Annotated in this window: 73 protein-coding genes (1 of these 73 cut by a window edge); 14 read left to right on the top strand and 59 right to left on the bottom strand. The window is 48.1% G+C overall.

Features of this window, described 5'->3' with window-relative positions; translation table 11 throughout:
* On the top strand, positions 1-47 hold the 3' end of the coding sequence (locus tag IX91_RS24555) for a hypothetical protein (RefSeq protein ID WP_004748869.1). It extends 511 nt beyond the left edge of the window; only the last 47 of its 558 coding nucleotides appear in the window; its start codon lies beyond the left edge, outside the window; the stop codon is at positions 45-47.
* Positions 48-86: 39 nt separating this feature from the next.
* Here the strand turns inward: IX91_RS24555 and IX91_RS26530 are convergent, their stop codons facing one another.
* From IX91_RS26530 to IX91_RS24495, 14 genes are all read right to left on the bottom strand, one after another.
* Positions 87-245 (bottom strand): hypothetical protein, encoded by a 159-nt coding sequence (locus IX91_RS26530; protein WP_004748868.1) that lies wholly within the window; start codon positions 243-245, stop codon positions 87-89.
* A 43-nt stretch (positions 246-288) separates the two neighbouring features.
* Positions 289-621, bottom strand: a complete 333-nt coding sequence (locus tag IX91_RS24550) for a hypothetical protein (RefSeq protein ID WP_004748867.1) — start codon at positions 619-621, stop codon at positions 289-291.
* Positions 622-735: 114 nt separating this feature from the next.
* Entirely contained in the window at positions 736-1,128 is a 393-nt protein-coding gene (locus tag IX91_RS24545; protein WP_004748866.1) for a hypothetical protein, read from the bottom strand.
* 85 nt (positions 1,129-1,213) lie between these two features.
* A complete protein-coding gene (locus IX91_RS24540) occupies positions 1,214-2,290 on the bottom strand; it encodes a DUF7146 domain-containing protein (protein WP_004748865.1) in 1,077 nt (358 codons plus the stop codon).
* Positions 2,291-2,369: 79 nt separating this feature from the next.
* A complete protein-coding gene (locus IX91_RS26525; RefSeq protein ID WP_004748864.1) occupies positions 2,370-2,537 on the bottom strand; it encodes a hypothetical protein in 168 nt (55 codons plus the stop codon).
* 77 nt (positions 2,538-2,614) lie between these two features.
* Positions 2,615-2,932 carry a hypothetical protein gene (locus IX91_RS24535; RefSeq protein WP_004748863.1) on the bottom strand — a complete coding sequence of 106 codons (318 nt, stop codon included), beginning with the start codon at positions 2,930-2,932 and terminating at the stop codon, positions 2,615-2,617.
* A gap of 81 nt (positions 2,933-3,013) precedes the next feature.
* A complete protein-coding gene (locus IX91_RS24530; protein ID WP_004748862.1) occupies positions 3,014-4,816 on the bottom strand; it encodes a cobaltochelatase CobT-related protein in 1,803 nt (600 codons plus the stop codon).
* A 10-nt stretch (positions 4,817-4,826) separates the two neighbouring features.
* Positions 4,827-5,771 carry a DUF3150 domain-containing protein gene (locus IX91_RS24525; protein WP_004748861.1) on the bottom strand — a complete coding sequence of 315 codons (945 nt, stop codon included), beginning with the start codon at positions 5,769-5,771 and terminating at the stop codon, positions 4,827-4,829.
* Between the two features lie 119 nt (positions 5,772-5,890).
* Positions 5,891-6,715, bottom strand: a complete 825-nt coding sequence (locus tag IX91_RS24520) for a hypothetical protein (protein ID WP_004748860.1) — start codon at positions 6,713-6,715, stop codon at positions 5,891-5,893.
* Positions 6,712-7,677, bottom strand: coding sequence for an AAA family ATPase (locus IX91_RS24515; protein ID WP_004748859.1), 966 nt, complete (start codon positions 7,675-7,677; stop codon positions 6,712-6,714). Before IX91_RS24515 ends, IX91_RS24520 begins: the two co-directional genes overlap by 4 nt.
* 375 nt (positions 7,678-8,052) lie before the next feature.
* Positions 8,053-8,307, bottom strand: a complete 255-nt coding sequence (locus tag IX91_RS24510; RefSeq protein ID WP_004748858.1) for a hypothetical protein — start codon at positions 8,305-8,307, stop codon at positions 8,053-8,055.
* 239 nt (positions 8,308-8,546) lie between these two features.
* Positions 8,547-9,551 (bottom strand): YqaJ viral recombinase family nuclease, encoded by a 1,005-nt coding sequence (locus tag IX91_RS24505; RefSeq protein WP_004748857.1) that lies wholly within the window; start codon positions 9,549-9,551, stop codon positions 8,547-8,549.
* Positions 9,552-9,634: 83 nt separating this feature from the next.
* A complete protein-coding gene (locus tag IX91_RS24500) occupies positions 9,635-9,976 on the bottom strand; it encodes a hypothetical protein (RefSeq protein WP_004748856.1) in 342 nt (113 codons plus the stop codon).
* A gap of 80 nt (positions 9,977-10,056) precedes the next feature.
* Positions 10,057-11,028: a recombinase RecT gene (locus tag IX91_RS24495; protein WP_004748855.1), complete on the bottom strand. Its 972-nt coding sequence runs from the start codon at positions 11,026-11,028 to the stop codon at positions 10,057-10,059.
* A 62-nt stretch (positions 11,029-11,090) separates the two neighbouring features.
* Here IX91_RS24495 and IX91_RS24490 point away from each other — a divergent pair, with 62 nt between their 5' ends.
* Positions 11,091-11,411, top strand: coding sequence for a hypothetical protein (locus tag IX91_RS24490; protein WP_004748854.1), 321 nt, complete (start codon positions 11,091-11,093; stop codon positions 11,409-11,411).
* On the opposite strand, the gene IX91_RS24485 is transcribed toward IX91_RS24490, so the two are convergent.
* The 4 genes from IX91_RS24485 to IX91_RS24470 all read right to left on the bottom strand — a co-directional run bounded on the left by IX91_RS24485 (position 11,398) and on the right by IX91_RS24470 (position 12,843).
* Positions 11,398-11,589: a hypothetical protein gene (locus tag IX91_RS24485; RefSeq protein WP_004748853.1), complete on the bottom strand. Its 192-nt coding sequence runs from the start codon at positions 11,587-11,589 to the stop codon at positions 11,398-11,400. The two genes, IX91_RS24490 and IX91_RS24485, sit on opposite strands and share 14 nt — an antisense overlap.
* 87 nt (positions 11,590-11,676) lie before the next feature.
* A complete protein-coding gene (gene ssb / locus IX91_RS24480) occupies positions 11,677-12,150 on the bottom strand; it encodes a single-stranded DNA-binding protein (protein ID WP_004748852.1) in 474 nt (157 codons plus the stop codon).
* A gap of 10 nt (positions 12,151-12,160) precedes the next feature.
* Positions 12,161-12,499, bottom strand: a complete 339-nt coding sequence (locus tag IX91_RS24475) for a hypothetical protein (protein WP_004748851.1) — start codon at positions 12,497-12,499, stop codon at positions 12,161-12,163.
* An 11-nt stretch (positions 12,500-12,510) separates the two neighbouring features.
* Complete coding sequence (locus tag IX91_RS24470; RefSeq protein WP_138922219.1) at positions 12,511-12,843, bottom strand: hypothetical protein; 333 nt, start codon at positions 12,841-12,843, stop codon at positions 12,511-12,513.
* A gap of 443 nt (positions 12,844-13,286) precedes the next feature.
* Between IX91_RS24470 and IX91_RS24465 the strand changes: the two genes are divergently transcribed.
* From IX91_RS24465 to IX91_RS24455, 3 genes are read left to right on the top strand one after another with little or no spacing between them, the layout of a single operon-like run.
* Positions 13,287-14,726: a fused MFS/spermidine synthase gene (locus IX91_RS24465; RefSeq protein ID WP_004748848.1), complete on the top strand. Its 1,440-nt coding sequence runs from the start codon at positions 13,287-13,289 to the stop codon at positions 14,724-14,726.
* Positions 14,716-15,132: a CFI-box-CTERM domain-containing protein gene (locus tag IX91_RS27050; RefSeq protein WP_004748847.1), complete on the top strand. Its 417-nt coding sequence runs from the start codon at positions 14,716-14,718 to the stop codon at positions 15,130-15,132. Before IX91_RS24465 ends, IX91_RS27050 begins: the two co-directional genes overlap by 11 nt.
* On the top strand, positions 15,125-15,643 hold the full coding sequence (locus IX91_RS24455) for a PD-(D/E)XK nuclease family protein (protein WP_004748846.1): 519 nt from the start codon (positions 15,125-15,127) through the stop codon (positions 15,641-15,643). The genes IX91_RS27050 and IX91_RS24455 overlap by 8 nt, the downstream gene beginning before the upstream one ends.
* 266 nt (positions 15,644-15,909) lie before the next feature.
* On the opposite strand, the gene IX91_RS24445 is transcribed toward IX91_RS24455, so the two are convergent.
* The 12 genes from IX91_RS24445 to IX91_RS24390 all read right to left on the bottom strand — a co-directional run bounded on the left by IX91_RS24445 (position 15,910) and on the right by IX91_RS24390 (position 21,672).
* A complete protein-coding gene (locus IX91_RS24445; protein ID WP_004748844.1) occupies positions 15,910-16,251 on the bottom strand; it encodes a response regulator in 342 nt (113 codons plus the stop codon).
* A gap of 11 nt (positions 16,252-16,262) precedes the next feature.
* The gene (locus IX91_RS24440) at positions 16,263-16,532 is read right to left on the bottom strand and encodes a hypothetical protein (RefSeq protein WP_004748843.1); all 270 of its coding nucleotides are present in this window, start codon (positions 16,530-16,532) and stop codon (positions 16,263-16,265) included.
* Between the two features lie 44 nt (positions 16,533-16,576).
* A complete protein-coding gene (locus tag IX91_RS24435) occupies positions 16,577-17,209 on the bottom strand; it encodes a hypothetical protein (protein WP_004748842.1) in 633 nt (210 codons plus the stop codon).
* A 136-nt stretch (positions 17,210-17,345) separates the two neighbouring features.
* Positions 17,346-17,597 (bottom strand): hypothetical protein, encoded by a 252-nt coding sequence (locus tag IX91_RS24430; RefSeq protein WP_004748841.1) that lies wholly within the window; start codon positions 17,595-17,597, stop codon positions 17,346-17,348.
* Positions 17,590-17,976, bottom strand: coding sequence for a hypothetical protein (locus IX91_RS24425; protein WP_004748840.1), 387 nt, complete (start codon positions 17,974-17,976; stop codon positions 17,590-17,592). Before IX91_RS24425 ends, IX91_RS24430 begins: the two co-directional genes overlap by 8 nt.
* On the bottom strand, positions 17,973-18,161 hold the full coding sequence (locus tag IX91_RS24420; protein WP_138922218.1) for a hypothetical protein: 189 nt from the start codon (positions 18,159-18,161) through the stop codon (positions 17,973-17,975). The genes IX91_RS24425 and IX91_RS24420 overlap by 4 nt, the downstream gene beginning before the upstream one ends.
* 66 nt (positions 18,162-18,227) lie before the next feature.
* Positions 18,228-18,413: a hypothetical protein gene (locus IX91_RS24415; protein WP_004748838.1), complete on the bottom strand. Its 186-nt coding sequence runs from the start codon at positions 18,411-18,413 to the stop codon at positions 18,228-18,230.
* 152 nt (positions 18,414-18,565) lie between these two features.
* Complete coding sequence (locus tag IX91_RS24410) at positions 18,566-20,266, bottom strand: DUF4942 domain-containing protein (RefSeq protein WP_004748837.1); 1,701 nt, start codon at positions 20,264-20,266, stop codon at positions 18,566-18,568.
* A gap of 11 nt (positions 20,267-20,277) precedes the next feature.
* On the bottom strand, positions 20,278-20,484 hold the full coding sequence (locus IX91_RS24405; RefSeq protein ID WP_004748836.1) for a hypothetical protein: 207 nt from the start codon (positions 20,482-20,484) through the stop codon (positions 20,278-20,280).
* Between the two features lie 88 nt (positions 20,485-20,572).
* Positions 20,573-20,953, bottom strand: coding sequence for a hypothetical protein (locus IX91_RS24400; protein ID WP_004748835.1), 381 nt, complete (start codon positions 20,951-20,953; stop codon positions 20,573-20,575).
* The gene (locus tag IX91_RS24395) at positions 20,937-21,206 is read right to left on the bottom strand and encodes a hypothetical protein (RefSeq protein WP_004748834.1); all 270 of its coding nucleotides are present in this window, start codon (positions 21,204-21,206) and stop codon (positions 20,937-20,939) included. The genes IX91_RS24400 and IX91_RS24395 overlap by 17 nt, the downstream gene beginning before the upstream one ends.
* A 70-nt stretch (positions 21,207-21,276) precedes the next feature.
* On the bottom strand, positions 21,277-21,672 hold the full coding sequence (locus IX91_RS24390; RefSeq protein ID WP_004748833.1) for a hypothetical protein: 396 nt from the start codon (positions 21,670-21,672) through the stop codon (positions 21,277-21,279).
* Between the two features lie 111 nt (positions 21,673-21,783).
* Between IX91_RS24390 and IX91_RS24385 the strand changes: the two genes are divergently transcribed.
* The 8 genes from IX91_RS24385 to IX91_RS24350 all read left to right on the top strand — a co-directional run bounded on the left by IX91_RS24385 (position 21,784) and on the right by IX91_RS24350 (position 25,325).
* Complete coding sequence (locus tag IX91_RS24385) at positions 21,784-22,047, top strand: hypothetical protein (protein WP_004748832.1); 264 nt, start codon at positions 21,784-21,786, stop codon at positions 22,045-22,047.
* A 33-nt stretch (positions 22,048-22,080) separates the two neighbouring features.
* Entirely contained in the window at positions 22,081-22,326 is a 246-nt protein-coding gene (locus IX91_RS24380) for a hypothetical protein (RefSeq protein WP_004748831.1), read from the top strand.
* A gap of 10 nt (positions 22,327-22,336) precedes the next feature.
* Positions 22,337-22,834 carry a hypothetical protein gene (locus IX91_RS24375; protein WP_004748830.1) on the top strand — a complete coding sequence of 166 codons (498 nt, stop codon included), beginning with the start codon at positions 22,337-22,339 and terminating at the stop codon, positions 22,832-22,834.
* Between the two features lie 9 nt (positions 22,835-22,843).
* Complete coding sequence (locus IX91_RS24370) at positions 22,844-23,290, top strand: zinc-finger-containing protein (RefSeq protein ID WP_039953700.1); 447 nt, start codon at positions 22,844-22,846, stop codon at positions 23,288-23,290.
* 80 nt (positions 23,291-23,370) lie between these two features.
* Positions 23,371-23,757, top strand: coding sequence for a hypothetical protein (locus tag IX91_RS24365; protein ID WP_004748827.1), 387 nt, complete (start codon positions 23,371-23,373; stop codon positions 23,755-23,757).
* Entirely contained in the window at positions 23,754-24,302 is a 549-nt protein-coding gene (locus tag IX91_RS24360; protein ID WP_004748826.1) for a hypothetical protein, read from the top strand. Before IX91_RS24365 ends, IX91_RS24360 begins: the two co-directional genes overlap by 4 nt.
* Before the next feature lie 17 nt (positions 24,303-24,319).
* On the top strand, positions 24,320-24,751 hold the full coding sequence (locus tag IX91_RS24355; protein WP_004748825.1) for a hypothetical protein: 432 nt from the start codon (positions 24,320-24,322) through the stop codon (positions 24,749-24,751).
* 94 nt (positions 24,752-24,845) lie between these two features.
* Positions 24,846-25,325: a hypothetical protein gene (locus IX91_RS24350; protein ID WP_039953699.1), complete on the top strand. Its 480-nt coding sequence runs from the start codon at positions 24,846-24,848 to the stop codon at positions 25,323-25,325.
* 6 nt (positions 25,326-25,331) lie between these two features.
* Here the strand turns inward: IX91_RS24350 and IX91_RS24345 are convergent, their stop codons facing one another.
* From IX91_RS24345 to IX91_RS24205, 28 genes are all read right to left on the bottom strand, one after another.
* Entirely contained in the window at positions 25,332-25,820 is a 489-nt protein-coding gene (locus IX91_RS24345) for a hypothetical protein (RefSeq protein WP_004748823.1), read from the bottom strand.
* Positions 25,821-25,883: 63 nt separating this feature from the next.
* Entirely contained in the window at positions 25,884-26,849 is a 966-nt protein-coding gene (locus IX91_RS24340; RefSeq protein ID WP_004748822.1) for a hypothetical protein, read from the bottom strand.
* A gap of 388 nt (positions 26,850-27,237) precedes the next feature.
* Positions 27,238-28,785, bottom strand: coding sequence for a conjugal transfer protein TraG N-terminal domain-containing protein (locus IX91_RS24330; protein ID WP_004748820.1), 1,548 nt, complete (start codon positions 28,783-28,785; stop codon positions 27,238-27,240).
* A gap of 56 nt (positions 28,786-28,841) precedes the next feature.
* Entirely contained in the window at positions 28,842-29,204 is a 363-nt protein-coding gene (locus tag IX91_RS24325; RefSeq protein ID WP_004748819.1) for a hypothetical protein, read from the bottom strand.
* Positions 29,204-30,565, bottom strand: a complete 1,362-nt coding sequence (locus IX91_RS24320) for an integrating conjugative element protein (RefSeq protein ID WP_004748818.1) — start codon at positions 30,563-30,565, stop codon at positions 29,204-29,206. The genes IX91_RS24325 and IX91_RS24320 overlap by 1 nt, the downstream gene beginning before the upstream one ends.
* An 18-nt stretch (positions 30,566-30,583) precedes the next feature.
* Complete coding sequence (locus IX91_RS24315; protein ID WP_004748817.1) at positions 30,584-31,744, bottom strand: TIGR03756 family integrating conjugative element protein; 1,161 nt, start codon at positions 31,742-31,744, stop codon at positions 30,584-30,586.
* Positions 31,741-32,202 (bottom strand): DUF1525 domain-containing protein, encoded by a 462-nt coding sequence (locus IX91_RS24310; RefSeq protein ID WP_004748816.1) that lies wholly within the window; start codon positions 32,200-32,202, stop codon positions 31,741-31,743. Before IX91_RS24310 ends, IX91_RS24315 begins: the two co-directional genes overlap by 4 nt.
* Positions 32,199-35,351: a conjugative transfer ATPase gene (locus IX91_RS24305; RefSeq protein ID WP_004748815.1), complete on the bottom strand. Its 3,153-nt coding sequence runs from the start codon at positions 35,349-35,351 to the stop codon at positions 32,199-32,201. Before IX91_RS24305 ends, IX91_RS24310 begins: the two co-directional genes overlap by 4 nt.
* A 2-nt stretch (positions 35,352-35,353) precedes the next feature.
* Positions 35,354-35,767 carry a TIGR03751 family conjugal transfer lipoprotein gene (locus IX91_RS24300; protein ID WP_138922217.1) on the bottom strand — a complete coding sequence of 138 codons (414 nt, stop codon included), beginning with the start codon at positions 35,765-35,767 and terminating at the stop codon, positions 35,354-35,356.
* Positions 35,727-37,217 (bottom strand): TIGR03752 family integrating conjugative element protein, encoded by a 1,491-nt coding sequence (locus IX91_RS24295; protein WP_004748813.1) that lies wholly within the window; start codon positions 37,215-37,217, stop codon positions 35,727-35,729. The genes IX91_RS24300 and IX91_RS24295 overlap by 41 nt, the downstream gene beginning before the upstream one ends.
* A gap of 11 nt (positions 37,218-37,228) precedes the next feature.
* Positions 37,229-38,137, bottom strand: coding sequence for a TIGR03749 family integrating conjugative element protein (locus IX91_RS24290; protein WP_004748812.1), 909 nt, complete (start codon positions 38,135-38,137; stop codon positions 37,229-37,231).
* A gap of 2 nt (positions 38,138-38,139) precedes the next feature.
* On the bottom strand, positions 38,140-38,808 hold the full coding sequence (locus tag IX91_RS24285; protein WP_004748811.1) for a PFL_4703 family integrating conjugative element protein: 669 nt from the start codon (positions 38,806-38,808) through the stop codon (positions 38,140-38,142).
* 5 nt (positions 38,809-38,813) lie between these two features.
* Positions 38,814-39,206, bottom strand: a complete 393-nt coding sequence (locus IX91_RS24280) for a TIGR03750 family conjugal transfer protein (RefSeq protein ID WP_236643033.1) — start codon at positions 39,204-39,206, stop codon at positions 38,814-38,816.
* A gap of 14 nt (positions 39,207-39,220) precedes the next feature.
* A complete protein-coding gene (locus IX91_RS24275; protein WP_004748809.1) occupies positions 39,221-39,592 on the bottom strand; it encodes a TIGR03745 family integrating conjugative element membrane protein in 372 nt (123 codons plus the stop codon).
* 33 nt (positions 39,593-39,625) lie between these two features.
* A complete protein-coding gene (locus IX91_RS24270) occupies positions 39,626-39,865 on the bottom strand; it encodes a DUF3262 family protein (RefSeq protein WP_004748808.1) in 240 nt (79 codons plus the stop codon).
* Positions 39,862-40,176, bottom strand: a complete 315-nt coding sequence (locus IX91_RS24265) for an integrative conjugative element protein, RAQPRD family (protein ID WP_206536189.1) — start codon at positions 40,174-40,176, stop codon at positions 39,862-39,864. The genes IX91_RS24270 and IX91_RS24265 overlap by 4 nt, the downstream gene beginning before the upstream one ends.
* Positions 40,177-40,337: 161 nt before the next feature.
* Entirely contained in the window at positions 40,338-41,081 is a 744-nt protein-coding gene (locus IX91_RS24260; RefSeq protein ID WP_004748806.1) for a TIGR03747 family integrating conjugative element membrane protein, read from the bottom strand.
* A 3-nt stretch (positions 41,082-41,084) separates the two neighbouring features.
* Positions 41,085-43,133, bottom strand: a complete 2,049-nt coding sequence (gene traD / locus IX91_RS24255) for a type IV conjugative transfer system coupling protein TraD (RefSeq protein WP_004748805.1) — start codon at positions 43,131-43,133, stop codon at positions 41,085-41,087.
* Positions 43,133-43,705, bottom strand: a complete 573-nt coding sequence (locus IX91_RS24250) for an integrating conjugative element protein (RefSeq protein ID WP_004748804.1) — start codon at positions 43,703-43,705, stop codon at positions 43,133-43,135. Before IX91_RS24250 ends, traD begins: the two co-directional genes overlap by 1 nt.
* Positions 43,690-44,232 (bottom strand): transglycosylase SLT domain-containing protein, encoded by a 543-nt coding sequence (locus tag IX91_RS24245; RefSeq protein WP_004748803.1) that lies wholly within the window; start codon positions 44,230-44,232, stop codon positions 43,690-43,692. Before IX91_RS24245 ends, IX91_RS24250 begins: the two co-directional genes overlap by 16 nt.
* A 9-nt stretch (positions 44,233-44,241) precedes the next feature.
* Positions 44,242-45,015: a TIGR03759 family integrating conjugative element protein gene (locus IX91_RS24240; protein WP_004748802.1), complete on the bottom strand. Its 774-nt coding sequence runs from the start codon at positions 45,013-45,015 to the stop codon at positions 44,242-44,244.
* On the bottom strand, positions 45,016-45,327 hold the full coding sequence (locus tag IX91_RS24235) for a hypothetical protein (protein ID WP_004748801.1): 312 nt from the start codon (positions 45,325-45,327) through the stop codon (positions 45,016-45,018).
* Between the two features lie 4 nt (positions 45,328-45,331).
* On the bottom strand, positions 45,332-46,228 hold the full coding sequence (locus tag IX91_RS24230; RefSeq protein WP_158217701.1) for a uroporphyrinogen-III C-methyltransferase: 897 nt from the start codon (positions 46,226-46,228) through the stop codon (positions 45,332-45,334).
* 29 nt (positions 46,229-46,257) lie between these two features.
* The gene (pilL2, locus tag IX91_RS24225) at positions 46,258-46,710 is read right to left on the bottom strand and encodes a PFGI-1 class ICE element type IV pilus protein PilL2 (protein WP_004748799.1); all 453 of its coding nucleotides are present in this window, start codon (positions 46,708-46,710) and stop codon (positions 46,258-46,260) included.
* A gap of 595 nt (positions 46,711-47,305) precedes the next feature.
* Positions 47,306-47,740 (bottom strand): hypothetical protein, encoded by a 435-nt coding sequence (locus tag IX91_RS24220; RefSeq protein WP_004748798.1) that lies wholly within the window; start codon positions 47,738-47,740, stop codon positions 47,306-47,308.
* Positions 47,741-47,917: 177 nt separating this feature from the next.
* Complete coding sequence (locus IX91_RS24215) at positions 47,918-48,772, bottom strand: PFL_4669 family integrating conjugative element protein (RefSeq protein WP_004748797.1); 855 nt, start codon at positions 48,770-48,772, stop codon at positions 47,918-47,920.
* Between the two features lie 10 nt (positions 48,773-48,782).
* Positions 48,783-49,391 (bottom strand): STY4526/YPO1902 family pathogenicity island replication protein, encoded by a 609-nt coding sequence (locus tag IX91_RS24210; RefSeq protein WP_004748796.1) that lies wholly within the window; start codon positions 49,389-49,391, stop codon positions 48,783-48,785.
* A complete protein-coding gene (locus IX91_RS24205; protein WP_004748795.1) occupies positions 49,391-50,686 on the bottom strand; it encodes a hypothetical protein in 1,296 nt (431 codons plus the stop codon). Before IX91_RS24205 ends, IX91_RS24210 begins: the two co-directional genes overlap by 1 nt.
* Positions 50,687-50,849: 163 nt before the next feature.
* Between IX91_RS24205 and IX91_RS24200 the strand changes: the two genes are divergently transcribed.
* Positions 50,850-51,401: a hypothetical protein gene (locus IX91_RS24200; protein WP_004748794.1), complete on the top strand. Its 552-nt coding sequence runs from the start codon at positions 50,850-50,852 to the stop codon at positions 51,399-51,401.
* A gap of 191 nt (positions 51,402-51,592) precedes the next feature.
* Here IX91_RS24200 and IX91_RS24195 read toward each other — a convergent pair whose 3' ends face one another.
* Positions 51,593-52,726: a ParB/RepB/Spo0J family partition protein gene (locus tag IX91_RS24195; RefSeq protein ID WP_004748793.1), complete on the bottom strand. Its 1,134-nt coding sequence runs from the start codon at positions 52,724-52,726 to the stop codon at positions 51,593-51,595.

The following is a 52,726-nucleotide window of genomic DNA, read 5'->3' as shown; positions in this document are numbered from 1 at the left end:
TTAACGCGGCATACTTGGAAGTATCGCCCTTCTGCCCATCAAAATAATACGGATAAGAAAAAGGCCTCCGAAGAGGCCCTTAACTGTTATTCATCAAATCCCTTTATGCCAGACTGGCTCGCTTTTACTTCAATGTCTTTCCAGGAGTGACGCTCTTGCACATAGGCGCGAACGGCTATCCCAGTAAACAGTAGTAATAACGTAACAGCTAACAGCATTAAAAGATTCATGACTGTGATCCACATAACTTGTACCCTCTTAGTTAAATAATCCCAGAGAAGCCTTTTGTCAAGACTTCTTCCCGGTCCTACTCAGCCGGAGGGCAAGTAGGTCGCAGATCAGCTCTTTTAGAGCGGTTGAACTTGCTTCAAGAGCATCGAGGACCAAATAGCCAATCACACAGTACATAGCCAGAGAGACAGACAGGTAGTCTATCCAAGACATAGCTTGTGCCGCTAACAGTGATTTGGCGACATGGCCAACGAAGATACCCAGCAAACCGAGAAGACCAAGCTTCAACGATTTAAACAGGGCAATTCTCCTGGTGCAGTCCATCTTGGCAATCAACAGGTCCGTTGTGCGGAGCCTGCTGATTTCCCTGAACATTCTACGATTATCCATACTACACCTTCCTTTCGTTTAATGACCTCAACGTCCGGACGGATGTAGCCCCTGAAGGGCAACACCCTCCAGGGTCGAATTCATCGTATGTTGGTGAATTACTTCACCAGTGGTTTACTGCTCTTTGGAACCCAGCTCGATCAAATGAATCATATCCAACTGATTCATATCGCTATCGAGTGAGCAATCAATTGCTGAAGCAACAATGCCATTTTTGGCATACTCCAGCGCTTGCTTGATTGTGGAAAGAAATGAGTCAGCTTCACTGTCGATCTGCTCAACGATGTCGCTCCATTCCCATGTTTCAAACGGCTGCCACGCAACCCACCCTTCAGGCTCTTTGTTGTCTGAAACACACTCAGACAGATACTGATAGCGTTCAAACCAGGTGCCTTCAAAGCCGTTGTCACAGCTAATGAATTGGGCTGTCGCATGGCCATAAGCCATTTGTTCAAGTTTGCTAACCGGTATTTCGACCGACTGCATGGTTGATAAATCATTCTGCATATTGATCTCCTTATGTTGAGGAAACCCGCAGAAACACTACTCCCCTTGCGGGGAGCGTGTCCCCGCAGGGTAGTAGTTGAGGTAGTCAGGCTTGTTTCAGTCGGCTGAAGGCAAGTGCCTGGTCTATCAGACCAAAGCCACTGGCATCCCTTTTCAACTGATCCGCCCAATCAACACCTTTTTCATCGGTATCGAGAATCGGCGTTGGAGGTAACAGGTCGATAACGCGAATACCTTTAGGCGCTAAATTTGCCCGAAGAATTTCCGCCGCATTCTCCCCTGCTTTGTTTCTGTCTTTATCCACAAAATTCAGAATCGTATGCACGCCCTTTGGAGGAACGAACGATTGAAGTATTGTGTTGGACAGGCCCGGCCAAACGGGAAACTGCTTAGCCTGGTATACCGCGAGCGCAGTTTCCAGACCTTCAGAGACTCCCAAGTAACCGTTTTGTGGTGCAAACAACCGAATATGCCGCCCCTTACTGCGTTGATTCACAGAAGGCGTCATCTTCTTAGGCTTATGAGTTTTGCCGAGATTTACCTTCAATCCACCTTTAGTGATGAACGTCCGATGTATCGCGACTGGCTCTCCCTCGTTATTGCGCACCAGAGACAGGACTGCTCCGAACTTACCAAGAACGTTGCCCTGTTTGTCTTTGTAGTTAAGACAAGGATGAAACCGCACATCGTTGGCAGACAATGCAGCAGTATTCACCCAACGGTAGCTGAAGTAGGCCCGAGCTGGATAAGCTGAAAGATCGGTCAAAGGCAATGCCTCTTTCCAAATCCTGTTCAGCCACTTGCGTAGACCCTCTTCATCTACAGGCTTAGGCTTTGGTAGATATTTCGGTCCAGCCTCGACAGGTTTATCACCCAACCAGGCTTCAAGTTCATCGTAGACCTTGGTAAAGGACCAATCATTTACCCACATGAGCATATCGATCCCTTCCGGGATAATACGCCATGACTGTTTTACTCCACCGCCTGTGTAGTTGGCGTCTTTGAAAAGCCTAAAACCGTCCGTTCCACCTTCAACCGGGCAAGGTACATTCGTACCGAGGTTGTCGATGGCCTGATCCAGTGCTGGCGCGAGTGCTTTGAAAGCAGCAAGCCAACGGCCTTCCATTCGGCGCTTCATTTCAGTTGAGTTTCGTTTCTTCATAGGTATCTCCCTCTGACAGTTTCACCAAATTTTTCAGTTCCACTGTCAGCCAGTGAAACAAAGGGGCGAGGCCCCTTTATCAATGCACGGAATGAACGACTCGCTTGTACGGTACCCATTGCTCCATAACAAACTGATAGAACAGCTCTGTTACTCGCTCCGGGGTATAAACCGTGATTTGGCGAACCGGTGTACCGCGTGCATTTACCTGCTGATGTTTAATTACATTTTGTTGAGTATTAGACATGGTGTTTACCTTTCGTTGAGTGAGGGACACACCATGCCCATAGGGACACAGTGTTTATGTCCCAGGTTTGGGTTGAGTTAGCTCATGAACTTGCGTTTGTAGTAACGCAGCCAATCAAGCATCTTGTCGGGATCGACTCCACAAGCGAGGCAGCATTGGTTGAACGAGAACGGCAGCTCCCGATCTTCCGAAATAATCCACTCCCAGGCTTCATCAGATGGCTTACGTTTCTGGCCACCACGACTTTCACCAAAGGCAGATTTCACTGACTCGATTAGTAGGTTTTCCCGAAGGTACGGAATATCTTCATCGGTAAGGATCTTCTCCAGGTCACCCTCGAACTTTGTGTCGTTCTCAAGCGCCTCAAGCAAGTCCATCAATGACAGTTGCTCCATAGTGGACCTCCCGGTGTAGCGGGAAGACACACCTCACCCGTGCGGGGGAGATGTATCCCCGCAGGGTGTTGAGCGAAGCCATTAGTGCAGGTCGAGGAATTGGCCAGCAATCGTGAAAAGCGCTTTTTGAAGCTCCTTCACATCGTTGATCACAGACCACTTCTCGAAGTACTGACTAACCGCAGTTGAGCCGATACCAATTGCATAGGTATCAACGTGACCAGCAACAAGGTCGTTCAAATATCGAACTGCTCCCCCATTATTTGGGGCACCATCAGTGATGATGATGAGCACCTTGCGCTGACGCTTACTCGCCACTAACTCTCTGGCGGCATACAACATGGCTTCTGCCAATGGTGTACCGCCACTTGAGCAAACAGCGAATCGTCCCAGACCAGCACGAACAGGCTGACCACGATGCAGTATCGGACTGACCTCTCCACCAATACCCGGAAACATCGACGCAGCGATGTCACACTTCGGGATAGTGGATACAGCCAATGCCAAGGACACCGTGGCTTGATTTGCGACTTCCTGAATTCGATTCATGGAACCGCTGCAATCAAGCAGCACATGAACCGCAGTGTCAGGTCGTTGCATCTCCTCTCGCTGGATAAACACCCGCGAGTCGCCGGTTGGCAGTCTGGCCAGGCGTTTGCCGTCTACCCGCTTGCCTCTGGTATGTAACCATTGCTTTTGACGGGTTTGGGCTTGCAGCAGACCGAGCAGGCGCGACCGAATAGTTGAAGAGGCAAGAATGCCGGTTTTCAAACTACTGGTATCACCATGATTTCTGGCATCACTCCCCACGCTGGACGTATCAATGGCCACACGTTCTCCATCGTTGTCTTCACGGGCTTGATCTGCCAATTGCTCTCGTAGCTGCCCAACGGCATCCTCTGGCAGATTGGTCTCGTTAATGAGCCGCTCATGCAAAGAAGCACCGTTGCCACCTTGAGGTTGACCCTGATCACCGGACGAATCCGATGCACCTTGGGCCGACGATGACTGGTTTCCTGACCCAGTATCCTGAGCCTGGTTGCCGTTGCCATCACTGTCTGCGCTGGACTGCTGTGAGTCTCCTGTCCCCTGGTTAGCATCACCACCGTTCGATGAGTCTGCCTTTCCCGGTTGAGGTTGTGATTCGCCGTCACCACTTCCACCCGATCCACCAGCTTGTTGGCTTTGATCACCTTGCGATGAATCGCTGCTTTGCTGCTGTTGTTCCTGGTTTTGTTGCTGTTGGCGTTCCTCTTCTTCAGCATCCTTCAATGCCTTGAGTATGGCTCTCGCCAACTTCAGGCAGTCGTCGCTACAGGTTAAGTTGTCCAAGTGTTTTCCAAGCAAGCCATCCAAACGGACGAAAAAACCTACCGGAAATGTCTGTTCAACCACCCGTTGGCTTGACTCCGCCAGCGGAGTTGAAGCGTCCCGATGCAGCACCTCCGATCGCAAGCGATGTAAGAGGTACTGAAACAACTGCGTTGCTTCATTGTCTTCAGGCGTCGCGGGAGGACTCATGCCCTGCTCCACGATATAGCTCCACATGGCATTCAGCGTAAACTGAGTACCAGGAAACACTTCCTGAATGAGACGCTCGATCCTGATGTCCTCGATGAGGTTGGTACAGGATTTCTCCATCGGACTCTTACACTTTTTCAAGGTGTTGAAATCCGATGATCGAACGTGCGCAGCTTCGTGAGCGAGATAGCCAAACAACACTTCTCTCAACTCACTCATAGCGTTCAGCAAAGGCAAGTAAATGGTCTCGCCATCGGTGTATGCGTCCGTGCCAGACAGCACAACATTGACACCGAACTGTTCGCCATAGGCAGCCGCAACAATAGGTAGAGCCCTTTCCAGGGCGGTTTGCAGTTTGTTCATACGAACCTCCCTAGAAGTAAGCCCCAGCCGTTATGGTGTGCGTTGTCACAGCCGCAGGTTGGGTTGATTTTGGTATGGTTGGCGCAGGTCCAGACGAGCTGGAAACCGTTACCGACCGTTTCATACCCTCTATGAGCTTGCTTACTGAAAATTGCCCATCAATGATTCGTTCAAGCTTGTCGCTGTCAGAACACATTGAAAGGAAGGTAAGCACTTGCCCAAATGTCGGGTGGTCCTGGTCAATCATTTCCATCGGAATGGCTTTTTGCAGAGCAAAAAACTCATTAAGTACCTTCAGAATGCGACCATTACCGAACGACAAGGTATCGAGTTTCTTGATAAGAGGATCGAGCTGCTCAGAGAGGTTCTTACCGCTGATTGACCGTTTCCGGTCCAACATGCGATCAGACATCTGTTTGCAGGTTAAACCCACCTCATGCAAGATCTGGTTCGCCACTTCATTTTCGTCAGGCTCGAAGCCTTCGAGTGGCTGTAGCTTGTAAAGCTTGATGGAGAATTCAAACGACTTTGACACCGTTTCCCGGTCAGGAACCTGGTCACGAATGATGTGTGCAAATTCGTCGTTCTCCGCGATCCACGCTTCTTTGTTCCGGTCGAAATCAGCAAGAAATACCTGCAACTCCGAATAGAACATTTCCTTGATGTCTTCGAGTTTGGCCAAAAGACCTTCTACAACATCATCGGGAACGGCAAAGCCGCCCATGAAACGTGTACCTTCAGCTAAACAAGCTCTTTCCGCCGCTTTACGCTTACTCATTAAAGGGTCGAGCGCCTTTGGTGGAAATATCTTCTTTCTGCCCAAATCGAGCAGTTTTTCTGGCGGCATTTTGCCGTCAGCGCCTAAGTGAATGTCGCTGTCTCGGGAGGCCTTTTTCTCTCCGCCCCAGCAGCGCATTTTCAAATGGACGAGTGTGGTCCCACGGATAAATTCCATGTGTATCTCCTTGTAGAGAAAGTGGTTGAGTTAGCTAGTTACCTAGCGAGATTGAGTGTTTGGCCCAAAGGCCAGAGGAGGTTGAGAGTAGGACGGTTGCCCATCCAGGTTGGCGACAGTCAGAAAAACGCGGCCTTTGTCTCTGTACGGATAACCGTCAGATCAATCGGAGCGTCAATACATCCCATCGCAATTGCTAATGGCTTGATGCCAGTTACTGAGGTGTAGTGAGAAAGGTTATGCTGTCCGGCTACGCCATCAACATATTCCTTCCAATCACCACTTGTCCGGTTACCAAACCATCCGTTGTGTTCAAACAACCCAATGGCATAGGAACGAACATAGTCCTCAATGTCCGCAAACCTCTCAGGGAGAAGCTCACTTCCATCATTAGCAATCTGCATGATTTCCGTAGATAACGGAGATCCTGCAACATCATTTAGGTAACGGCGTAGACCAAACAACAACAGAAGGGCCAAAGGCCCCTCCGTGTAGTCAGCACCACCGCTCTTTTTTCCGGCATATAAAGCTTTGTAAGTCGGGAGCTGAATTAACCGCTCTAACTCCTCATTGCTATGCTCGGAAACCAGTTGAATAGTGATATTCAGATAGTCACGAATCACATTCACAGGAACCTGATTGGACACCCGGTACCACAAGGCATCTGGTAACTCTTCGGATTCTTCAGTTGCCTGAAGAAAAGGAACAACCACGTTGTTTTCAACATCGATAGTGACGTTTTCCACTTCGCGATAACCCTTATCCAGCTTGCTTTGCATTAAAGCTGACCACGTTTTGTAGCCAACTTTCTTGCTTTGAAGCTTGGTTCCGCGTCTACCAAACCAAACGGTGTGCGAGTTATCCGCATTCGCTACTTTGTTGATAGCCCAGATCTTATCGGAGCTGCCATCCTGGTAATGAAGTACGACAAATTCATTGCTCATGCTGCCTCTCCCTGTTGCCAGGTTGAGCCAAACACGTCTCTAGCAATTTGCTCGATCGCAATCTTCTGTTCAGGTTCAGCCTTTGCAAGCAATGACTGATTCAAAGCATAAGCGAGCGCGTTAGGCGCATTGCGAAACACCAGGGTTAACTTTGCCCATCGGCACAAGGCACGAGTAGACATAGTAATGGTCAACGGCGTAGCCGATTCCTCTCCACCAATGAACAGCCTCCGGATCTGGTTCGCAACGCGAATCATATTCCGACGGATCTCTTCGGGAAGTTCTGGTGTTTTCTTTTGGAGGATCATCATTTCGACATCCTCGGTTGGATAATCAACTTCGACCACCCTGAATCGATCCATAAAGGCAATATCCAATTGGTTAACGCCTTGATACAGCCCGGTACTGTCTCCAGATCCCATGCTGTTGCCATTGGCAATGAATCGAAAGTTTTCATGTGCGCGAATCACCTCTCCTCCATTGGTTGCAATAACCAAGGGATGCCCTTCAAGGACATCATGCAGACCAGCAAGCTGACCAGGATCGGCACGGTCAATCTCGTTCAATATGAACAAGTGACCTTCACGCATGGCAACGGCTAAGGGTCCATGCAGGAATTGCATGGTGCCGTTGACCAGTTTCCAGGTACCAACCAGATCATCAAATTCCATACGACTGTGAGCCGTGAAGGACTGAACTGGCCAGCAAAGCCGAGCGGCTACCTGGTAGGGCAAGGTTGTTTTACCGGCACCGTAGTGACCAGAGAAATACAAACCATCGCCATCGGGGTCATCCAGAAAACTCAGGATGTCGCGCAAGGTTTCCCGACGAAACACATAGCCATCATCGCGGTTAGGCACATGAGGGTTCTGTGTGTCAGCAAAGCCTGCTGTGATGACCTCAGCGGGTACATCAAGGTTGAAAGTAGTGCGAACAGCTAAAGCTTGATCACGATGTGTCATGGATGTGCTCCTATTACATTGTGTTGAGGTATAAGTCACCCCAGCCAGAAGCACACCGACCACCCAGTAGGTGATGATGGCCTACTGGCGTGGTAAGACTTTAAATGTTGAGTAGGGATATACAGCCGCAGCCGTCGTGTCCGTTTCAATATCCGGAATAGACACTTATTTTGTCGTGCAAGCACGATCAAAATTCTGTGAAGACGATTTCGCCTTTCTTATAGCCACTCCGTTTCCAGAATGGACATAAGGAAGGCAGATACTCAGCGTATCTGCCTCGCCTCACATAGAGTAGTAAGGCGCAATACAAGATGCAGATTCTGATGACAGGCTGCATCTCTATGCATGTATTGCCCACTTCCTTCGGAGCCGCCATTAAGCAGCCGACCGAAATATGAAACCATTCTCTGTGCTGTAGATTTCTTCAATGATTTCATCTTTAGCAACTTTCATCTGGTAGTCGTGATAGATACATATTCCATGACGCTTTGTGCGCACCACGGTCATATGGCAACCGCCGCATTCTGACATTTTGTCGGCTTGCGCGATCGCAACCGAAACGGCGGATTCTATTCGAGCACCAGCAACTGATTGCTGTACTTGTTCTTCAGTCATTACGAAATGTGTCATAGCGAATCTCCTAAATTTGATTGAATTTGAAGCCCACAGGCTCCCTAAAACGCTCTCAGCGAAAACGCTTTAGGGAAGCCTGCGAACCTCGCCTCCAATCAGGAGTACCCGCTATGTTTGGCTCCCTTGCTTACGGGCAAGAAAGCCGGAATTCTTGTCTGGTGTCCGATGGTGGACAAGTCAAATATTTGTACCCTGGGGCTACAAGCTCCCCAGGGCATCACACTTAAATTCACATATCAGAAGTAAGCAGATTTCACCGTAGTCACAACCTCACCAACATCCGTATTAACGAGTTCATCTTCAGACCTGCTGAAGCGAGACTCCTCACGAGACGCTTTGCGGTAGGACTCCAGTTCATCGGTTAGGTCTTTATCTGGGAACGTGTCCTTCAGATAAGCGCCATAATCGATACTGCCCTTCTTCATGAATCGGGTAACTTTCACGCCACCAATGTCCGCCTGCATAAACGGACCCATCAACGTGATCATTGCCTTCTGAATCCCCTTCTGCTCTTTTTCAAGAACTTTCAGTTCATCTTTAAGTGCTTGTATGCGATGGTGCTGCGTGCGCCATGCATCAGCATACGCATCCCACTTGAACAGCTGATCTCCAGATTCCGGTATATACCAGTCTCTTTCAGGATCAGTCTCAGGGGGCGTATTGGTTACTACGTGCTCCCAAAAGAGCTTTGCCGCCTCAAGGATTTCATTCTCCCTTTCAGGTGTTAACGTGACAGAAAAATCCAGGTCCTGACCGCCTTCTTTGTAAAAAATCAGGCGACCGGTTGTCGTCCCTGCAACCGCACATTGAGCATGGACTTGCGCCTCATACAATTTATACGTACTGGACTCGACACCTTTCTTTTCGATGTCATCCCACACCGATTCACTGGGGGCCTTGAACTCAAATGGTTGCATTGCTGAATCAAGCCCATCAAAGCTCGCACGCAACACATCCCATCGAGCGCATTCCCCACAGAGCGGAAGCAGAACCTCACCATAACGACCTTCGGCCAATTGGCGAGCTTCATCTTCAAGGCGAACACCACGTTTTACATTGGGGTTGTTGGATATATCAGGAGCATTAATACGCCCGACTTTTTCCGCCCAAAGTTGCCAACGTGTCTTGTATGGACTGAGCCCAAGGATGATCGGAATATCCGATGCCGTAACTCCCTTAGACCGCCATTGCAACCACTCGTCTGAACGCTGATTAAGATCAACTACTTTCATATTTGACATTACTGATTCCTCTAAATAGAGGTAATGCCATCTCCACTGGAGTAAGCATTACCCCAGTGGGTTGAGTGATAGATTGGTTAATCTCAGGCTGTTAAGGCTTGAGACTGAAGAGCTTTTGTCAGTGTTTTGGTTGAAGCACTGTCAGGTGTACTGCTGACCAGTTGACGACACAGTTGTGCGAACAGGTTTGCGTACAGCTCTGTGGGTAAATCAGCTACCGGGAAAGAAGGGCTTTGGTTCGCTCGCGCTTGCTCAGCCTTATAAATTCCGATGACACACCAGTAATCCGCTTTATCAGCTTCAGTATCTGGAATGTGCTGACCAGCGTGGACAGGGCAGATTTTGAAGGACTCAAAATCACGAAGCTGATCCACATTGTTGAAGTAGAACAGAGTTGTTCTGTAGTTAGAGTTGGAAGTGATCATTGCTATTCCTTGTAAAAAAAAGGGGCAATGCACCTCCACTGGAGTAAGCATCACCCCAGCAGGTTGAGTGTTAGTTGAAATTAGGCGTTAACGATTTTCTGCTCGTGCATTTTCGCTTCAGACTCAGCCTTGGCCTTATCCAGTTCGCTATATGCAAAAGACAGTTCAGCAGGATTCTTGATCCGGCTTTCCATTAACTCCCGACACGCTTCAAAAGCATTTTGCTTAACCGCACGGTCTACCAGTTGTTTCACGGTATTCTGTACAGTAAGCGGTACTTCATCACGACTCGGCGGAGGTGGTAACATTCCTACGGTTGCCATATCTTTCGACAGGACGGCGAGGCCTTCTCCATTTTCCTCATTGAGGATCTGAAGGGCTTTAGCCAGTCGAGGCGTAGACTTGGGCCACCATTTGGAAGCACGCTTCACTACCGATTTCAGTTGCATCTGATCTTCCCAATCGACCCAAGGGCCAAGACCTTTTTTGAAGGCCTCTGAGACATCCCGAATCTTGTCCATGTCCGCTTTGGACATAGGCTCGACCAAGACACCACCAGAAGGAAGTTCCGCGATACAGTAGCCACCTCGAACGGCTCCTCTTTCCGTAGAAAAAGGGTCGCAGAAGTGGTCTGGTTTCTCGGCTGGACCTTTGTAGGTGAACTGATCTTTCTCATAGACAAGTTCAGCCTTGGCCCAGCGAATTGCACCCGTTTCAACACCGATAGTGATTAATCCCCGGTAGGAAATGTCGAGCATCACTTTCGGGTCTTCGTTCTTGCGTAATCGTCGCGGTACCAGATAGGCCAGACCCTGGTTAGGGTTCAGCGTCAATCCGACTGCCGCTACGTTGTACATCGCCAGACGAAGACTCGATGGGTTTTTCTTGGCGACATCCAGCAAGTAGCTGTTATTCATCAAGAGTTGGGTGGCAAAGATCTGCTCCTGAAAGAAGTCCAGACCGGAACCAGAGAATTTGTCCTTGGCGGACTCAATTGCCTGGTGCCATTGGTTAGTGGGCTTTTGCGCCACTTGGTTTTGCGGTTGATTCATAGGATTGCTCCAGGTTGCTAGTTGAGTATGTGAGGTATAATGACCCCAGGAGGTATTGAGATATGCAAACCCAAGACTACATCGTGGATGACCAAGGTAATTTCAGGTTTACAAGGGTTGGTCTCGACAATCAGGCTCCGTTACTGGCAAAAGCCGGTATCGATGCCAAAGCTATCAAGACGTATGCGGAGTACATCCAGGCAAGACAGGCGGCGAGCCCGTACTTTATGGAGTATCTGCAAGAGGAGACCGATAAACGATTGAAAGGCAAGCCTGACACATTAGAGTGGCAAGCAATACGATCCATCGCTTTTGGTACTCCGGAAGAGCAAGACCAATTGCTCGAAAAGTTAAAACGCAAACAAAGCTTTAAGCTTGTTTAGCTTCTCTTCGTGCATTAATTTCTTCGATGATTTTGGCGCGAAGCCATTTCAACGATGAAACCTGTTCTTTGTCGGTGAGCATACTGAGCATATCTTTCGACGTGTTCAGCATGTGCTGAAGTTGTTCATCGCTCGCTGTTTCCAGCCAGAAATAAACCTCTTTTCGTGAAAAGCCCATAGTCATTCTCCATAGAGAAAATGATGGGGCTTACCCTGTAGGGGAAAGTCCCCATCAGGGTGAAACAAGCGTTAAATCAGTTCCGGGCTAGAACGGAATGTCCATGTCATCGAACGAGTCGAATGATGGTCCCTGAGCCATGAACTCCTGACCGACAGCTTGTGCCATTGGTTGTGATGATTGTCGCTGAGGAGCCTGCTGTTGTGCAGGTGCAGCTTGACCATCTCGGTTGTAGTAGCGAGGCAGTTTCTTCGGAAAATCATTCACCACAATTTCAGTGGTATAACGATCGGTACCGCTTTGATCCTGCCATTTGCGCGTGCGCAATTCGCCTTCTACTTGAATGAGATCTCCAGGCTCAAGCTTGTTGTTCACATGCTCGGCGCACTGGTTGAATGAGACCAAACGGTGCCATTCAGTATGCTCATTCCAATCGCCGGTTTGCTTGTCCTTAAAGGACTTCGTTGTTGCCAACGAGTATTGCGCGACCGGCTTTTGTGTTTTGGTGTAACCCAATTGCTTTTGACCTACACGGCCAATAAGAATGACTTTCTGATACATGATGTATCTCCTATTTAGTCTGTTGTGGAGGATGTTCAATCAGTACAGGTTGGCGCTTTCCTGATTGAAGGAGGTTGTTGTTACGCATGTGCTGAAGTTCCAGCGGTGTAACAGCGAAGATCGGCTTGATCGTGACTTCTTGAGGCTTGTTCTTCATCAATCGCTTGATGAGGTGTTTGCCTGCAAAGCAGATCAACTTGAAAGCTATCTTGAAAGGCAGCTTTACCAATTTACCAGAGGCTTCCAGAGCTTTATCGCCTACGCGAAATCCAAACTCTATGGCCTGCATGGCAATAACCGACCCAAAGAAGAAAACAAACAGCGCTATGCAAAGCATAATAAGTTCCATTTGTTGTCCCCTTAGTTTGATGAAGTTTTGAAGCTATAACCGTGGTCCGTGTCGTACACGATCTCAGCAATATCATCCCTCATCAGAACAGAGAATTCCGGCAGAACCAGAACATCACCTGCTGTAGTTACGCACACTTTGAAATTGCCCATATGAGCTTTTTCATTTGCTTTTGCGATAGCCTGCTGAACATCGTTCTTAGGACTTCCGGAAAGCTGCTGATGCGCATTGAAATCGAAGTTATACATAAAGTGTCTCCAATTAATTGGTTGAGTATTTAGCCAAAACGCCGCAGCGTTCGTACCCGTTTCATGGCTAGATTGGGGGTACTTATCAGGTGCCATTGTCAAAACAACAACAGCAACAAGATTCGGAGACACACGAAGGTGGTTTAGGGCTGTTCTCTATGGACGTGCAGAGAACACGCCTAAACGCCCTGGAAAAAGGTGTGAAACGAAATGGTTGGAGTAAAAGGTGAAAACCTTGAAGGTAAAATGCTTGGCGCTTTAGGAGGTAGACTTGATGTTGATACAGCCGTGAATGCTACGGCAGAGGAAGGTTGTTCAGTTGGAGCCAAGCTTTTCAGCTCGGTGCCGTCTATGTGACTCGATAAGGCACCTTTGATTGAAATATGGACGCTATACGACCACACGATAAAAGTTACATCAAATATCCACTCTTCGCAAGGCTTTAAAGGGACCCCACCCTTTGACCCATTTATTGCGGCATTTGAGTCCTCTTCTCGTTATGTTGAACATCAATAATTATTTATTTAGTGGTGTTTTATATGACGACCAAGCGAAAAGCTGCTCTCATCCTGCTCCTTGAGGGACTGGCCAGCTCCGGATTGCAGATGATCACCATCCGCCAGACAGTACCCTTCGTTGGCAGCTCGGTGCTTTGCACTTCAATCATCATCAGTTGTTTCCTGGGTGCTCTGGCATTGGGGTACTACTGGGGCGGCCAACAGGCTTCTGAGCGGTACGCCAAGTCCCTGGTAATGAACCTGGTTGGTAGCATCGCCCTGTTTGGTATTGGGCTGTCCTACAGCTTTGTGAGCTTCTTTTTTCTGTCCATCGCAGACATCACCCACGGAATGCCCTATTTGGGCAATCCCCTGATCCACCTATTCCTGTTCAGCCTGCTTATAATGTCCCCATTGGTGTTTTTTCTTGGGCAAACCGTCCCATTACTGCTCAACACCGCAGACCACGACACCCGCAAGAGCGAAGCCACGGGCAATGCCACGGCGCTAAGTACGATTGGTAACGTGCTTGGATGTTTGATCACATCCTTGCTGCTCATGTACTTCCTTGGAGTTGGGTACTCCATTTTCATCAATTGCCTGATCCTCGCGGTATGCCTCTGTTTCTTGGTTGATTGGAACAACAGCAAAACGAAGTATGTGGTTGGTGCAACTTTATCTTTCCTGGTCATCGCGTTCACGCTGAACGTAAGAATCCCAGATCGCTTGTTCGCCGCGACTACCCCCTACTCGAATTTCTACGTTGCAGAGCATCCGGAAGGCAAGCGGTTCATCATCAATCGCAGTAGCGCCTCATTCATCGGGGAAATGGACAGAAAAGGTTGGCCGTACATTGAGATCATGAAACAGGGCATATTTTCAGATGACATGACCGGGAAGGATATTCTGGTACTCGGTGCCGGGGGCTTCACCCTCTCGGCAGAAGATACTCACGGCGCAAACTTTACCTATCTGGACGTTGACCCAAAGATCAAGCCAATTGCAGAGAAGTATTTCCTTGAGGAACCCATCAAAGGTGAATTCATAGCCCAGGACGCCAGATCCTATCTGCTTACCAGCGAAAAATTATGGGATGTTATTGTCGTGGATCTGTATACCAATGCCGCCACGATACCTATGCACACAGCCACCTTTGAGTTCTTCTCTCTGGTGAGCTCACGTCTCAAACCTGCCGGAAAAGCAGTCCTCAATATCGCAGCCAACCCCCGATTGAACGATGCCTATTCCGTGAATATGGATTTCACCGTCCGCCAGGCATTATCAAGATGCATCACCGACATCACCGGGTACCAGAACGCTCTGGTGAATATCGTTTATTTCTGCTCTAAGCGGTCGAGCATGGACAATGATGCGGTTGCTAGTTTGTATCGAGATGATACAACTAAAGTAACCGTGGACGGCTACGTTTCATCCCTGAACATCAAGAAATGGCAAAGCCGGGAAGACAATCATGGGCAATAGCAGAAAGTCAAAATGGGTGTCCGCCAGCGATGTTGGCAGGGCATCCTATTGCCCTCATTACCTGGAGCTGAAGGAAAAAGGGACCAAACCATCCCAAGAGTCTATCGAAGCCAGGGCTAAGGGAGAAGTCAGTCATGAAGCACTGAATCGTCAAGCTGAAGACCGACGCTGTTTCGTTGCAACTCATCTATACGGGAGCGACCACCCCAATACATGCCTACTGAGGGAATATCGCGACCAAAGGCTCGCTTCTCACACCACAGGCAGGGTTTTCATCACGGTTTACTATGCCATATCCCCTTACCTGGTCATCGCAGCGCGTAAATTACCCTTGATCTCCAGGTTCATGCGGTACTTGGTGGACTGGAATATTCGTCGAATCCAGGAGAGGCATGGGGATGATTGATATTCTGTTGTATGGCCTGCTTGGACTTGCTGCCGCTGCCCTTCTCTACAACTTCATCCGGCGCATTGCTAGGTCCAGAAGCGACCTTGGTATTGAAGGCAAGCTTATTTGGATGGACAAGGGCCGGTCTACAAAGCCCTTCTTTAACCAGGTCTTCGAGGTCCTGGGTAAGCCGGATCTCATGTACAGAGTACGCGGAGGCGTGTTGGCTGTTGAGTATAAAAGCCGTCGCGGCCCAGTATTTACAAGCGATGTGGTGCAAGCAAAGTGTGCCGCTCTTGCAGCGCGTGGAAACGGTTACCAGGTCACGCGGTTGCTTGTTAAGACAGCAACCTCTGAACAATACATCGAGCTGCCGCGTGCAGACAAAGCTCTATTCAATGAGATTAAGGAATACGTAATACTTACCAGGCAAGCTAAAGCCGGTGTAAGGATGAAGGCATGGCCGAATGTAGGAAAGTGCCGTGGCTGTGCATTTAAGTACGATTGCGTTCATGCCCAAAGAAAATAAACCAAACTGGCCTACTCCCGTTCCATCCGGCAGATACGAGCCGGGATTATGTGTTTCTAAGCTATCAGCGCAGCAGAAAAATTCGCTATGGCTACACCTGAAAAGCCAGCACCCTCAGAAAGCGATGGAAATTACGGAAATAATGAACGATCCCATCGTTTCATCACTCATGAGAACGTTCGATGGGTCTTTGGTGATTGAGCGTGAGTTTGTCCCCGAAAGTCTGCTATCCCTTCTTGAATGAGCGTGATCTCAAAGTATTCTCGTTAGATGTAAGGGATAACATCTTCTGGCATGACTGGTTTCTTAATAAACCGAGTAGCGCCAGCGTTCATGGCTTTCTTTTCATTCGATGATCGTGACGACATTGCAAGTACCTTCTGTAATGGATACTCTGCCTTGATTCTCGCAATGACCTTCTCCCCAGACATCACCGGCATTTCCATATCAGTGATTACAAGGTCCGGCTTAACTCTGGCGTACTCTTTAATACCCAAAGCACCATTCTCAGCCCCGTAGACTTCAAAGTGCTCTTCGCCCAATAACGCCCGAAGCGCTTTGATGATCATTTCGTTGTCGTCGATGACTAAGATGGTTTTCTTGGCCATATTCACTACCATCAATGGACAGTGGCATGGTTATAGTTCATAACGAAGCCATATGAACCACCGCCTTTCTGAAACTGAGCGCTCAACTCTCTATTGAGGTTGAGCACCAGCAAGTTGAAGGTTTCAAGCGTCATTCCATCCTGGACGTACCGGATCAAAACATCGATGTCGAGTTGATACCCAGACTCACAGTTGGCAGATACGGTATTAAGCATGACCTCCATTGATTTCTGGAGTAGGTCTTCATCAATACAGCCTGCTATATAGGTCGGTGGCATCATAAGTATTTCTCTCATCATTATTGTTAGTACATCCAGGACAACACTCAGTTAAGCTGAATCGGGTAAACCGCTTCAGTACACGTTTCAGGCTCATCTCTCAAACAGGCCTGAAAAATCACATTGGCCGCCTTGGGTATTACATCCAGCCAAGAGCTGGTATCGACAGACAGATCTTTGAATCCATGCAGCTTATCCAGAGGGATACTGGTACAACTGAGATTACTCTGGTTGTCCTGAGCATAGACACATTGAAATGACGCTGTATCAGCACACGCATGTTGAGCGGTACCCGGCAAAGAGCACTCAATGGTAAACAACTTCAGGTCCTCTTCCTGCACCTGGCCATCAGTGCTCAAATAGACATTGGCATCGTAAAGGTACTGCTCACCTGCACCAATCGTAGTGTTATCTGTATAGTAAACATCCACATTCCAGATCAAACTTACGGTATCGCCGGGACTGAAGTGATTTTCTTCTTCACCAGTGGAAGCAGCTAAGTTAAAGGCCTTTGGCTGCATTGGTTCCGGTGCAAATTCAAATACCAGCTCCGGTGGTTCACTGGGATTTAGGTTACTTGGTGCCTGCGAACCATTGCTTGACGATCCCCCCCCTCCGCCACCACAGGCAGAAAGAATAGAGGCAAGGCTGACCAGAAGTAGGAATCTTGATGTGTTCATGAGCTTCTCCATGCTTAGTTTTGTCCAACGGTATTCTACTGGAGGGACTTTTAGGAGATATAAAAAAAGGGCCACCAGCAGATGACCCTTTTCCAAAATGCTCAATTTCTACATCCTTGTGCCAGCGTGGCTGCGTTTACGGTGCGCTCAATGCCCAGACTGGAATGCTTGATTGTCCAGCAGGGATTGACCTAACTAGCTGTAGCTGTTGGCTCTTAACCAAAGGAACGATCACCTTTCCACCGAAGTCGTCCTCAGTTACGTCCTCCTTTATCAGACCATTTTTGATGCAGAGGATTCTCATGTAGTCAGAGGTAAACTCCCGCAAATGGCGCTTGGCAATCAAAAGCACCATCGTCTGAAGATGCTCGTATTCCGCCTTATTCATCTGCACCTCCGCCATTCACATTTACTTGCTGATACTGAAGAAGAATCTCTTTACCTATCTGCTCTGCTTCAATCGACTTAATTGCCCACAGTCCACGGGACAGGACGGGTTCTGCCAGATCAAGAAACGCCGGTACAAACTCCCAATCAAACGGATCTTGGTATTCGTCTTTGACGACATTGTATGCAGCCTCGACCGCTGGAGCCAATATATGGAGTACGATAGACCGCATCTCACACGCGCCGACTTCTTCCCGCTTCTGCGAATACACGTCATCGCAGTCTTTGCCGGACATACGCTCCAGTAGAGCTTCCCAGATACACATTGCTGTAAGCGCCGTTTCTTCCTCTACCGAAGAGAAGGCTGTTTGGGTATTCATTCCTGATTATCCTCCTGACCACTGCTTGAAACAGCACTGCTGCCATCAGAACCGGATATAGTGATTCTGATACTGGCTTTACCGTTCGAATCCTTCGTGGCAGCGCTTTTAAGGCGAGCAATAAGATAGGGGTTATCAATTTGCTGGTAAGTATGAGCCCCATCTTCGGTAGGGATGCAAAGCATAAGTCTTCCCCGCTCGACCGTGAGAAGGCTTATGTTCTTAATTACAATATCCATGAAAGCCACCGTTTAGTTTGAAGATGTCATCTCAAAGAAATTAAGCCGGTGCTGTTTAAGAGCTTCCCTTGCCTCCTTGACCTGACGATTAATCTCCAGTTTGTCCGATAACATATCCGCGCTTTTCATCTTATTGACCAGACGGGTTATCCTGCCTTTGAGATTGATTTCTTGTCGCTTCCACATTTGTTCGGTCATATCGATTACCTGTCAGAAAGAAAAATGGCCCCCGAAGGGGCCTACCTCACTCAACACACTCACAAGGAGCACTCAACATCTTTGTTACTTTCAATCTCTCATGTCTTTCTGAACCAGCAACCCCTTAAATCCACTTTTTTGCATTTATTCGATCAAGAGGCCTTCAGCAGTGGTATTTGCCTTTCATCATCGCGTTGATCTGTAATTGCATTGCTTCCGTCAAAATCAATTCCCAGCCTCTCCAAAGCCATCTCATGCTGCTCCAGCAGCTTGGTGGCTTCCCTCTCCTTTTCACCATCGCTGCCGTGATTCAGCCGCCACGAATTCAGTCTACTTAGGTCCATTCGACGGGTAACCGCCTCGGCCTTGTCGTACTGTTCCCAGAAACCTGTTGAACCATCCTGATCGCTCTGAGGCAACCACGCCCTATGTTTGCCGACAATGCGGTTTAATCTGTCGATAAGGTCCTTGCGTCTCGGAAAGATATGAAATGTCCCAGCTTTCGGATAAAAGCGAATGTCGAAATAGTCACTTGAACACCGTTCTCCACTGCTTAGCTCTTTGTACTTGTCGCCAAACAGGTTCACGACACCATAAGGTGTTGTGTGATGCTGCCCGTCCAGCATGGCAAACACTTTATCGAAGTCTGTAAACATCTGTTGATCATCCCATGCCAAACTGTTTGACCATGAGTAGTAGTCTCTGCGATTGGCGGGGATAATGAACCTCGTCATGAGAACGCGGTAGGCGTTGACCCTATGTTTCTGGTTTGACTTCCAACCCTGATAGTAGGCTCGGTTTTCCGGATGATACTTGCTGATCATGTCGAAAACGTCGCAGATCATTTCTATCTGAATGGTTCCTTGTTGTTCCACCAACCCTTGCAGGAAGCCGTAGATATTCTCGACCGTGAAGTCAAGGTCACAGATGGACGCAAACTCACTTTCCAAGCGTTTCTGTGCCTGACTTGAAAGTCTATCCAGGACTTCCGTTGAGCGGAGTACGGATGACCACGCCCGCTCCTTCAGCTTTAGATAGGCTTCATTCAGTTCGCTAGTTACGCTTTTTACGCAACTTTCAGAATCATGACAGTTGGTCGTTTCATCAGTAATCGAGCGTCCTAACATATTGGCGTAATAATTGGCGCGTGCGTTCGCTTTAGCCGCGCTTCTGGCAGCCTCAACAGCACATTCAAACGCAATGACCATGTTCTGTATTTTTGACTTGGGCACGACCAAATCTTTAGGTACCTCGATGTCATCGGCTCTTATTCCCTCCTCAACCTTTTCCTTCTTGAGGTTGTCTATGAACTCCGCTTTGAAATTGGATTCCTTCTCAAGATGGATAATGGCTACTTCTACCGGTGTCTTTCGCTGTGTATCCGGTGACAGGAATGCTTCAGAAACGAATTCAACAGATCCGTGCTGCTCGATGATGTCTACCAGGAAACGACGCTCTTTTGTATACGGATTGCGTATCGTCTCCGCATTCAGAATGGCCACTAACTCCCCGTGGAACAGAAGATTCCATGCGTGAAGGACATGCTGAACACCGGAAGCAAATGGCGGATTCATCAGAATATGGCTGTAAAGACAGGCTCCCCGGTATGACAAAAAATCATGGCCAACGATTCGGTATTTCTTCTCCCGAAGAATTGCCTGATTATTAAAATCAATCTCACAACAATCCACCTCAACCTTGCTGTAGCGTCCCGATGCAAGCTCATGCACCACGTCCACAAGATCTCCACGTCCAGCTTGTGGTTCCAGTAGTCGCGTGATTCTCCGGTTCTTGAACTTATTGAAGGCCTTAACTCCAAGCGATACGGGTGTAGGGTAAAACTGGTTATCCATGCTCACCCCCTTTAAAGCTGCCGCATAATGTGATCAATCATCGCCGGCCTGCCGTGATGATGGCCGATTGTTGATAGGCCAGCCTTCCAGACGGTTTCGTCAAATTGGTCGCGTGGGAGAGTACGCAGCAGATCAACAACCCCCTTCTTATCCCTGGCTTCGATAAGCTCCGATAGTGTTCTTGGGATTGTGGTTTCTAAATCAGGAAAGAGATCCATAGTCTTCGCCTCGTGAAATATATTCGCCTTTTCATCGAATATCTCACGGGTTTCCTAACTAGCAACTATCGAGGATTCGGGCGGTTTTCTATATTTTCGCTTTTTGCGGATCGACGTTAAGCTGGTCTTTTCCGATGGTCAGTTCCAGGGCGGAATCGTAATGGTCTTCAGATATTACGCCCATTCTCGTAGCAACCTGTACCATCACAGTGTCACGTCCATATTTTCTGGCAACGGCAGCAGCTCCTGGGCACTGGCAAACATCTGTAGGATGATAGTTCCCTTCCTCATCAAAGTTTCGCCCGTCCTCCCTGTAAACCGTCTTATGGCAATGAAACGTCATGTCTTGGCCGGACAATAGGCCTTCAATGATTTCCTCCCTTCTACCGGGCTCTAGGTGAATAGCGCTCTCATCATTACGGAAAGGACAATTGGCGCATGGTTTGGTCAACTTAAATTGATTTTTCATCCGTCCTCTCCTCACTCAGTACAGCAGTTGCATATTTTGATAATTCAAGATGGTTCTTGTGGATACCCTCCAGGCACCTGCACAGCACCTCATAGGACACCTTTGTTTCAACACCGTCTACTGCGTGCTGGCTTAGTATGGGTAAACGCTCCACTGCCCTCAATAAACAGACGATGTGGTCTTTTTCAATATCGCTAAGCTGCCTTCGATTGCCTACACCTGGCGGCTGAGCAATGTACTCTACCATTGCCATCTCGAAACCTCGCCGATACCCGAATTGTTAGTTGTTACTCGAATATCTCACGGGATTCTGATCCAGCAACTCATTCAAGACAGTTGTGCAAAGCCATTAAAGCCCAATGACGTACAACACCACCAGATCTTAGATACATGATGCACTGACCATTTTTAAGGGAATCTGTGTCGCCTTCTAAGGTAAATGCTTGCCCTCTCTGGTCAGCTACAAACGCCACTGTTGAAGCGATTCCCAGAGCAGCACCAGGACTGAATTGATATTGGCTGATAGTCTGGCCATTGAATGTTAATTGTATGTTGAATCGGCCATCGATGATCGGTTGGTAGCGTCCCGCATAGAAGGAGCGGTCTTGAACCAGGCGGACCAGGGAGAAAGATACCTGTTCTTGTTCTGACGCTCGCGCACCTAAACATGCGCCACTGACAAGCACCATCAAAACAAGCTGTAGCCAGCAGACCTTCACTATATGCCCTCCCTAATCCTTGGTTGATTGCCCAAAAATACTGACTTTTCACCGGAGTTGCTAGTTCAGGTTTCTGGGGTACGTTGGAATCATCAATAGGGAGATGCCGTCATGCACCAAGAGTCAATGTCCATCGTGGAAAGAGGTAATGCCGCGATTGTTAACGCCAGAAATCCAGATACCGTCGTCTTTGAATCGGGAAATGTCTACAGGCTTTACGGCAAGAAGACAGAGAACAAAGTGAAGCGGATCGGAGAACAAGATGCGCCAGATTTTGAGCATTGGGACGACTATCACTTCCAGCGCAGATATAGCTACTTGGGTGAGGTGAAAGTTGTCCGAGTAAAGCGGACGCTGAAATTGCAGTTCAACTGAGCATATTCCTTCATTCAAAACAAAGGTAGACAAATGGATAAAGACATATTGGACCGTCTATTAGCTGTACTTGCTGGACAAGCAAAAGCTTCAGATGAAGATCGCAGGAACCTTCTGCGCGTGGCCACGATGTGTGGCGTAGCTGGGTTATATGAACACTACAAAGAGGACGTTCTTGCGAAGTTCAGCATTGAGCAATTGCAGGAGATTGTTGATACCACCGAGCCTTTCCGTGGTTTCACGGTTGAACATATTTTTCACACCGCACTTTATGCGTAAGGAATCCAACATGAAAAGCCTATTTATATTTTCTTTATTAGTCGTCATCACAGCATTGACTGGCTGCAAGCCCGAAGATCTCCAGGACACTGGCGTGCTGTCCATAGAAGACTTCTACATTATCGGTAGCAATGACAATGCGCTCGACGAAATCCCAGAAATTGACCCGTATTTCAATGATGGTGAATTTCTTCTATTCATCCGACTTGGTAAGCCGGATCTAGGGTACGAGCTCACCTACTACCTTGGAAATAAACAGTCTACCCAGGACGCCACACCCATTTATCACCTGGACTGCGATGACGACGACCGGTACTGCTATGACGGCGACTACTTTACACTCAGTTGTTATTACCTACCGGACATGACAGGCCAATGCGGAAGCAATAGGTTCAATCTCTCAGAAGCCATCTTCACTCTCCCATTCAGCGGCTACATCATTGCTGAGGTCTGCCACAGAGTTCAAAACCAATGCGTGACACGCACCCAACGTGTTGTTTTTCGATAGGTCCCAACTATGCAACCGAAGACACCTTGGAACCCAAGCCTGAAGGCTATGAACCGGGTCAAGAATCCTCTTCCTATCCCATCGGACTGCCAGCATTGCGGCGATACAGTGGAAATTGTTCATCATGATGAGCTTTATGGTCGGTCCTACGGAGACTGGCCTTGGGCATATCGCTGTAAAGGATGTGGCTCTTATGTTGGTATGCACCCATTCACCAACATACCGCTTGGCACCCTCGCAACCACTGAGATGCGTGAAGCAAGGAAGCGCTGTAAATCGCCGTTTGAGGCGCTTTACAAGTCAGGAAAGCTTACCAGAAGTGATGCATATAAGCGTCTAGCAGAGAAGCTCGGCATTGAACACGAAGCTTGTCACTTTGGCTGGTTTGATGTGGAAATGTGTCATAAAGCAGAGCAAGCAGCACGAGAGATATTCATCGAGATTTACCGCTCTTAGCACCTAAGTACAGTTGCTAGTCCGAACTTTCATGAGAGTCTGATTATGAAACAGATTTTACGGAAGCAGAGGACAAAATCATGTGCAAAGAGACTCTGAACAAAACTCTTGCCGAAGCCAATAACAGTACCGGTTACTTTATGCCAGTCTGGGTAATGGATGAGCTGAAAAAGCATATTCCATCCGGCGTGATGAAATGGGCTGAAAACCAATGTCACGCATTTGGAAAAGAGCAGGAGTACCGACTTGAATCGGTTCGCAACCGGCCACCAGTCGGCGCATACGAACTGACATGCTCAAAATGCGGCGGTGACAATGTGGTTAAGGACGCATTCGCATCGTGGGATGTCAATGCTCAGGAATTCGTCCTCTATGCGACATACGATGAATCCTACTGCCATGACTGTGAAGAGTCAGTTTCATTGAATGAATCTGTCATTGCCACCAGCGAGGCTTCGCAATCATGAGCCTCAACGGTGCCTTTTCGGAAGAAGAATCCGTGCAAAGAATACCGATTATCGTGTCTGGCCTCGAAGGCTATGCGGAGAAATCGTGCGGAGGATGGGGCTTCTACGGCAAGTGGGCTTCTCATACTGGCTATCGCCATACGCATGGGTCCGAGCTGGACAAAGAAGGTCTACAGCATGTTGCCGAGGAGCTGCACAGGGAGCAGTCACCTCTCTGCTACCTGATCGGAGACGAACATAAAGAATTTGGTTGGAAGAAGGTCCGAATCAATATGCACGGTCATGTAGAGATTCGACTTCCTCAGTGGGCAGATACTTCAATCAAGGATGCGCTGTCTTCTCTTGGTGTTTGCATGAGCTGCCCAAGTAACTGCTATTGGGTCTTCCCTACAGACGTTGAGTTATACCAAGCAAAGGAGGTGCTGGAACCGCTACTTCAGCCAAATACTCGGTTTGCCGACGAGACCGACCTCGCACGCAAGCTTTTAGAAAACTTCCCCTCTTCGGAGTTGGGATTTAGAGAAACACAACTATCTCTTTTTTAACCAGAAGGAACCTTAACATGACAATCGAAACATCTATGATCGTCCGTACCGTACATACCGAAAAGGTGACAGCCCTCTTCGCCTCAACTGACATCGAGATTCTCAACCAGGTATCTGATGACTCCGAAGGTATTACCAAACTACAAATTGGCGGGATTAACTGTCGTGGCGATCTTCGGCTTGAGGTAATTCTCGATCACCTCCGGCAGCAGGGCATCTCATACAGCTATTATTGGCAGGAGCACAACTGCAATCAGGGCGGTGAAAGCCACTATCGCTCCAATGGCAAGGAGGATCAGCACCTGTCTTGGATGGACTATGAGAAGGATGTGGTTAATATTGAAGATGTACGGCAGGCCGTGGCCCAAGGGGAGACAGCCGTTCTTGAGCTGCTAGAGGCCTCGGAAAGCCGTTTTACGCCTTGGGATTGGAAAGAGGTGGCCGCGTAATACCCGGAGATTATCCACAGAAATTGGTGGATAACTCTTGGTATAATCTCTGTCATGACTTGATATATCTGGGCTGGACCCACTTGGTTAGAATATGATCAGATTACAGAATAAATTAACTGATTATCCGTTCAGTCGTCGTGAACGGTTCTACAACGTACTCGGACTGATAATTCTTGCGGTGGCAGGAATTGCAGCTCTGATTGCGTATGGCCTGGGTCCACTATTCACTGGTAAGCCTTGGCAGCTCGTATCACCGTGGCTTCATGTGATCTCCGCCATCACTGGAGCCTTATTGGTATGGCTGGGTTCAGGCCATGCTATCAAACAGGAGGGAGCCGCAATGGATGCTTCTTTAAAACGGTTTTGGCCGTATCGGGTTTTACGTTGGATAGTAGCCAAGGTGTTTAGCATCATCTGGTTTGTCATCACCTTAATTTTCTTTGCCTGGATCAGGCAAACACCATCAAGCTCACCAGGAGCATATGACCAACGTGAGCGAAATGCTGATGACATCTGGGATGGACACCCGAAACACTATTATGACAATGATCCACCAAAGCCGTTTTCATAAGTCAGGCTAATCCCAAGAGTATCTGGCTTTCTTGCCTGAACCCTTTCCGAGGCTTTTTCGAGAAATAACCTTTGATTCAAATTCAAAGTCTTCACTGATTTTAACAATAATTAGCTTGTTAAAATTACCAGCCCTTTTTACCTCAACGTTGTTACTACCTTTCTCAGGAGATATGGTTTTAATTTCAACCCAATCGTTACCTATACGACCGTCGGAACCTTGTGTGCCTGGTCGATGACGCTGAACACCATGTTTTATTTCCGCATAGAGCTCACCTAGCTCCCCCCATATTTGAAGATAGCGCCCTGTCAGCAGGTGATATTCATATGCTGATCGCACTAAATCCTCGAAAACCTGAATGACCTCGACTATTTGTGCTTGGGGGTATTCAGATATGAGCTCTTGGTGATGCAATTGGCTATTTATCCAGTCCCAACTAATCCATTCACCGTCTTCATATATGCCGTCACCGGACTCCATTGGACGACCCGTCATCGAACATCGCATAAAGTTCCTTCGCTTCTTTGCAGTCCCCTGGATGCAAGGGAGTAATTTACATCAAGGCTTAATTTCTGTTATCGGAATCCAGCGCTGACCATCCTTTTGTTGAAGCAGAACCAGGTTATTCTTAATCTCGACAACCAACCCCAGTTGCGATTGATCTCCGGGCTTTAGGTTTGCCAAGAATTTGGCCTGATCACGCATTTGTTCATATTCTGGATTCGCCCCATAAGCCAGAAAAAGAGAAGTAAGCTCAGGAATACCTTTAACCGCCATATAAGGAGTTTCAATGTAATCAACATTGCGCGCTGAACCATACTCAGTTTTATTGATTCCCTTGTTGGGATCTGCCCCGTTATCAAGAAGCATCTTCGCGAGATTTCGTCTTTGCTCGACATTGAACTTCCGTTCTGTCGTTACCTCGTAGAGCAATGGCTTGTTCACGAAGACATAATCTAGGTCGAAGCTGGACATAAATGGTTTGAACATATCAACAAACTTCACTGCTGTTTCATAGCTTGAATGATAGTGCCCAGAGACTCCAAGATAGAACGCTTTACTGGTTGGCTTCATTCCCAATCTTAGGAGTTCGTCAACAACATCAATCGCTCCCCATGCAGTAGCCTCCTCCAGGGCATCGTTACGCTCGTATCGTGCTTCCTTTATGAATTCCGGATTAGCACCTTGCTTTAACATCGACAAGGCAGCGTCATACTGCTTATCAAGCAACAGGCATTGAAACAACGTCTGATATTTGCTTTTCAGATTTGGATCGAGTTGATAATTACTCGTCACGTCATAGGCCAGACTGCAAAGACGCTGATCCATAGCTTTTTGAGCGATGGCTTCGATTTCAGGCTTGGTGTATGCGCCAGATTGAATGGCTTCTATAACAGCCTTGTTGTCTTTGTTTATACTTGCATCAAATACCAGTTGGTCCGGTGATTTCTTTCCAATCGTTGAGCAGGAACTCAGAAAAATACCGCAGGTAATCAGAAGAGTGATTTTTGTAACTCCAAACATTTAGTGTTCCTTGCTCTTTAATAGTAATTTAGCCTCAAGACTTCTCTTCAGGCACCAACGTCTTTTATATGCATTTGCCGTTTCTGATTTGACAGCTACATTGAAGTCTCCATATGACCGTGCATTAAGAGACGGAAGCCAATATATCATTAGGTCTTCTGCTAACTGTCTCGTTTCAAGGTACGCAGCACTTCGTTCATACGCTAGCCGACCAGCTACAGATAATCTGAATGTCATCGTGCTTATGAGGTGGTCGCAATCCCAATCTCTCATTTGTGGCCTGATGGCATTTTTATCAATGTTGCTTACTTCGATGAAATAAACTTTATCATGCATATTACTTTTCTTTAAAAAAGCCCTGCTTTTGCAGGGCTAGTATGCTTCTTTGTTACTTCTTGCCGCCGCTTCTGCCACGGTAGGCCCGATAAGCTGCACCTCCAGCCCGACCAGAAGCCCCTCGGAATGCCCCAGAGCCGGAAGCGGTACCGCCACCTACTCCTCCCATACCCATACCACGAACCATTCCTGCGCCAGCATAGGCCATAATGGACAGCCAAATACCGGGTAGCAGGATAATAGAACCGGCACTGACAGCAGAGACAAGGAAGCTGTTGGTTGCTATATCAAACCAGCCCGCTTGGGACATATAAATGTCCAATACCCGGTTATCAAACCAGAAAGCCGCAGCCCAGATTGCATTGATAAACTCAAAGCTGAAGTAGACCAAAGCGATAGAAACAAAGGCACTTAGCCGGTACTGGCCGAACAGCAAAACAAACGGTGCCGCCATAATGACGACCATCTGAATCAAGGCCAGAATCATTGGCCCAGCAACCTTAACCATCTGTCTCATCGTATGGGTCTGTAAAAACTCATCAATGCTGGTAAACAGGCCTGCGCCAGCGAACACCACATCCGCGGCCTCTTTGTACCATGACTTGTCTGTATCAAAGTTATTGCTCAGATCCACGTCGGTCTGAGAACTCAGGTTCGCGGCATCAGCTTGGAGGATCATCTTGATGATCAGGTCTTCCTTGGTGTTGTCATCCGCTACACCAACGGTTACAACTTGTGATCCCCAATCCATCCAATCATCAAGAATATCACCGGCCTCATCGGCTGGGATGTCATCGAGGATAAGCTGTCTCAAGCCGAGGGCTTCGTTCACGACACCTGGGCCTTCTTCACCAAGCCAGACTTCCCGGCAATACGGATGAGCGCCAGTTTCATGCGCAGCGTCAGAATCCCTGATTGCCGCTTGCCGGTTGAATCCAAACCTCTCCATGTTCCTCATATAGGCTTCTGGGTGCCGGTAGTATTCATCCACCGCATTCAGCAAAGTTCGAGAGCCGATCCAGTCTACATCCTGAACCGCTGAGATATTTGCCGGTAAAGCGATAGGATTCAGCTCGAAACGCTCCAGCGCCTTTTTGTAGCAAACTTCATGGAAGTCACGAACGCGCTGCCTCAGTTCAGGATCTTGAATGGTGATCTGGCTGATACGCATCAGCATGAACTCATAGTTGTTCACGCAGGACATGGACTTGATTGTTGTATGGGTGACTGCGCTGGACAGAAATTCCACGAACGACCAGGCTACTGGCTTATACACACCGATTCCGCCCATATCAGCGAAGCTGTCATCATAAGCGGTGGCCGTATTATCGCCCTGCCCTTCCGTATTCGCCGGAGGATTACAGTCGGGGATCTCCAGATCATATTTGACCGTGGCCAAGTCGATTTCCCAACCTTTATAAGGAATCACGCAGAGCATCAACACCAAAATCATGCTCACGACCTTGATTTCTAGTCCTTTAATGGTCGATTCGGCATCGCTGTCTTCATAGTTGTCTCGGAAGTTTGTGATAACCGCCGCGATAAACGGAATCAAAGCCAAACCAGATCCCACAAGGACATCCCAAATGGCTTCATACATGTTCCACCCAAATAACAGGGTGTAAATTTCGAGAAGATTATTCGCTACCATTCTTTTCAGAGCCCAAATTGCTGGATGATGACCACTTCAAAGAACGCCAGCATAAGCGCGACTTTCCACCATTGTGATTTCAAATACTGAACATCACGCTCTCGCTTCTCTGCATATTGTGCTTGGTCTTCATCGGATAGTTCGCCTGGATTAAACCGAGGCCTCGTCATAAACCGGCAAATTGGTGTCCACGCCGCCATTACAGCCACGTAAAAGCCGATGCGGTACCACATCCAGCCACCAATCAGGTCTACTCCCTTAATTTCGTCTGGTTTGACATCAAAGATGGCGCTGAAAATCATGCCAAGCACCATGAGGGCCAGAAGGCCCCCAACGCTGATGACAAAGAATTTGCCTACGCTTTTCATCAGTTCGGCTGTCCCAGTTGGTTGGTACCTGAAGCCTTGCCGCGATCAACTTTGCGTGTGTTCTGAACGTTCTTCTCTTCCTGTCCCAGGATTCGGAGAATGGTGTTCTGAGCAATGGCTTGTCGGGTTTTGATTTCAAGGTCCAATTGGTCCAGTTCAACCTGCAACTGATCAATCGCATCGTTCACAACAATCTTTGCCGGTTCAAACGCCGCGACGTTTGGCTCCTTGACGCCAGTTCTGAGCAATTGAGTTAACAAACGTCCTTGCTCTACCAGACGAGCGTAGGCAATCTCACCCGCCAGCTTGCGGATCATTTCGCCCTGCCCTAGTGCATCTCGTTTGCGAATGGCCATGATGATAGCGTCATTAACGATTACCCCAGGAGGAGCTGAAACACGATTTAAGTTCTGCCAGGTCAACTGAGTTGCACCGGTAACCAGGTCTTCCAGATCCTCAATGAGGTCATCGGTCATATCCCTGTGCATGTAGGTCAACCCTTTGCCCGGCGTACCGCGCATCTTCTTACAGCCATCACAGGTTCTCATCTCGATGTCACCAAGAACTCGTGTTGACCAGTTCGAGGCAGCGACCGGCCCGTTCCAGTATTCCCAGAGAGGAGTACCCTGACCGTCAGCAGGTCCTACGGTGGAAGTGGCACAACTGTTTGCCCGATCAAACATGATGTTGTAGCCGACCTGAACCACGTCCGTCAGAGCACGAATAGGTTGCTGGCCAGTTCCCCCTTTATTGGTACCGCAAGCCCACTCTGCACCGGCATTACCGTGGTTGGTATCATCAAGCGCTTCCTTGGCACGAATCGCATCCCCACCAGAAGCATTGATTTCCTCAGCCCAGTTATTCGTCTTAATGGATAGCTTGTACTTCTCAAACGGGAAGGATTGCTCTCCCATCAATACCCGAGACATCTCCTCACAGGAGGTTTCTGCCCACTCAAAATCCATCTTGCCCTGCAAAATACCCTGCTGAAGCATGTCATACAGACCGGGATTGGCACGCTGAATTGCCAGAGCTGGCAAACTCGCTACTGCACCGGTTGCAGACTGAATGATGTTATCCATCATGTTCCGGAAGCCCTCGGTAATACCGTTAAGCTGGTTACTCACCGAAATGCGCGGATCGAACTCACCACACTCCATATTCAGGTCCCAGCCAATCCCTAACTCCAGGATGGGCACGGTATGGATTCGAGTAGGTGCATCTGAAATGTAACCACCACCAATTTCGTAATCGATGGCACCCTTCAGACGTGGCGAGTGTTCGAGGCTGTCTGCGGTTGCTACACCCGAGAGCGCAGCGCACAGCATGACTGCCAGACCTTTATATAATCTGATTTGCATTGTCGTTGTTCCCCTTCATTAACCCGTATGAAAAATCAGTTGCTGGCCTTGCCGCGTACAGCACTTGTAAGACTTCCAGAAATTCCAGATATAGCTGCCATCAGTAGAACGCCGATTACTCGAAGGATTACCGCCATACGGGAAACGCTGGCAGGAACTGTCGGTACGAGGATAAAGCATCTGCCAAATACCCGTGTCTTCTCTGTCCTTGTCCAATGGATCGGATGGCCAGTACCCGTCCTGGTCGGCCTTATCAATGGTGTAATAAAGATGAGGCTCACCAGAGCGAGTGATGAAATGTGCGGCACGGAACGCGGACAGCACACCTGCTTTCAAAGGATCTTGAGCCGTCATAAATCCGTGGCGTGGATAAATCGCACCGTAATTATTAGTCACTGAACCAAGATCCCAGGTGTTGATCAGCGGTAACCATGACTGCGGATAGAACATCTCCGGCACGTCCCAACGCCAGGCAATAGAGTCCAGGTTGGATATGAAATACGGGAAAAACGGAAACGTCTGTCCGGCACAGACTAGGCCGAACGTCGTTTGAGCCAAAGCGTTATACGCGATCAGCGACGGGTTGCCGTAGGCATCCACCAGTTTGAAGTAGAGGTTGGCGTGCTGATCTTTCTTCGCCTCTGTACTCACCCCACCACGGATACCAACATCATCAACGTTATAATCCTCAATCCAGGAGATGATGGTTGTTACCCATGAGGAATCGGCATCCCCCTGAGAAACCTGGTTAATATCCTGCGATTCCGTCCAAGGTTCGCCATTGGCCCGGTCATAGGACTGAATAACCAGATCAGGTACATGGTTCTTCACCTTTAATGAGGTACTGAATGAGCATACCGGTGGAACCAGACAAGTCATCCAAACGCATATTCCGCGAAGCTCCCAGTTCATACAGGACAGTGCCGCTGACATGGTAGCCTCACTGATCTCCAGGGTATTCATTACTCCATCATATTGATCGTTCGTCTCACCATGACATGCAATACACTCAACGCTCCCCCGCTCCTCCAGCATTTGCTGGGTATTCCCCATAGTCTGGTCACGAGCTGCATCAAGGTCATTCGGGTCAAACTGCGTCCATGTATCCGGATACGCGAATGCTTGACCTGCCATGCCGGATAAACAGAGCGCGATGACGACAAACAGTAGTTTCTTCATCTATCACCCCCTTTGTTGTTGAAGATTCTGATCGCCTCTTGTAAGGAGGTAACGCCGTAGACCACTGACTTGTCGTTAAACACAATGGCTGGCAGCTTTTTGATTCTGAATCGAATGGCGTACTCGATGGCCTCGCCACCCTCTTCCATCTCTTCATAAAGCGAACGCCAGTGCGGTCCATTAAGTACTTCACTGAATGCCTGCTGATTGGCGTCTCGATAATTTGAAGGCCCAACATTCGAGCTAAGCTTGGCTTTCACCATCTCGTTGAGCTTGGCCGTGGCATTGTTTTTGGTGTCCATGTTGTACACATGAACCACCATGTTGGGCGGCAGCTTGAGGTCTTCTCGAACAGGAACAGCATCTGTTTGGAATACACGGATATTACTGATTGGATTGGCTAATACCGACTGGCAGCCAAGCACCAGAAGTACAAAAAGAAATCTTACGGGCGTCATACAGAAACTCCCTCTTCCTGGTCAGCCTCAATATCTTCCTGCAATACCTTCAACACTTCAGAATTTGCTTGTTCTTCTGAAAGTGCAGCACTCTCACGCTCAAGACGGGCGAGAGTTTCTCTGGCTAACGCTTTTTCCTTGCTCATAGCCTTGCGCGGCTTAGGGTCTTCGGGCTTTTCAGCGATACCACGGTAGTAGTCAATCATGCGACCGACATATTCAGCAGCTTCAACTTCCGTGATACCAAACTGCCTCATGTACTTGGCACGTTCTGTTTTTTCGTCTTTCTCCGTCCCTGCAAGACTGAGGAAAAGTGAAGGCGGTACGTTCCGGAATAGAGCTTCCATGTTTTCCGAAAGAACCACCCCCTCGGTGTACTTTTTGGGTTCCTTCTTCGCAGAGAGCATGAGTTGCTTCTGCTCTTCGTTGAGACTCTTGAAGCGGGCGATGTCTTCAATCTCGTCTTGAGGCATTACCAAGCAGATCCACCACTCAATCATGTTGAGCATCTTCTTGGCTGCATTCGGGAAGTCCGCCATGTTCTGCGTGGCTACCCACCACCAGGCCCCCAACTTACGCCACATTTTCACGACCTTCACAACAAACGGTGCCAACAGCGGGTTCGTTGTGATGATGTGGCCCTCGTCCGTCAACATAACGATAGGACGCTCATCGTGTTGATGCTTCTCCGCAAGGTTGTTAATGCGCATCATGATGGAGGTGTATGCGATAGCAAGCTGGGCGTTGTAACCTTCACGGGCAAATGTAGCCAAGTCCACGATGGTCACATCGGTATCAGGCCAAGCTTCTCCATCGGTGTTGAACACTTCACCCTCAAAGCCATCACAGAACATCCGCAGAGATTCACCCATCTCAAAAGCACGCATTCTTCTGTGCTCAGGGTAGTTGTCATTTTTGTTGATCATGCTGAAGCCATCAGCAACATCTGAAGTCATGGTACGGCGACCTTCCGACCGCGCTTTTCTTGCACCATTGAGAATGGCATCCCGAATCATTCGACGGTCTGCACGGGTGAGCTTTTTAGCCTCTTCTTCTTCACCACCGGTGATCATGAGTGTGGCTATGATTTCCATCTCACCCATAATGTCCCGCTGTTCATCTCCCTCATCGTCACCGTCGCTGTCTTCTGCCATCATCATCTCGGCGATGACATCCATAGCGGCCTTATCTCGAACGTGCTTTCGCTCCAGCTCAGTCAGTTCGTTATAGGTTTTGTAGGTATCGTCGATTTTAATTTTCTCAGGGATATGAGCTCTGAGGTCATCTTCAGTGATCATGGAGGTGTCACTGACGATTCGAGAGCCAAGAAGCTCCTCTTCGTCTGCATCCAACAACTTGTCCGCATCAACGAACGGCGGCAGCGTTACGCCAGCACCGGGCTTCAACTGCACTTTGTTAACGGTCATGTCCTTGTCAGCGAAATAGTCCGCCAGAAGTCCAAAGGAGTTACCGGCTTCGATGATGTACAAACGAGGCCGTAGCAAAGCCATGATTTGTGAGGCCATATTGGTAATCGATGCAGACTTACCCGCACCAGTAGGCCCGAGGATCAGACCATGCGCGTTCTTCTTCCGGTCCTGACTATGGAACGGATCGAATGATATTGGTTCGCCGCCACGGTTATACATGGTCTGGCCGGGATTGCCGGTACCGCGATGTCGGCCAAAGACCGATGAAAGATTTGCCAGGTGCTGAGACCAGACCGGACGAGTGGCTTTGTAATTACGATCCATCTTTGGCTCGTAAACCATCGGCAGGTTGTATATGTAGGCATCCAGACCCAGAGATTCATCTTCTTCGCGTACTGGCGCTAACTGATTGGTCAGCAACATTGTGCTGACCTGGTTTGACTTCTTGCGCAAATCCTTCAGGTTTTCACCTCGGATGTACACACACATCATGGCACGGTACAACTTGTGTTTATTGCCCATGAGGTTCTTGGCAATATCACAGTCCTTACGTGCCATAGTCGCATCTACAGATTCGCCCTTGGACTTATCCTGGATACGATTAATGTGATTCTGAACTTCATCCTGGGGAGTAATGATGATCGTGGTGGCCATAATGGTACCAGGAGGCATTTTGTCCATCATGCAACTGGCTTTGCCGGTTGAAGCACCATCTGGTGTCACCGAGCCGACTTCACCTGAGATCTGGCCAATCTTTGGGGTTCGACGGAGTTTGTGTACGCGAATACAGCGATGGGGCAGCTCATCAAAGGTCCATGTCTGATTTTCAGCGTCTGACTTCGGCAAATTGAAGAACAGGCTTTCCGCTAGGTCATCGCCGTAGGGAAGATCATCTTCATCAACGTAGCTGGCCAACTCACGGAATTTACGCTTATCGCCATTCGTCAGAAGTGGACGAGGATTGAACCAACCCAACATCCACTCGTAGAACATCTTCCCGTTATTCCGGATCAGCGAAATACCAGCATCCCTGAATGCGGTTTCCAGTTTCTGGATTACATCATTCAGCTCTTCTTCTGGCGTCATGCCAGCATAAGATTTCCACTTTGGCGGAAGTCTGCGATAGACCACCATTTTGATGCGGCGGATCTTGCCTCCCCAAGGAGCATCAAGGACTTCTTTATCCTCGAACAGACCGCCCTCCTTACAGATGCCCCGTAAGTGCGCCTCCATGATGTCCAGCCACTCTTTGGTGTACTTGGTATCCTTGCAATAGGCCTTCGGATAAGCACGGAGTTTGTCGATATACTCCTCCATGTTGTCATCGTCATAGGTATATTGCTGAATGATCCACGGCCCAGATGGAAGCTCCTCGAAGCAGTCCTGAAGAGCATCTTGAATCATGTCACGACGATCCTGGAGCCAGTTGTATGAACGGCCTTCAGTCGCAATCGGCACTATGTCGAAAACAGCACCTACGGATTTGCCGTCATCGAGTAGGATGGTCTGAGATTCTGTTTGGAACTCGTACCAGGGAAGTTTCTGCACAAACGACGAAGGTCTGCCATAAATGCGAGCAGCGTCCATCGAGGTCAAAGGTTTCTTCTTCCCTTCTACCTGTTCCTCAGTCTCGGCTTCTGGCTGAGGCTGATTTGCAACAGGCTCCTGATCGTCTTTTGGCGGAATAAAAACTTCCTTCAGCTTTTGCGCAAAACTCATTCTCACTCTCCCTCAAAGCTGGATTTCATATCGCTGATCTCACCTGGCAACGCATAGTGCTCCCGCTCCCACATTTTGAATTCGGTGAGATAGCCTGGAATCGGCACTTGCGTATCGGCAGCCAGGTGTGGTGCAACAAACATGTACATGGTTGGATTGGGAAGCGTTTTGAATCGAGCTTCAAGCTGAGTCTTCTCAGTACGGACGTAATCGCTCAAGACCACATCTCCCTCAACCATTGGGCGACGAATCAACGAACGTTTGTCATACAGTTCACCATCCCCGATGCCCTGCATGTGTCTGTTGTAGACTTCCTTCATGTCGTGCTCTGGTACCGGAATAATGGAATCCTTGGTAGCACAGGCACTCAACATACTAATCAAGGTGACGGTCAGAACGACGGTTAATATTCGCATAGTGATTTACCTTTCTACCTTCTGGGTCATAGTCAATTTTTAATTCCTCTGAAATGTGAATAGCCAGCTCGGTACCAGGTGGTACATAGATGGCGTCAAAGGAATTTTCTTGGCGTGCATCCAGCCAATCAGTCACCTCGTTAAGGCCTTCTGAAATAGCTGTATTTTTGGCAACAATCTTCGGATCACCGGTTAACCCACTGGTCAACCCGCCATTGTTATTGGATTGTGTGGTGAACTGGCTTGCGGCTTCCGCATTTGCATATGAAGCGGCTGCGGTAAGCCCTACCCGAGATGTCAGATATGAAGCAGCGTTTGTAATTCGCTGACCAGTAATGCATGGAATACCATTCTTATCTGAGAACCATGCGATCGGATCTGTTGTTTTTGTACCTGGTTCCGGGAAGGTCACAATGGTTCCATCCTGGAATGTGAACGTCATGGAAGTGATCTCCCCACTCACACAAGAAAGGGTCCAGTCTCCCTTAGCAATGCCCGACATTTTGATGCCGGTAACACCTGGTATATGGATGCCGTTGGAGGACAGGTTTTCCTCACCCACCATCACCTTAAACGGATAAGGGTCGATAACCTGACCATTGATCGGAATACGTCCAAGCATGGCCGTCATGGAAACTGAGCCAATCAAGGTACCGTTAATTGGAATGGTGTAAGCTTTGACAGACCGCTCTTCTTTGGTTTGCTTCTTGGACTTAGTTGGTCCTTTAGCTAACGCTGGAAGATTTTCTTCTGCTGCTGCACTGAAATCAGGAAGACTGATCTTTGTCGGATCACGCGGGTCCACATTGGCGTCAATCGGATTCGTCCAAACAACCTGATCAAAATCAACCTGCATACCGTTTTCGTCATATCCCAAACCACTTGGAATTCCGGCATTGCCAATGTCATAACCGTTCGCAGTTGTGTTGCCGCCCTTTTCTTTGCCTCCCTGCTGTAACTCCTCAAGGCGCTTTTCGAGTTTGCTGATCAGGCCACGAGTAAGATCTTGAGTGTGCTCCAGCTCGCGCTGCTTTTCCGCTGCATCTTTTTCTGCATTAGAAAACCGGCTATTGATTCGCTTATTAAGGCTTTCCTCCATCTTCAGGAGTTTGTCGATCTCTTGCTTTAGACGCTTGTTCTCTTCCTGAAGCTTTACTGAGTCTTCGCGAACCGCACGAGTTTCATTGGTAAGCGTTCTCATAGTCTCAACTGGACTATCAACGTCTACACCGTACTCTTCTTCAAGAAACCCCTCTTCAAGTGGGTCAATAGCGAGGCCGTTGTCCGGTTGTGCAGGACCGCTCTCAATAGCAGACAACCCGGTCAATTCAGTCGCTTGACCAGGCGCTTGTGCGGTAACTTGCTTTTCCTTGCGGCCCTTCATCACAACAACCAAAAGGATGACGACGATTACGACCGCCAAGGCTTTGATAACAATATTTGATTTCATACCGAAGCCCCTTACTTGTGTTTATGGCGGTTGCGCTTCTTCTCCGCCTCCGCTTTTTCTTCAAGTCGCGCGATTTCTTCAGCCTCCGCTTTGAGGTCCTGATAGTAGGTCCAGGGGTAAAGCGTCTCCTTCAATGGCTTTTCTGAAATCAGGTACAGCACAGTGCTGTCACCCGGCGTACCGTTTGGATACAACATATGATGTTGGAAAGTAGCGTGAGAAAACGGCAGATTGAGATCGAGGTAGTTCAGCTTTACCTCATCTTCAGAGGTGTTCTTGATGTGAATAGCTGCCAGATAATAACCACCACCCTGGTAGGCTAATATCGGTTTGGAATACGTCTTGTATTTGTTCTCACCCTTAAAGACACGAACCGCTCCCTTTACTCCCAAAGTCGTCTCAGTGATTCCGGGACGATCACGATGTAGTCTCGTTGGTCCATATAGTCGTTGTGCCGCAAACCGAGTCAAATCAACTGGTGTAATAACCGGGATGTCCATCGGAGAATCTGATACCTGACGCTCATCTTCAGGAACGACGTTTTCAGATTCCAGAAGTATCCGAATATCTTCCAACGGCTTTGCATTCGGATCTTCCTTCCCAGCAATCAGGTCGAGAAGAATGACGCGGCCATCTGTCAGCCGCTTAACTTGTACACGCTGCTTGTCAAACTCTTCATATGGTAGAAAATGCACCGCCCCCTGCGCCGACTGTACCCGGAACAGCTTTTTCATCTGCTGCCCTTTAGTAATACCTACCTGAACGTGATCACCAAACTGAATACTGCGTTCTTCTCCCTTTCGCAGTTCGATAGTGACTGGCAGATTGGTGTAGTGAATGATTTCTGTCGCTAAAGCCGAGCCGCTATAAAACCCAACCACGGCGACAATCAATGCTGCTTTATTAAGTAGTTTTTTCATTGTTATCTTCCCGCCACTTCGCCGCTCGTGTCCTGAACGTTTTCGTTTTCTTGCTGGTTACCTTCAAGACGTTTCGGATTTTTATAGAAGCCGTCCAGGGCCAAACCCCAGAGGTTGCACTCAGGATCAACATCCCATCGAACGATGCGAACGGGGTAACGCACAAAGATGTCTTTCACGATCTCTGAACGGAATGTCTCTTTGATATTCACATCGTAAAAGGCAACCCACGAATCACCGGACTCAACGTACACTCGCTTGTCGGTATAGGGACGGTCTGGCATTTCCTGAAGAGCACGAGTACGGTTTAGCTCATGTCGTTTCAGACGTTGTTCGTAGTCACGCTCAAGCTCACCTTTAAAGCGAGGTGTGATGTAACAGCTAAGGCGATTAATCTGCTTTTTGTAATCTTCAACGCCTTCCACTGGCCAGTTATTCATTTGCTGGAAGATGTAATAGCCGAAGGCGTAGACGTTAAAAGGGTGACGTTCCTGGATACCGCGTGTTGAGCCAGAACGAAGATCCGGTGGAATATCAATCTTGATGTGTTCAGGTGCGGCCTTCCATCCAGCAATTGAATAAAACAAGGCAATTGCCAATATGCCGATAAGGATTCGCAGAGTCAGAATGTGAGAGTCCCGACCATCTAACGCTTTCTTTAATCTTGCCATCTAGCCTACTCCTCGGGCTCCATGTTGATTTTCTTAACGGGTTGATCTCGTCGGATGTCCCAACTCTGTGATGTCTCGATGTATCCGAAGTTGAAAAATGAATATTTCTTCTGCGCTTGCTTTTTCAGGTACACCACATGCAAGCCGTCAGGCATTCGTCGCTTGAGGCCTTGAAGGTATTTGCCCACAACCAGCAAAGTGCCTATGGCCATGCCGAAGCCAATACCCACTCCGAACAACGCCCAACCAAATGGAATGAGCAAGATTACACAGACGGGAATCCAGAAAATGATTGCGGCCACGATAATCATCACGACCTCGGTATCGGTCAGTCCCCGAAAGACGACCGGCTCTTCGATGAGCCGGTCGGGGATGAACTCGATTTCTCGTCCGTTCATTCCAGGTTCTTTCATTAGAAGATGATCCCGGCTGCCTCAGTCAGCAGGTAGACGACGAATACCAGAAGCAGTACGCCCATGCCGCCGTGCATACCCATGTCACCCCAGGTTTTCTTGCCAGCACCGATGTCGTTGTAGACAGCTACCATGTTCTTGGCGACCGCCAAGAAAGCGATGGTGCCAAGTACCAAGCCGAGAACAATCGCGATGTCAAAGGCATAACCTTTCAACAGGCCGATATAGTCACCATCAGCGGCCGCGTTGGTCGGGTCAGCAGTATCAGGTAGAGCAGCGTGAGCGCTGGAGAAGGCGAAGAACAACATAGTGGCCAGTGTAGTTTTCACTGCGGCCAGCTTGTCTTTGCAGGTTACGATCAGGTTTTTCATAGGATTAACTCCTTTAAGTACTTTGAAGGTTGGTTAGTTAACAAGTAGGTAAAGGAGTACCATCATCACAAAGACACCACGAAACCATACGATTATCATGTCCTTTGCAGTAATGACCTCCGCCCCATAGTCGTCGTATGCGCGGTAGCACAGCCAAGCGACATAAAGAAACACTGCCGTTGTGCCGATTGCCTGGATAGTCCAGAGAAGTTCAGCAGCGGTAAAGAAATCTCCCGTGCCTTCTTCAAATGCAGCAGATTGAGCAGCGTTCATTTTTGATGCTCCGTATAGTCACTACTGAGAGCATCGATGGACGATGGAACCACTGGCTCCATCGGCACCGTCAGATGATGAGAAATTCCGGCTTGGATCTTTCTCAGGTCATCTAACAGAACCTGGTAATCGAACGTCGTCCGATCGTTCGAGTTACTGCGCATCTTGGCGGTCATCACCAAGGCTTCCAGCGCAGCCAATTCATTTTTAATTTTTGCCAGCGCTTCACGCTCAGCCCATACATCCGCCATAGACACCTGCGGAAGGCTCACGAAGCTCACCAGGAGAAGAGTTATCAATTTGTTCATCATCGAGTCACTTGAATTTCAGGTGGAATTGCGATGGTAGGAATTAGAACAAACGGGCAGGCAGGAAATCTGATTTATTGGGTCATTACTCGATGACCCTTTTTTGATAAGAAAATGGCCGCTGAGTCGCGGCCATTGTGGGAGTAAATATTAAGTCTTTGCGCTTAGAGGTACTTCTTAAACTTGCTGGTCATAACCATCAAAACAAGTCCGAACAGGACAGCAAAAGGCGTGATAATGAAGTTAGGATGTATGCTGTTGGGGATGGCCAGATAGATTACCCACGCCATAATCAGAACCGGCATAGCAAAGCGTTTGGCCCAGTGATAGATGTACCCAGATTCATTGCCACCACACCAACGCCGTAAATCCCTTTGCATCAGTCCATCCGAGACACCAACTAATCCAAACAGGAGAAACGCCGGTATTGATAGGACCAGGATAGACAGTCGGATTAAGAACATAATCAGAATGTAAATGGCTGCCATAAAGTAGTTGTAATACTCAGCAATCAGCCCTTTGACCAACCGAACGAACTTACCATCATTTGCGTCCGGCGTTTTTGCAGAAGTCAGCATGTCCACTATCCCGGAATCAATGAAAAGGAAATTTACCACATCGGTAACCTTCCCACTCGCGGCCTGGACAGCCTCACCATTCAGGGAGTCACCATCGAGAGAGCTTCCCAGATAACTAATTTCTTTCCTCATCATTTCTTCAGCATGTTCATACCCGGTGTATCCCTGCTCTGGATAGAAGAAAACCATACCGATCCATTCAATGATAATGGACATTAAAGCCGAAAAGAGAAGTAACCCAATGACCTTGAATATGAGATCCAAGGTCTTTCCGATAAATCCTTTCTTAGCAACAGGGTGCTCTGCCCTGGCTACACTAGATTCCGCCATCTGCTATACCCACCATGCTTCTGCCGTGTGATAGTTCTTTTCCATTTCCTTGGTCAGCGCCTGTAAGTTCTCGGGCATCTCTTCATCGTCCTCAACCGGAAGCGGAAAACGTACTTTCCAAAGATGACCTCCATCAAGAAGGCAAAACGCCTGCCCTTTTGGTAATGCAGTCACATGACTTGGTTCCAGCATGGGCACGCGGAGCATTGAGATACGGTCTTGAGTACTGGAGGTAAAGTCGATGTTGTTCTCCGTATCAGACGAATCCGACGCACCCGATACAGTCATTTTTTGTGATATTTCCACTTCAGGTAACTGATTGGTAAGTAACTCAGCCGTATCCTTTTCTTTCACGCGAAGCATGATCAGGTTGTTGAAGTTACCCTCTACCTGACGTGCCTTAGCTGCATTGCCGAGCCGAGCTTCAATGTCCCCCCTGGACTGGGTGTAGGCAGTGATCTGCATACCGGAGCCACCCGATTTGTTGACCATCGGTAGAAACTCATCACCCATCAATTCATTGAATTCATCTGCGTGAAGGCAGATCTTGGGCATAGCGTTGGCTTTTCCATCCAACATCCCGTGCTGGAAACCGTGCTTGTAGATCATACCGGAGGTTGATACCAGGTCTGAGAACATGGAATTGCCTACGGCACTTGCAACCTCTGTGTCTGTCATGGCATCGAGTCCAACATAGACAATGCCACGCTTCCGGATGATCTGAGTCCAGTCAAAGATAGGCCGGTCATCATTCACATCGAAATAGTCCGGTGCGATGAGTTTGCCAATCTTTCCGGTTGTGAGCTTTTCAAGAAGTGGCAGTAGAGACGCTACCAGCTTGTCGAAGTAGGTCCGGTCATAACGCAGTGCGGAAAGCAAGCCAAGTACGATGGGATCACTAACTCCCATCTGTTCAACGTATTTCCGCAATGCTTCAGTTCGGGCGTTTGCATGTTTTGCCAACCTGGGATTTGACTTGTATTGCTTCTCGGCATCATGAGTCATGTCATTGATGTCTTCTACCCAACCCTGCTCCGCATTGCGCGGAAGCCACCATTCCAGGTATTCGCAAAATAGAGGTTCGATGTCCGTAACGTACCGAAGAATGTTGTTGTAATCCGGACGCTGGCCCAGGGACACAAGGGCACGAGCAACGATATTGATGAACCGCCAAGCGAATTCTTTAAATGCGGCACTGTTGCCTTCGGATGAGAGCTGACCAGAGATACGACTGGCCACTTCTGTAATTCGGGCAAAGTTGCCTACCGCGTTGTACCTGGCGGATATATCAGGAAACCCCAAATGAAAAACGTAAAAGTCGTCTTCCCTGCCCATACGTTTCGCGGCCATATACATCCGTGTTAATAACCCGGCATCAGATTTAGGATCAAATACAATGACCGGACCATCGCCGCGTCGAATATCCTGCTCTATCAAAATCTCTGCTAAACGTGTCTTACCCACACGGGTCGTTCCTAGAACGAGGGTATGCCCTACCCTTTCGCTCATTGGCAGAAGTACTTCTTCTTCGTTGAGTTCAACAGCATGAATGGCGGGATTGCCGCCTATGGGTGGAAGCGGTCTGAAAGGATTCAGCACATGATCTTTGCTGGTTAGTTTCGCGAGCGCCTGTAATTTGGTGTTCTCAACGTCTCTCTCGAACTTCCTGATTGCAGAGTAGATCTTGGAGGGCTCCAGGTATCTTTTGGCAGCCGGTGACAAGGTGTCTTTAAGTCGCTGGGTATGCTTCTGCCCCCACTTGAAGCCCTGCCCGAGGTAGAGATGATTTCGGTAACAAGGTATCTGTGAAGACGACATCGCAAATCGCGGGAGCCGTTTGAGGTTACGCTGATACTTGAGAATTTGAGTGCCTTGGTTTAACCGATACAAACCAAGTCCAGCAAGGATAGCCGCAGAGGTATACCCCACACTCGGTGTCATCATGAGTGTTGAAGGTGCGGTGCCGCAAATAATTCCTGCTGAAAGAGCAACTGTTCCCGACCACAGCTCTACTGGCGGCCTGAGTAGAACCTCTAGTGGATGATCTGCCATTAACGCATCACTCCCTGATTATCCATGTAGAACGGGTAATGTCTGATTTTTAAATGTTCAGCTAAACGATCGCCTGGAGTTGGTTGCATCAATACACCTTCACCAACAATTGATTGAAGCTCCTCCATCTGTTCTTTGGTCTGGATATTCACTACAAGTCCAATAGCTTTCTTCTCCTTCAACAACTCTTTGTTTGAATACAGCCATTTAATCGAAACGGGATCGTATCCGATGATGAACATGGGCCTCGTTGCCATCTGATATTTCACATCTCTGGCCTCATCCTCTGTCACCCGACCAACAGACATAGAGGCGGTTACCACCGGAAAGTGAGAGTGAACCAGCTTCTTTGAACGTCGTTCGTCGTAGAGCTTTTTCATGTGCTCCAGTGTGTTGTTGTTTTTTGGCAGATAAGGGTCAATAGGTTGACCTCCGCGATCTTCGATAACCTCGGTCTCAAACCAAGGCATATGCGGGGATGATTTCTGCTCTGCGGCGAAGGTCTGGCTGAAAGCCAAAGCCGTCCCGAGGAGGACGGCTATAGTTGAAAATTTTTTTAGATTTTTGCCCATAATGAAATGACCCTCTTTGTATAGTTTCTTGCTATCTCTTTGTCCTGTATTCGCTGACCAGGACGGTGATAACATCCAACGGCCAACTCCCAGCTATTGCACTCAGGCCTGTCGTATTGCTCTCTGAGGTGTTGCGCGGCTGCATTGAGATTGATGTAGGGATCGAAGGCTTCCCATAAACCTTTAAATCGTTGCTCTTGCCATCGCCAATTCAACTGTCCAAGCCCGACATCGAATTGTTTATCCCCTCGGTCTAACAAAGACTTCGCGAACAAGTACGCTTTCTCTCTACTGGGAAAGAAGTGAGGCTGTCCTCGATGGTTGATTGTCCAAGGCCACGGCAGAACTTTTGATCGCTCACCTGATGAAGTCAGAGATCTGGATTCATTCAGAATGAGAGCATAAAAAAGTTTCGCCGGTACCCGATTTTCTTCAGCTACCAGGCGATACATATCTGGAACGTTGTTTTGGTTAGCGATTGCAGAAACAGATACAAGTCCAAATAAGAAAATCAGGAGTATTCTCATAACCCACCACTACTTGTAGGTTGCTGTTACTGCTCCGGACTTGAGATCGACTACCCTCACCTGGGGCAGAGTGCTCATATCAATCCCCAGTTCTGTCGATTTGCCGTCATCGAAATTCAGGGTAATCGCTCTTGCTCGAACAACCTCTGGCGCGATTTTCATAAACGAGGCCCACTGGCCTATGTCATCGGAAGACGCACCTTGCTTGAAGAAAATGTCGAGTCGAGCGTTGTCACCAACTGATGCATGAAGTTCTTCAAACATCGATTTACAGGATTCTTTGCACTCAGAGTCAACGAAAAGAATCACTTGCTTATTGACCTCAACACGCTTTTCTTCCCACTCTCTTATCCAGGATGTGTTGTTGACAGCCAACTGATTGCCGAGGATGCGGCTGGCCGCACGCTGACGTTCAACCTCAAACGCCATTTCTAACTCCGCCCTTCTGGTTTCCATCTTTATCCAAAGCTCGGCGTATCGCTTCCGCTCCTGCGGGTCGGTCTCAGATACTCCTAAAGCGGTTATTGGATCAAGACCGGGGGACCAGATTCCACGAGGCCCACTCATGATTTGCTTGTACTTAACCCAGTCGGTCTCAGAAAGCATCCATTGTTTGGCCAGGCTTCTGTCTTTCTCGGTTAATGAAGAAGCAGCTTCTTTGTCGAGGGTGGACTTCATATCTGAAATCACAGTCGCACTATTGCTACCCTGCGTGTTTTGATTATTTGCGTAGGCTCCTGTGGCTACCCAAAAGCCTAATAAGATATATGCGAGCTTTTTCATCTATCCCTCACACTCGATGTCAACTTCAGTTACCTGGATCTGACCTTCATCGCCTCTTGGAGCCGTCAGGTCCGCAGTAAGAACAGGCCGATCACACCCATCCACCTTTTGAGGAGCTGGAGTGAGGTTACTGATGTAATAGCCATCTTTAGTACGGTAATAGCGGCCCCGCTCAAAAAGAGGTTCATCCGATACAATCGATTGCTCCGTGACTACCTCCACGGCGACTGGCTCTTGAGGTTCCTCTTTTCCCCAAAGCTCATAACCGCCAATTAACAAGACAAGGCCAACTATCCATTCAACAGGTTCCATAGTGCTACTCCTTAATGGTCAGTCGTTTTGTTTTTGAGCCATTCTGGAAAACAGCCTCAGAACCAATAGCGCCCTCAAGTCTCCAGCCCTTGTAATAATCACCCATAGTTAAAGGCACCCAGCTTCCGTTTTCCTCACGCAACATGACATAAGGCTGTGTTCCCCAAAGGTCGATGGAAGCAACGTAGGCACCTTCAATCAGGCTAGGGTCAGTATTCACCTTCTTCACCGGTGCTTTCTGAACAACTTTCTTTGGCGCACTCGCTGCCCTAGCGTTGAGCTTTTTTATCTGATCACTCAGCTCATCAATCTGTTTTTGGTGTGAGTCAATGGATGCACTGTTGTCTTCCAGACTTCCCTTGAACCCATTTAACTCACCGCGCATTGCACTGATGGTTGCTTGCAGCTCTTGAATGTCTTTACGGATGGCATCAATGCTAACCAAGCGGTCTGAATTAGACTGAACGCCCTTCTGAGTTCCTGCCAGTTCTGCTGTCAACTCGTCGGTTCTTTTATTTAAGGTGCCAATGGCCGCATCCAGGCTGTCCACACTATTCATGGCTGCCGTCTGACCAGCTTTTTGGTTAATCACTGAGTAGCCAGCTATACCTGCTGCACTTACTGAGACAAGAAGAGCGATCACACCAATAAAGCTACCGGTCTTCTTCTGCTTGGGTGCTTTTACTTTTTGTGGCTTCACGTTATGTGGCTTCTCTTGCTCACCAGAAGAATGGATCTCTTCCACTTCGCCAATGTGCGGTTCCTTGGCTGAAAATGAATCTGCGTCTGACGCATTGAGTTCTGAAACACTGCCATTCATTTCGGCTTGATCGAATGCATCATCGACAGGCATATCCGACAAAGACTCATCTTTGGATTTTCCACCGTCGATCGTGCGCATGAGGGACTGGCCTAATTTTGACTTGGACATCATTCACTCCTCGCTAACTTGGTTGACAACTCGTAGGCAACTTTCCGGTGTACTGGATCGACAACCAATTCAAATGCATCACCACTCAGCGTATGGAGTGCTTTGTCCAGAGTCATTGGACCGATATTACGATGCACTTGAGGTAACGGAAGACTGAGAAGTGTTTTAGCCTCTTCGCTCAAAACAGTTTTATCCGCGAGCACGTAACCGGATCTTGCAAGAAGAAACTCAACAGTTTGGCCAACTGTTTCCACGCTTTGTGGAATCCGAGTCTTGATGACAACCTTGAGAGGATTGAGCTGATCTACCGGGGGGATGTTTTTCACATAGGTATATCGCCCAGTCTGCATTACTTCAATGCGATTGGACTCCCCTATGTCTAAGGGTTTACTTTCCGCTGATGCCAATGTGCTGAAACAGCACATAGCTACAGCAATTGCGGTCTTCTTCATGAGCTATACCTCCAACATTATTTGGCAGAGGTACAGTACAAGATCACATCTTTGAAATTACTTTTTTTGGGTCACCGCTAAATGACCCTTTAAAAACAGAAAAGCCTGCGCGATGGCAGGCTTCTCAAATTCTTACCAAGGCTCGCTTGGTATTGCAGTTCGGGTATAGCGAGTACCCCTGTTAAAGTACGATCCTCTATGGGGCGTTCGGATCATTGTTCCCCAGGATTTCGTGCAGGCTTATAGCACTTGCACGGCATGGCTGCGCCACACAAAAGCCACTCGTATAGTGTCATCATCATCACAAGATTTGCTTGCTGGCTAACCGAGTTCATTAGCAATTCTAAAGTCACTGTCGTGAACGCTAATCAGAATATCCCCAAGACAAGAGATACTCTGATTAGCACTCACAAAACAGATTGTTTCTCAAAACCAATTCGCGGTAGTTTTGAAGGGTAAGCACTGATGGATGCTCTGAAGTGAAGAGTAGCAAAGCAATGCTTTGCAGCTAAGCCCGAAAGCTGTCAGGAAGTATTAGTTGAATTTTTGCAGATGATCTCAACTTGGTCAAGGACATATGCCTCTCATGACCTGCTCATATGATCGCGGACCTAAGCTCGGCTTTTTCATCGACCGCCTGATCTATGGAATCCAACATACCCTTGATCAGTTTAAGGTTCGCATTGATGTAGATGAGCTCTTCTTCCGTTTCTTTCAATCGAAGTTTTCTTTCGTCATCAAATACGCGGAGATACTCAACAATAGAATCGGCATGAAGCCTGTTGTACTTCCTATCACGCTTACTCGACTTAAACCGCCAGTAATACTTTCTTGAGTTACCATCCGATCGCGCTGCAAGCGTCAGCTCAAAATTCTCTCCAAATAGACTCACCAACTCCTCCTTGAGCTCCTCTACTCTCTGCCCGAGCATCTCCTTGAATGCTTCAATTTCTTTCCGGTACAGATTCAGGCGTCCTGCCTTATTATCCTTAAAAGGTATTATTAAATTTATATTTAAAGGAACCGACATGTAATTCTTACTCCCGATCCAAGCAGCAAAATTGGTATTGAGCCAACCTGTAAGCCTACTATTGTGCCAATTATCTACCTGTCATGATCCACTTCCAGACTGGTACTGAGCCAAGATCTCTCCGCCAAAAAAAAGGTGCGCTTGGCACCTTTTTCACTATGACAGCACAAAGCGCTGTTAGGCAGTGGCCACTTTCTTCTTAGCAGAGCGGGTCATCTCTTCATCGGCCTGCTTTAGTACTCGATCAAGCTCTGCACCCAGTTCATCTTCGCTGCTTGAATTAGCTTCTTTCGCCGCAGCCTTGGATTTATTCTCCGCTTTACCCTTTTCTAAAGCCTTGCCCATAGTTTGGAGTCGTTTCATTGGCAATGGAGGCGCATTGTCAGATCTTGTTGTACCTTCAAGATAACCAACCTCCAAATCTCCCATCAGCTCTTTAGCCTTTTGGGCCTTTTGATTGTTTGCTGCCATATCATCTCTGGTAACCCCAGTATGTCTATAGCTGAATACCATATGCAGGACACTGCGCACACGCTTTTCGACTCTCGCAAGAGTCTCGAACTTTTCCTTGTTTGGTAACAGACCGATGTGGTTGGCCAAAAGTACCTTGAGAACGATTTGGTCTACCTTGAGCAGTTGATACACAAGCTGAAAGCCCAAACGAGAAGCAAACCGGATGGGAACCACAACGGGGTTCTTGCTTCCTATGTCAGGGAGGCGCATTGCAGGAGGGATGTTTTCATCTATAAATGACTGAATATCCTTCAGCTCACTATCTAAATCGAAAGTGAGGTCATCGATTGCTTGTTCAATACGGTGGTAATGGTAATCAGCATAGGGGTCATCCTCTCTTACCGCCTGCTCGATTCCCCGAACAATCTTGCAAAACCCAGGAAGTCCGAGAATGCCGTGACGCTTTTGTGTTTTTTCCCTACCCTGCCACAACCGAAGTGCTGGTCGTGTGGCGAGCTCAATTTCGATGTCCTGTTTGGCCCCAATGGCCGCCATTTTTTGTGAGTTGCTGTCAGCCATGAGAGCCTCCTTATGCGCAGATTTTGGTTTTTTTTGATTGAGTGGATTTGTTCGTGATTTCCTCAATTTCCTGGACCTCACGATAGATCTTTGACATGGACAGGTTTGTTGCCCTGGCTACATAAAGCAGTCGCTCGCGGTAGTCGGCAATTTTTATTGAATCCAGCCAAGCATCATAGATATGACGTTGCTCTTCCAAGGTAGACACTGGGAGGCGTCCCTTTACCGTTGGCAGATTCAGAAACTTCTTCCGGCTGGCAACCTGTGTCGAACGCATTCCGAACAACTCAGCCATCATCGTCTTGCAGGCTCCTCGACGTAAAAACTCATCGATCATCTCGTACTGCCGAGTTTCTTCCGCTGCCAATTCGATAATCCGCGATATTTTGCTTGAGTCGATCTGGAATACTTCCAGGGCACTCAGGTCACGAACATAGTTGCCGGATATATTGAATATCTGATCGGCTCGTAATCTGTCTAATTTTTGCATTGTCTCAATTGACAGGCCGAGCCGTTCTGCCAGTTCCATATCCCCCTGCTGGCAGCCTTCTAATGCACTCAACAATAGGGAAGAAATGAACCTGGATGACTCGTCCTTTAGCTTAGTGCTCAACGCCATCACTGATTCTCCATAGATTGATTATTACTGTTAAAACTGGTCCTGACTCCGGCGATCAGCCGAATCAACGACTCGAATCCTTCCTCACTGGCATGGCAGAAGACGCGGGAAGGAAGAGATGACAAATCTGCATTTGTCAGATTGAGATGCTCTCTTACGCAAGAGGCAAGGTCTGCTGGATCAGAACCAATATCCTTCAGCCCCATAGCCGCTAAGATCTCGGGGGATACACTGCTATCGAAGACCCCAGAGAGACTCGCCAGGAAAAAGCAAACTTCGGCCTGGAGAGGGCTTTCAATATGCTGAGGGAGACTTACAACAAAACCGGAAGGAAGCTCTTCCGATCCTGACACTACATGAGAAAGACCAAACGCATCAGAAACACTTTTAGCTATTGCTTTATTTGACCGAGAACCTGGAGTAGTTGGGGCAACCACTTTCTTCAGAAAGTGCTCTCGGATTTGCTTCAATGACAAATTGCCGGGTTGAGAGTTAACGTACTCAACCAGTGCGGAATCGAACTTTTCGCTTGGCATCTCCTCCGCTAGGTCATTTCGTAAAGTTCTGATGGCGTCAACCACCTTCCTACTTACACAATCCAGAAATGCTTGATTCGTGATGTATGGTGCCAACTCTTCAGCCAGGTACATCATCGCCGTGATAGATTGCCGACGGATTGGCATCCCTCTGCTGGACATCTCCTTTGCCAAAAGCTCTTGAGTTGGCTCGGAACCTTCAGCTAAGAGATTCCTGATGTTGAGAACAGCATTTGCTGTCTCCAAAAAGGTATTGTCACCACGAAGGTTGTTCTCTACGAGATGACTGATGCACAAATCAAGATCGGACGTAAATTTCTGCTTTGAGACAGGGGGGTAAAGAAAGCTATCAGCCTTGGTTTCGTCATAAAGCTCCCGGCAAATTAAAAGCCTGGTTTGTCCCCCCTGGGACAAAACCCACTTCTTCTGTACAGGGTGAAATACGATGTGAAGAGGGTCTTGAATGCCCTTGCTCCGAATGGACTCCTTGATTTCGTCATGCATTGGATTCTTGGAACGGCGTTGGTTGAGGTAGAAGACCTCGATCTCAAAGCAACTTATCTGTCCCTGCTCGCTGCTCAGTATCGAAGCGAGCTTAGATGTAGCACTCATCTTTAACCAAACCCCAATGTTCAATAAATATTGCACATTCTGTTTTGATCCAAGTTTTATGTCAATAAAAATTGCCCTAAATAGTGTCATTTTATTTATTTGTGCAATTAATATTGCCCAAAGGAATAGAAAGCGCAGCAAATTCATCCACCCTTACTGTTGAAAGATGGCTCTGCCACCCAACAGATTAGTCACATGACTAAATAGAGGCAGCAAGAAGACCAAAGGATCACTAAAATTTAGTCACATGACTAAACAGGAGAAGTAAACTATGGTAATTTAGTCACATGACTAAATAAGGGGTAAAGCAATGAGCAATCTTCCCTACCTAATCGACGCGGATGAAGCTATTGAGTACTACAAAGGTAAAAGCGATCTTACGGATGCTGAGAAGGCATACGTCGTCGCGATACTTAGCCAAGAAGGCTATTCCAATAAGTCGATAAGACAGTCACTAGGTATAGACAAGGTGTATACAGTTACCCACCTCAAAAGAGCGGGGACATCTCTGTCTGAGTCGGAGTTAAACCTATGGCACAAGAACCCTACCCGGATAACGTTGGGCCATGTTCGTGCTATCGCCAAGTTCCCTGCAAGCAAAAGAGAAGATCTGTTGAGGAACTTGCTGACCAAGAGAATACCTGTCCACAAGTTTGAGTCACTAGCACAAGGTAAGGACGAAGACCGTGATACTGACATTAAACGATACGAACTAATCATGGGAGAGGTGCTCGGGCGACAGATAAAGATTCGCTTTAATCAGGCAAAACGTTCAGGTTCACTGACCTTAGACTTCTACGGCTTGGATGACCTGGACCACATTTCCCGATGCCTTGGATTCAAAGCTGAGAATCACATCTAGTTCGCTGACCTTTAAAATATTTAAGCCAAAGCATCACTTATGCACTTAAATTTTTTAAAGTTTTTATTGGCTCAAAACCTACAAAAACCCTTTATTATCAATATCTTAGGAAACAAAAAGGGCGCTATTCCCGCCACGGGAATGCGCCCCTATCGATCCAAGTTCCCGCCACGGGAATCTACCGTTCTCGGTTAAGCATCAACCTTAAGAGTTGTGGTCAAGAAGGACAGGATCTTCTCAAGCTGAGAGTCGTCCACACCAGTTATTTCAAATTTGGTAGCGCCCTTATTCGTGACGGAATGCTTCAGAGTTTTGCCATCTTTCGATTTATATACAACAGGCTTCCACGTCTTTGGCTCTTCCACTTTAGTTCTCACAGCACTCTTGAGAATTTTGATAACCTCCTCTACATCAGGAAGCTCTGTCTTTTCACTAAGGGCAGCTTTTCTCATATCAAGCAATTCGTTGGCTTTGCCAATCAGAGCGCGTTCACCTTTCTTCTTCAACTGCGCAATCGTCTCACCATAAGAGAGAGGCATATCGGATGGCGACGGAAGGATGCGAACAAACACTTCATCCAGCTCTACGCAAGCACGATAACGTGATATGTGCGAAGAGCTAATTCCTTTGGCCGCACCCAACTGGGTCCAATTCTCATACTCTCCACGCTCAATCTGTTTCTGATAGGCTTTGGCTTTTTCATATGGGCTTACATCCTGATGCTTGTTTTCGATGATGCCGAGTTCTCGCACATCTGCATCTGGTACATCACCAACAAGTGCCAAGTATTCCTGCTTTGCCAACTTGACCGCTGCTAAACGTCGAGAACCTTCAATCAACTCAAACCGGCCATCTTTTGTCGGGCGCAATGTACCAGGCTTTTGCTGCCCGTGTTTCTTAATGGATGGCAGTATGTCCTGGAGAGATATTTCATCCAGGAATTCTTGAATACGCTCATTCTCAGGAGAAACATCAATTAGAGACGTATCAACACGTCGAAGCTCGAAAGTCACTTCCTGCTTAGTTACAGGCATAGTGAGCACAATAGGAGCACCTTCAGACCCAGAATTTTTTGCTTCTTCTAGTGCTTTCAGAAGATCTGCCTTTTCCATCTCAAACTTCTGCTGGGCCTCTTCGAGTGCTTTTTCCGCTTTCTGCTTATCGGCTTTCAAACCATCGGTAACGCTTGTTGGACGCTTATCACCCGTCATCACACCCAATGCCGGAGAAGGTCTCCGGCTTCGACGCGGAGTGTTTTCTTCTTTTTCGTCCGATCCTGCCCCAGAAAGCAGCTCGTCAATATTCCCATACTTGTCATTTGCCAT

Source organism: Vibrio tubiashii ATCC 19109 (assembly GCF_000772105.1).
In the GTDB taxonomy this organism is placed as follows: domain Bacteria; phylum Pseudomonadota; class Gammaproteobacteria; order Enterobacterales; family Vibrionaceae; genus Vibrio; species Vibrio tubiashii.
The sequence above is the reverse complement of the archived record's forward strand: the minus strand, read 5'-3'. Positions and strand labels throughout refer to the sequence as shown.

Bases quoted from the DNA above. Each gene is read 5' to 3' on its own strand.
- IX91_RS26530 (WP_004748868.1), bottom strand. From the start codon at position 245: ATGTGGATCACAGTCATGAATCTTTTAATGCTGTTAGCTGTTACGTTA.
- IX91_RS24550 (WP_004748867.1), bottom strand. From the start codon at position 621: ATGGATAATCGTAGAATGTTCAGGGAAATCAGCAGGCTCCGCACAACG.
- IX91_RS24545 (WP_004748866.1), bottom strand. From the start codon at position 1,128: ATGCAGAATGATTTATCAACCATGCAGTCGGTCGAAATACCGGTTAGC.
- IX91_RS24540 (WP_004748865.1), bottom strand. From the start codon at position 2,290: ATGAAGAAACGAAACTCAACTGAAATGAAGCGCCGAATGGAAGGCCGT.
- IX91_RS26525 (WP_004748864.1), bottom strand. From the start codon at position 2,537: ATGTCTAATACTCAACAAAATGTAATTAAACATCAGCAGGTAAATGCA.
- IX91_RS24535 (WP_004748863.1), bottom strand. From the start codon at position 2,932: ATGGAGCAACTGTCATTGATGGACTTGCTTGAGGCGCTTGAGAACGAC.
- IX91_RS24530 (WP_004748862.1), bottom strand. From the start codon at position 4,816: ATGAACAAACTGCAAACCGCCCTGGAAAGGGCTCTACCTATTGTTGCG.
- IX91_RS24525 (WP_004748861.1), bottom strand. From the start codon at position 5,771: ATGGAATTTATCCGTGGGACCACACTCGTCCATTTGAAAATGCGCTGC.
- IX91_RS24520 (WP_004748860.1), bottom strand. From the start codon at position 6,715: ATGAGCAATGAATTTGTCGTACTTCATTACCAGGATGGCAGCTCCGAT.
- IX91_RS24515 (WP_004748859.1), bottom strand. From the start codon at position 7,677: ATGACACATCGTGATCAAGCTTTAGCTGTTCGCACTACTTTCAACCTT.
- IX91_RS24510 (WP_004748858.1), bottom strand. From the start codon at position 8,307: ATGACACATTTCGTAATGACTGAAGAACAAGTACAGCAATCAGTTGCT.
- IX91_RS24505 (WP_004748857.1), bottom strand. From the start codon at position 9,551: ATGTCAAATATGAAAGTAGTTGATCTTAATCAGCGTTCAGACGAGTGG.
- IX91_RS24500 (WP_004748856.1), bottom strand. From the start codon at position 9,976: ATGATCACTTCCAACTCTAACTACAGAACAACTCTGTTCTACTTCAAC.
- IX91_RS24495 (WP_004748855.1), bottom strand. From the start codon at position 11,028: ATGAATCAACCGCAAAACCAAGTGGCGCAAAAGCCCACTAACCAATGG.
- IX91_RS24490 (WP_004748854.1), top strand. From the start codon at position 11,091: ATGCAAACCCAAGACTACATCGTGGATGACCAAGGTAATTTCAGGTTT.
- IX91_RS24485 (WP_004748853.1), bottom strand. From the start codon at position 11,589: ATGGGCTTTTCACGAAAAGAGGTTTATTTCTGGCTGGAAACAGCGAGC.
- ssb (WP_004748852.1), bottom strand. From the start codon at position 12,150: ATGTATCAGAAAGTCATTCTTATTGGCCGTGTAGGTCAAAAGCAATTG.
- IX91_RS24475 (WP_004748851.1), bottom strand. From the start codon at position 12,499: ATGGAACTTATTATGCTTTGCATAGCGCTGTTTGTTTTCTTCTTTGGG.
- IX91_RS24470 (WP_138922219.1), bottom strand. From the start codon at position 12,843: ATGGCACCTGATAAGTACCCCCAATCTAGCCATGAAACGGGTACGAAC.
- IX91_RS24465 (WP_004748848.1), top strand. From the start codon at position 13,287: ATGACGACCAAGCGAAAAGCTGCTCTCATCCTGCTCCTTGAGGGACTG.
- IX91_RS27050 (WP_004748847.1), top strand. From the start codon at position 14,716: ATGGGCAATAGCAGAAAGTCAAAATGGGTGTCCGCCAGCGATGTTGGC.
- IX91_RS24455 (WP_004748846.1), top strand. From the start codon at position 15,125: ATGATTGATATTCTGTTGTATGGCCTGCTTGGACTTGCTGCCGCTGCC.
- IX91_RS24445 (WP_004748844.1), bottom strand. From the start codon at position 16,251: ATGGCCAAGAAAACCATCTTAGTCATCGACGACAACGAAATGATCATC.
- IX91_RS24440 (WP_004748843.1), bottom strand. From the start codon at position 16,532: ATGATGCCACCGACCTATATAGCAGGCTGTATTGATGAAGACCTACTC.
- IX91_RS24435 (WP_004748842.1), bottom strand. From the start codon at position 17,209: ATGAACACATCAAGATTCCTACTTCTGGTCAGCCTTGCCTCTATTCTT.
- IX91_RS24430 (WP_004748841.1), bottom strand. From the start codon at position 17,597: ATGAATAAGGCGGAATACGAGCATCTTCAGACGATGGTGCTTTTGATT.
- IX91_RS24425 (WP_004748840.1), bottom strand. From the start codon at position 17,976: ATGAATACCCAAACAGCCTTCTCTTCGGTAGAGGAAGAAACGGCGCTT.
- IX91_RS24420 (WP_138922218.1), bottom strand. From the start codon at position 18,161: ATGCTTTGCATCCCTACCGAAGATGGGGCTCATACTTACCAGCAAATT.
- IX91_RS24415 (WP_004748838.1), bottom strand. From the start codon at position 18,413: ATGACCGAACAAATGTGGAAGCGACAAGAAATCAATCTCAAAGGCAGG.
- IX91_RS24410 (WP_004748837.1), bottom strand. From the start codon at position 20,266: ATGGATAACCAGTTTTACCCTACACCCGTATCGCTTGGAGTTAAGGCC.
- IX91_RS24405 (WP_004748836.1), bottom strand. From the start codon at position 20,484: ATGGATCTCTTTCCTGATTTAGAAACCACAATCCCAAGAACACTATCG.
- IX91_RS24400 (WP_004748835.1), bottom strand. From the start codon at position 20,953: ATGAAAAATCAATTTAAGTTGACCAAACCATGCGCCAATTGTCCTTTC.
- IX91_RS24395 (WP_004748834.1), bottom strand. From the start codon at position 21,206: ATGGCAATGGTAGAGTACATTGCTCAGCCGCCAGGTGTAGGCAATCGA.
- IX91_RS24385 (WP_004748832.1), top strand. From the start codon at position 21,784: ATGCACCAAGAGTCAATGTCCATCGTGGAAAGAGGTAATGCCGCGATT.
- IX91_RS24380 (WP_004748831.1), top strand. From the start codon at position 22,081: ATGGATAAAGACATATTGGACCGTCTATTAGCTGTACTTGCTGGACAA.
- IX91_RS24375 (WP_004748830.1), top strand. From the start codon at position 22,337: ATGAAAAGCCTATTTATATTTTCTTTATTAGTCGTCATCACAGCATTG.
- IX91_RS24370 (WP_039953700.1), top strand. From the start codon at position 22,844: ATGCAACCGAAGACACCTTGGAACCCAAGCCTGAAGGCTATGAACCGG.
- IX91_RS24365 (WP_004748827.1), top strand. From the start codon at position 23,371: ATGTGCAAAGAGACTCTGAACAAAACTCTTGCCGAAGCCAATAACAGT.
- IX91_RS24360 (WP_004748826.1), top strand. From the start codon at position 23,754: ATGAGCCTCAACGGTGCCTTTTCGGAAGAAGAATCCGTGCAAAGAATA.
- IX91_RS24355 (WP_004748825.1), top strand. From the start codon at position 24,320: ATGACAATCGAAACATCTATGATCGTCCGTACCGTACATACCGAAAAG.
- IX91_RS24350 (WP_039953699.1), top strand. From the start codon at position 24,846: ATGATCAGATTACAGAATAAATTAACTGATTATCCGTTCAGTCGTCGT.
- IX91_RS24345 (WP_004748823.1), bottom strand. From the start codon at position 25,820: ATGACGGGTCGTCCAATGGAGTCCGGTGACGGCATATATGAAGACGGT.
- IX91_RS24340 (WP_004748822.1), bottom strand. From the start codon at position 26,849: ATGTTTGGAGTTACAAAAATCACTCTTCTGATTACCTGCGGTATTTTT.
- IX91_RS24330 (WP_004748820.1), bottom strand. From the start codon at position 28,785: ATGTATGAAGCCATTTGGGATGTCCTTGTGGGATCTGGTTTGGCTTTG.
- IX91_RS24325 (WP_004748819.1), bottom strand. From the start codon at position 29,204: ATGAAAAGCGTAGGCAAATTCTTTGTCATCAGCGTTGGGGGCCTTCTG.
- IX91_RS24320 (WP_004748818.1), bottom strand. From the start codon at position 30,565: ATGCAAATCAGATTATATAAAGGTCTGGCAGTCATGCTGTGCGCTGCG.
- IX91_RS24315 (WP_004748817.1), bottom strand. From the start codon at position 31,744: ATGAAGAAACTACTGTTTGTCGTCATCGCGCTCTGTTTATCCGGCATG.
- IX91_RS24310 (WP_004748816.1), bottom strand. From the start codon at position 32,202: ATGACGCCCGTAAGATTTCTTTTTGTACTTCTGGTGCTTGGCTGCCAG.
- IX91_RS24305 (WP_004748815.1), bottom strand. From the start codon at position 35,351: ATGAGTTTTGCGCAAAAGCTGAAGGAAGTTTTTATTCCGCCAAAAGAC.
- IX91_RS24300 (WP_138922217.1), bottom strand. From the start codon at position 35,767: ATGCGAATATTAACCGTCGTTCTGACCGTCACCTTGATTAGTATGTTG.
- IX91_RS24295 (WP_004748813.1), bottom strand. From the start codon at position 37,217: ATGAAATCAAATATTGTTATCAAAGCCTTGGCGGTCGTAATCGTCGTC.
- IX91_RS24290 (WP_004748812.1), bottom strand. From the start codon at position 38,137: ATGAAAAAACTACTTAATAAAGCAGCATTGATTGTCGCCGTGGTTGGG.
- IX91_RS24285 (WP_004748811.1), bottom strand. From the start codon at position 38,808: ATGGCAAGATTAAAGAAAGCGTTAGATGGTCGGGACTCTCACATTCTG.
- IX91_RS24280 (WP_236643033.1), bottom strand. From the start codon at position 39,206: ATGAACGGACGAGAAATCGAGTTCATCCCCGACCGGCTCATCGAAGAG.
- IX91_RS24275 (WP_004748809.1), bottom strand. From the start codon at position 39,592: ATGAAAAACCTGATCGTAACCTGCAAAGACAAGCTGGCCGCAGTGAAA.
- IX91_RS24270 (WP_004748808.1), bottom strand. From the start codon at position 39,865: ATGAACGCTGCTCAATCTGCTGCATTTGAAGAAGGCACGGGAGATTTC.
- IX91_RS24265 (WP_206536189.1), bottom strand. From the start codon at position 40,176: ATGATGAACAAATTGATAACTCTTCTCCTGGTGAGCTTCGTGAGCCTT.
- IX91_RS24260 (WP_004748806.1), bottom strand. From the start codon at position 41,081: ATGGCGGAATCTAGTGTAGCCAGGGCAGAGCACCCTGTTGCTAAGAAA.
- traD (WP_004748805.1), bottom strand. From the start codon at position 43,133: ATGGCAGATCATCCACTAGAGGTTCTACTCAGGCCGCCAGTAGAGCTG.
- IX91_RS24250 (WP_004748804.1), bottom strand. From the start codon at position 43,705: ATGGGCAAAAATCTAAAAAAATTTTCAACTATAGCCGTCCTCCTCGGG.
- IX91_RS24245 (WP_004748803.1), bottom strand. From the start codon at position 44,232: ATGAGAATACTCCTGATTTTCTTATTTGGACTTGTATCTGTTTCTGCA.
- IX91_RS24240 (WP_004748802.1), bottom strand. From the start codon at position 45,015: ATGAAAAAGCTCGCATATATCTTATTAGGCTTTTGGGTAGCCACAGGA.
- IX91_RS24235 (WP_004748801.1), bottom strand. From the start codon at position 45,327: ATGGAACCTGTTGAATGGATAGTTGGCCTTGTCTTGTTAATTGGCGGT.
- IX91_RS24230 (WP_158217701.1), bottom strand. From the start codon at position 46,228: ATGCGCACGATCGACGGTGGAAAATCCAAAGATGAGTCTTTGTCGGAT.
- pilL2 (WP_004748799.1), bottom strand. From the start codon at position 46,710: ATGAAGAAGACCGCAATTGCTGTAGCTATGTGCTGTTTCAGCACATTG.
- IX91_RS24220 (WP_004748798.1), bottom strand. From the start codon at position 47,740: ATGTCGGTTCCTTTAAATATAAATTTAATAATACCTTTTAAGGATAAT.
- IX91_RS24215 (WP_004748797.1), bottom strand. From the start codon at position 48,772: ATGGCTGACAGCAACTCACAAAAAATGGCGGCCATTGGGGCCAAACAG.
- IX91_RS24210 (WP_004748796.1), bottom strand. From the start codon at position 49,391: ATGGCGTTGAGCACTAAGCTAAAGGACGAGTCATCCAGGTTCATTTCT.
- IX91_RS24205 (WP_004748795.1), bottom strand. From the start codon at position 50,686: ATGAATTTGCTGCGCTTTCTATTCCTTTGGGCAATATTAATTGCACAA.
- IX91_RS24200 (WP_004748794.1), top strand. From the start codon at position 50,850: ATGAGCAATCTTCCCTACCTAATCGACGCGGATGAAGCTATTGAGTAC.
- IX91_RS24195 (WP_004748793.1), bottom strand. From the start codon at position 52,726: ATGGCAAATGACAAGTATGGGAATATTGACGAGCTGCTTTCTGGGGCA.